Below are 55491 nucleotides of genomic sequence, written 5' to 3'. Positions count from 1 at the left end.
ATTATTACGATTTTCATGTTTAATACACTCAAGTGTACTTTTTTCAGTATGTTATTTTATACGGTTAAGTAGATGATTTAAATCACTACACACACCGAAAGATTTAAGGTGATTATTGCGATAGGGCTCACCTCTTACCATTCCGAACAGAGAAGTTAAGCCTATTTGCGCCGATGGTACTACATTCGTGGGAGAGTAGGTCGTCGCCTTTTTTAGAGAATCCTCAACATTTATTTGTTGAGGATTTTTTTTGTTTAAACCTTTTTTGAAACGAAGCATAAACCATATAAAAACTAATGTCTAAGACTATAGACTTAAGTTGGTAGGTCTTGCGCGAGTGATAGCAGCGGCATCCTTTTTTTTGTTGCACTTATGCAAAAAAAAGATATAGCGGATAGCACGGTTTTTATTTTTATAAAAACGCGCCATTAATAAATTGATTAATTGAATTCTATGAGTACTTATATTATCTATTGTTTATAAGAATTATAGCAATGAAATTTAATAGTTTATTGTAAGGATATTATTAATTATTGACTAATCGGTAGAATTAATTTTATTAATCAATTAATTCTAATTAAATTCGTAAATATGAATAGCATTATTGAATCCTCTTTACTTACCCTACAAAAATCTAAAGATCTATTATTAAAATTGTCTAATGAGGAACTTAGTGATGCATCTGTTTCTCCATATTATTCTAGTGTTGGCTCTCACTTGAGACATATATATGATTTTTATTATTGTGCGTTAGAATTTAATAATGAAGGAAAGATTGATTTAACTTCTAGAAAAAGAGATTTAGCGGTAGAGAATTGCTGTGAATCAGCGCGTAATTATCTTAATAAAATTATTGAAAAATTAATGGCTATTGAAGCTAAGTTAACAGATTCTATAATTGTTACTGATGATTTAGGTTGTGGTAAGATTGAGATTGAGTATACTTATTCTGCATTATTAGCTCAAGCAAATAGCCATACTATACACCATTATGCTATAATAGGTTACATACTTGATAGATTGAATATTACTTTTAAAGATTGTAATTTTGGATACAATCCTACAACACCTAAAAAAGAAGAAGTTTTGGTTAAAAATTAGATTTACTTATTACTTTTAAACATACTGTCCAGTACTGTGTTTAAACCTTTAAAAGCAAAAAATATTGCTGATATACACGCCACTATTCCAACTATTAGTAAAGGAATGTAAAGTGGTTTTTCTTGATTACTAAAAGCTATATATATAAATGATGGACCAAGGAACATTAGAGCTAGAGATATTCCCATTTTTTTAATTCCTCTTGTTAGTACATCTTTATCTGTTTTTTTAGTTTCCATTTTTTGTAGAATTATACGCTTCTATTGTAGCTCTTACATTATGATTTACGTTTAAAAGAGTTTTTGCTTCTTGCTCTTCAATTTTTAGTTCTGACATAATCATTTTTACTCCTCTATCGACTAGTTTATTATTACTAAGTTGCATATCTATCATTTTATTGCCTTTTACTTTTCCTAGTTTTATCATGCTAGATGTTGTTAGCATATTAAGTACTAATTTTTGAGCTGTACCAGCTTTCATTCTAGAACTTCCAGTTACAAATTCTGGACCTACAACTACATCGATTGGAAATTTTGCAGTGTGTGATAATGGACTTTGACTATTACATGAAATAGATCCAGTAATGATTTCGTTATTGTTACATTCTTTTAATGCTTCGATAACGTAAGGTGTTGTTCCGGAAGCGGCAATGCCTACTACAACATCGTTTTTATTAATGTTATGTTCTTGTAGGTCTTTCCAACCTTGATTTGTTGAATCTTCTGCAAACTCTACGGCTTTTCTAATAGCTATGTCTCCACCGGCGATTAAACCAACAACCATTTCGTGTGGAACACCAAATGTTGGAGGACACTCTGAAGCATCTACAATCCCTAATCGACCACTTGTTCCAGCACCGATGTAAAATAATCTTCCTCCATTTTCTAACTTTAAAACTATTTGTTCTACAAGTTTTTCAATTTGCGGTAATGCTTTTTCTACAGCTAATGGTACTGTTTGATCTTCTTTATTTATGTTTGTTAAAAGCTCTAAAGTGCTCATTTTTTCTAAATGATTGTAATTAGATTCTTTTTCGGTAGTTTTTATAAATGTCATAGTTGTAAAAATACGATAATTGTGCTTAATTGTAATACTGCATTTGCGTTAGTGGTAGCAGCGGCATCCTTTTTTTTGTTGCACTTATGCAAAAAAAAGATATAGTGGATTACACGACTGAAACATGTTTTTTACATGTTTTGGTAACGCCCAAAATATATTACTCAATAGTATACATAACTTCTGTAGCCTGTGATACTCTAAAGTAACCAAAAGGGAAATTTTGAGGATTAGTTTGGTTTATGCAGTTTCCACGAACGGTTGCTGGTTGTATTTCGAAAGGTCCACCACCGTCTGAAGTTTGTTGTAATAATAATGTCATGAATTGGTAGAACTGCTTTGATACACCGTAATTTCTTATCATTAACTCGTTTCCTACTTCTGTATCTTCGTTTGAATAGAATGCAAAGATTTGGTTGCCGTTTATAAATTCGTCATCGTAGACTTGTAGGTTTGGATTGCTTTCATACTCTTCCTGAAATTCAAAAAAATAGTAATTTTCTTCGTCTGCAGGATCTGTATAAAAAGCTTTTATTTCGATTTCGTCTCCTGAAAATCCACCATCATTATTTTGCTCTACATAATCTATTGGTGTAACAGCCGTTAGAGTTTCTATACCAAAATAAGTTTCGTTGTTATAAATAACAGTTAATGAGTATTCTTGATTTAATTGAGGATTGAAATTAAAGCATTCGTATGTACCATTTGAATTTGTATCTATAAAGTTATAGACGGTATTATTTTGATCTGTTACAAAAATATTTGCACCAGTTGCGGCTGGTATTTCATTATTAAAAAAAGGAGCAGAAAGTGTTAATTTTATAGTTTGGTATGATCCCGATGTTCCTTCGAACCAATTTAAAGAAGCATCTATTACTAAACGAGGTTCTGCATTAGGGACTTCAAGTTCTATTACATCTTGGCAAGATGAAAAGATGAAGAATATAAATAAGATATATATTGAGTTTTTCATTTTTTAAAATTTAAAGTTATAAGAAACAGATGGTACGGCTCCAAAAATAGATAAACGTGTTGCTTCGTTATTTCCATTATCTTCGTTTTGAGCGAAAGAAATTGAAGCCGCATTACGTCTATTATATGCGTTATAAAGACCAAAAACCCATGAGCCTTGCCAACCTTTTGTTCTTTCTGGTTTTGGTGTATATGTTGCAGAAAAATCTAAACGGTGATAGCTTGGTAAACGTGTAGAGTTTCGTGCACTATAATTAGGGATTACGATATTGTTATAAGTATATTGTCCGTTAGGGTAAGTTGTAGGCTGGCCAGTTTGAAATAAGAAATTTGCATTAAGATCCCATTTTTTATTTAGATTGTAACTTGTTGTAATTGATAAATCGTGTGTTTTATCGTAACCTGTGTTGTACCAATCTCCATTATTTATTCCTGTTTCTAAAGCTGTTCTTCCTTGTGTTCTTTGTTCAGATTTAGAGATTGTATAAGCAATCCAACCTTTAAAACGACCTTCGTTTTTTCTAAACAATACTTCTAAACCGTAAGCTCTTGCTTTTCCATTTAATATAACACGTTCTATAGCATCGTTTGCAATTAGATTAGCACTATCGATATAATCGATTCTATTTTTTACGTCTTTATAATAACTTTCTATTTCTAAAGAGTAATCACCGTCCTTTAAATTTTTAAAATACCCAATAGCATATTGATCTAAAAGTTGTGGCTTAATATACTTTCCACTTGGAGCCCAAACATCTAAAGGTGTTGGAGAACTTGTATTAGACAATAAATGTAGATATTGTGACATGCGATTATAACTTGCTTTTACAGAAGTTTTTCTATTAAATTGATAAGCAGCAGAGAAGCGTGGCTCTAAATTTATAAACGATTTTATTGTTTTACTTTGGCTAGCAGATTCAGTGCCAATAGCATCTGCACTTTCATAAATTTGAAAATCGTTGTTAAAAGTTACAGCTTGGTTGTTTTGGTATATATTTAGTTCACTTTGTCCTAGTCGTTGAAATGTACTTAACCTTAATCCGTAGGCAAGTGTTAAGTTATCTAACACTTTATGTTCGGCATCGAGATAAATAGCATTTTCGAAAGCATATTTATCTATTAGTTTTTGTTCATTTATTCCAGAAGTAGGAGTAGAAGGCTCTATTTCTCCAGGATTAAATTTATAATAAATACTGTTTAAACCATATTGTAATTTAAAATTATTACTTATATAATGTTTAAAATCGTATTTGAAATTAAAATTCTGAATTCCAGAGTTCCATTTAAATTCTACAAAATCTAGATTTAGACCGTAGTAATAATCTGAATAAATAAGTGACATGTTAGAAAACAGTTTATCGTTAAATAAATGATTCCATCTAAAGTTTACGATGGTATTTCCGTATGTGTTTTCGAAACTATTAGCTAGATTAAAAACATCTCGACCAAAATAACCAGACAAGTAAATGTTGTTGTTTTCGTTTAATTTGTAACTTAATTTTGTGTTTAAATCGTAGAAATAAGCAACATTATCAAGATCGAATAGTGGTAAAAATAAATGCGCATAAGAACTTCTACCACCTAAAAGAAATGAGCCTTTATCTTTTTTTAATGGTCCTTCGACAAGTAAACGGCTAGAGACAATACCAATTCCTCCATTGGCATGAAAATCTTTACTACTCCCTTCTTTTTGATAAATATCTAAAACTGAAGAAACACGCCCTCCATAACGAGCAGGAATTCCACCTTTATATAATTTTAAATCTTTTATAGCGTCAGGATTGAATACTGAGAATAATCCAAAAAGATGAGAAGAGTTAAAAACTGTAGCTTCGTCTAATAGTATAAGGTTTTGATCTGCTGCACCACCTCTAACATTAAACCCAGAAGATCCTTCTCCGGCATTGGTAACACCAGGTAATAAAGTTATTGCTTTTAAAACATCGGCTTCGCCAAGTACAACAGGAATTTGTTTTATTGTTGAAGACGATAATGCGTTAACGCTCATTTGTGGTTTTCTAATACTCAGTTTTTCTACGTTTTCTGTAATAATAACTTCTTCTAAACTTTCTGTGGCTTCATTTAAAAGTATACTCTTTTTTTGATTTTTAGTAAGAACAATATTTTCTACTTTGTCTGTATAACCAATGTAGCTAACCACTAATTTGTAATTGCCTTTTGGTAATGTTATTGAATAAAAACCATATTCATTTGTAGTAGTACCAGTGTTTAATTCTGGTACAAGAATGTTTACACCAATTAAAGTTTCGTTTGTGCCTTGATCTTGAATAACGCCGCTTAGTGTAAATTTTTCTTGCGCCGAAATAAAAAAACTACTTAAACATATTATTATAAGTAATAGCGATTTTGATTGATTCATTTATCGTAATTTGATTTAGTGTAAATGTAGTAAAAGATATTTTTTTATAGGTTAATCTATTTTAAGTTAACGTAGTTTCTTTTATTATTATTGAATAGAATATTTCTTTTTTATAAATAAAAAAAGCACCCAAATTGGATGCTTTTTTAAACCTCAATAAAAAAGTTATTATTTCAGAATACTATTAAGCGTTTTACTTGGACGCATAACAGCATTTATTAAGTCTTCTTTTGGTTCGTAATAACCACCAATATTTACAGGACTTCCTTGTATATCGTTTAGTTCACTTAGAATTTTAGCTTCGTTAGCTTCTAATTCTTTTGCAATAGGAGCAAATTCTTTAGCCAAATCGCTATCTGTAGTTTGGTTTGCTAATTCTTGAGCCCAATACATTGCTAAATAAAAATGAGAACCTCTATTGTCTAACTCTCCAGCTTTACGACTAGGACCTTTTTTATTTTCCAATAAAGTTTCGGTTGCATTGTCTAAGGCATCTCCTATAATTTTAGCTTTAGGATTATTATTTACAATACTAAAATGTTCAAGAGAAACAGCTAGTGCTAAAAACTCTCCTAAAGAATCCCAACGTAAATGGTTTTCTTCTAAAAGTTGTTGCACATGTTTAGGAGCAGATCCACCAGCACCAGTTTCAAATAAACCACCACCATTCATTAAAGGAACAATAGATAACATTTTTGCACTTGTACCAACTTCAAGAATTGGAAACAAATCTGTTAAATAATCACGTAAAACATTTCCAGAAACAGAAATAGTATCTTTTCCTTCTTTTAATCTTTTACAAGTAAAAATTGTAGCATCGATAGGAGAAAGGATACGTATATCTAATCCGTTAGTATCATGATCTTTTAAGTATGTGTTTACTTTTTTAATTAGTTGAGCATCGTGAGCTCTCTTTTTATCTAACCAGAAAACAGCAGGAGTTTGAGATGCTCTTGCTCTAGTGACAGCTAACTTTACCCAATCTTGGATTGGTGCATCTTTAGCTTGACACATTCTCCATATATCTCCAGGTTCAACATCATGCGATATTAAAACTTTTCCTTTAGCATTTATAACTTCAACTTTTCCGTTAGAAGCGATTTCAAATGTTTTATCATGAGAACCGTACTCTTCAGCTTTTTGAGCCATTAATCCAACATTAGGAACAGTACCCATAGTTGTAGGATCGAAAGCACCATGTTCTTTACAGAAATCTATAGTTGCAGTGTAAATTCCTGCATAACTACTATCTGGAATTACAGCTTTAGTATCTTGAGATTTTCCATCTGCATTCCACATTTGACCAGAGTTACGAATCATTGCAGGCATAGAAGCATCAATAATAACATCACTAGGTACATGTAAATTTGTAATTCCTCTATCGCTATTTACCATAGCTAAATCTGCGCTATGCTCTAGTGTATAACGAATATTTTCTTTAATTTCTTCACGTAAATCTTCTGGTAACTCTTTTAATTTACTTAATAAGTTTCCAAAACCATTGTTAACATCTACACCAATTTTATTAAAAGCTTTTCCATGTTTTTTAAATAAATCTTTAAAGAAGACACGAACAGCGTGACCAAAAATAATTGGATCACTAACTTTCATCATTGTTGCTTTCATGTGTAACGAAAATAACACACCTTTATCTAAAGCATCTTCAACTTGTTCCTCTAAAAAATCAATTAAAGCTGTTTTACTCATTATTGTAGCATCAATAATTTCGTCTTGTAATAATGCTAAATTATCTTTTAAAACAGTAGTCTTTCCGTTGTCATCTGTATGTTGAATTTTTACAGTTGTTGCTTCTGCTAAAGTTATAGATTTTTCATTATGTGCAAAATCTCCCTCAGTCATTGTAGCAACGTGAGTTTTAGAATCTTTAGACCATGCACCCATAGAATGCGGATTCTTTTTTGCGTAATTTTTTACTGCTTTTGGTGCACGTCTATCACTATTACCTTCACGTAATACTGGATTTACAGCACTACCTTTAATTTTATCGTAACGAGACTGTATATCTTTGTCAGTATCATTAGTAGCTTCATCTGGGTAATTAGGTATTTTAAAACCTTGTTCTTGAAGCTCTTTTATAGCAGCTTTAAGTTGTGGTAAAGAAGCACTAACGTTAGGTAATTTTATAATATTTGCTTCAGGCTTTTTTGCTAATTCACCTAAGAAAGCTAAGTCATCAGTTACCTTTTGATCATCATTTAAAAAATCTGGAAACACAGCTAATATTCTAGAAGCTAAAGAAATATCTTTAGTTTCAATATCAATCCCTGAAGACTTTACAAAAGCTTCAACAATAGGTAGAAAAGAGCGTGTTGCTAAAGCAGGAGCTTCATCTGTTTTTGTATAAATGATTTTTGGAGTTGTAGACATATAAATTCGATGTTTAAATTCTTAAATTCCGAAAAAATTTCGGTTTACGAATATACAAAATTTCAATGCTATTTTAAAGAGAGAAGCCCATGACTTTAAAGGATTTTAAAAGACTATAGTTAATTGTCTTTTATTTTATTAAATTAATAATTATTAGGCTTAAAAATTATTCAATTATAATTTTGTAGTCTTTTAGAAGCCCAAATATTTCACTTTTCGAAAATTTAGCACCTTTTATTTTATTGTTTGAAGGCGAAATAGAGTAGTTGTAAGAGGTTCTAAAATCTACTTTCTCAATATTTGTGTTCTCGAAAACAGTTAAATGTAGATCGCAATTGTTAAATGCAGAGTTTTGTAAATTGGTTTTAGAGAAATCTGTTTTTTCTAATTTACAGTTATTAAACTGAGTATTTTTAAGTGTTAAGTTGTAAAAAGAAGAAAGATTAAGTTGGCAATTATTAAATGTCATTACTAGTAAAAATGAGTTACATTCATTAAAAGGAGCACCCAATAGTTTACAGTCGTTAAAAACTACTTCTTTAAAAGCCGTTTCACCTAGCTTAACAGAGCTAAAGTTACAATCTATAAATTCGCATTCTAGAAAAGTGATACCAGATAGATATGTATTACTAAAATTACAGTTTTTAAAAGTACAATTATCGTATTCTGCTCTAGTTAGGTTATTTTTTGTGTAGTCTATGGACTTAAAAGATTGGTCTGTTATAAACGGTAAATTCATTATATAAAAGTACTCTTTTTTAGCCTTTTACTATGTTAGGTATGTATTTTTAAATATAATACTTTGGATTTCTGCCTTCGCAGGAATAACAAATTTGATAAAATAGGATTAAAATATAAAAATTCCAGCATTTGTTGTAACTAGTTTGACTTACACTTTTAAATGTGCTTTGTTTTTTAGAAGTCTGTTTGGCTAAATAACAAAAGCCATAACATAATAGATTTAACTATTGTTGTTATGGCTTTTTAGAGATAACATCAACCAATCTATTTAGCTTTCACTAAATCAATCTAAAACCTAAGTTTTACATCTTTTCAATTCAATATCTGTTAAATCAATGATACATTTAGGTAACTTTCAAAATGTATTGACTTGTTACACCTAGCGTATCGTTAATTGTTTTTCTTGAAACTTTAAATTTTGTACATAGTTTTCACATTGTATTACTTTAAAGCCTTGTTTCTTTTTTTAATACTCTCTTTCGATCTCTACTACTTTTAAGAAACTTTCAATTTGTCTAATTACAATCTATCTAAACATATTGTAATTTTCAAAATATCATGATTTTTAAATACCCATATCTACCTATGGTATTTTCAAAACCTCAAAAAACAATTAAAACTTAAAACTAAATTTTAAGTTTTATTCTAAAACTCATTAGCTATTTACATAGCAAAGTTTTAAAATCAATTAATTATAAATGCTGCTTTTAAGCAGAAACCAATTCGCATTGTTATTAATTGTTTTACTAAATTATAAAAATATTTCAAAACAAAACTATTTTTAACATTCTATTTATCAACTAGTTATAAACCATGGTTATTAACAATTGTTTATAACCAAAAAAGCCAAACTTAATTAAGTTTGGCTTTTTTATAATATTTAAAAGGAGGAGATTATTTTCTTCTCGCTTCTTTAATTCTTGCTTTTTTACCAGTAAGACCTCTAAAGTAAAAGATTCTAGCTCTACGAACTTTACCTCTTTTGTTTACTTCAATTTTCTGTAATGCAGGTAAGTTAACTGGGAAGATACGCTCTACACCAACTGTTCCAGACATTTTTCTAATAGTAAAAGTTTCTGATGATCCAGCACCTCTTCTTTGTAAAACTACACCTCTAAAAAACTGAGTTCTACTTTTTTCACCTTCACGAATTTCGTAGTATACAGTAATTGTATCACCAGCTGAAAATTCTGCAAAGTCTTTTTTTGGTACAAATTCGTCTTGTACAAATTTAATTAAAGATTCCATCTTTATTTATTTTTTAATTATTGATTCAGAACAACATTCACGTATATCGCCAGAGGTTAGCCCGAAATTGGCTGCAAATATAGTTATTAAAACTTAAATACCAAACAGCAAAAACAAATTTATAAAAGTAAATTAAAGCAGTTAATTGTGTAAGGTAAGTATTCGTATTCTGGGCGTTACCAAGACATGCTAAAAAGCAGGATCTCGGTCAGGCTTTCAAGGCTCGCTTTTTTTGAGAAAAACAAAAAAGAGCTTAAACAAACCTTTCAATCCTTAACGCATAAAGACTATTTAAGTTTTATAGGTATCCATACCGTTTCTTCAGAATCAGGACTATTACGTTTCGTTTTTTCTCCTAAAACATTAAAATGTGGCCTACTATCCAATTGGTATTTAGATTTTGGTATATACTCTGTATAAATATACTGCATTAGGGTTCCAAAATCCTTGGCTAATCCTTTGTAATTAAAAACGGCATACAAACCTTTATTTAAATCTAAAGATTCCATAGTTTCAGGAATAGCATCATAATTATCTACTTCAACGGTTACCCATTTTGTAAAGGTATTTGTTGGATTAAAGTTTTTAAGATAGTTAACATCGTAAACTAATACTTCAAATACATCTGTAGAAAGGGCATTTTGAATGTGCTTTTTTTTAGGCATAAAAGCAGAGAACAACTCGAAGGTTTTATTATCTACTAAAGACATTTCTATAGCATTGCCTACTAGTTTTTTTTTGTCTATTGTAATTATTTTAGGTTCTTTATTCATTAATGGTTCTTTTCAAATCGTTAATAGCAAAAAGTAATAAGCCTATGCCAAAAATTGAAAAAATAAAAACATTAGTATAATTAATAATCACTTGCATATCCATTATTGAAAATTGGTTACTAAAACTGGCTACGGCATTAAGTGCTATTCGAATAATATAATTTAGAACACTTAAAATACTGCCTATTAAAAGTAATACAGTTGCAGTAGATTTTTTCTTACTTATTATAATAATCGAAGCAATAAGTATTACCACATGAATAATGAAATAAAATACTTGTGCAATATATATATGTGCAGTTATGTCTTCCATTGTAACTAATCGTCTAATAAGTCTGGTCTGCGCTCTTGTGTTCTTTTATAAGCCTGATCTTCTCTCCATTTCTCGATATTAGCAGCATGACCGCTAAATAAAATTTCTGGTACTTTAAAACCTTTATAATCTCTAGGTTTAGTGTAGATAGGTGGTGCTAATAAACCATCTTGAAAGCTATCTGTAAGTGCAGAAGTTTCATTTCCTAAAACACCTGGTATTAATCTAATTACAGCGTCGCATAAAACAGCAGCACCAAGTTCTCCTCCAGACAAAACGTAATCTCCAATAGAAATTTCTTTAGTAACAAACATATCGCGAACACGTTGGTCTACACCTTTATAATGACCGCAAAGTATAATTATGTTTTCTTTTAAAGATAAATGGTTAGCAATACCTTGATTTAGAGTATTACCATCTGGTGTCATGTATATAATCTCGTCATAATCGCGTTCTGCTTTTAATGCCGAAATACATTTATCGATAGGTTCGCAAGTCATTACCATACCTGCTCCACCACCAAATTGTGTGTCGTCTATAGATTTATAATTATCTGTAGTGTAATCTCTTAGGTTGTGAAAATGTACCGAAACTAAATTGGCATCTATAGCTCGTTTTAAAATTGAAGCTTCAAAAGGACTTTTAAGTAATTCTGGTAAAACGGTAATTATGTCTATTCTCATTATGCTATATATAGGAATGCAAAGATATAGGAATTGTTTTTAAGTAGGTTTTAGAATTTAAAATAGTGTTACGTAAACACAGACTAAGTAATAATGTTTTTTCTAAAAATCGAGACGTCTAATAATATGTAATTAAAAGAATAAGTATAAACACTCGTTTTTTAAATACCAGTATTTGTACTCTAGTAAATTGTATTGTATAATATGATATTTACAGTGTAATTAAGAATAAAGATTCGATTGAGTAGCTACGATCATTTTTTATTACAAGGCGAAATCTGAAAAGCCTAGTTTGAATAGAGTAGGAAAATAATTTATAAAAATAGAAATTATGGAATTACATGTTAATGAACATCAGTTAAGAGTAGCTAATTTAACAACCACAACTGCAGAAGGATGGAAAGTTACTACAAAAAAAGGAAGAATATCAGGAGTAGGAGTATCTGTATCTGGTTCTGGAGCTTATGCTAATATGGTTGGAAGTTTTTCCTTCGAATTGAAACGAATGGAGAGTTCTAAGACCTACAACAAAATGGTTAAAGAATATAATATTAGCGGTGGAGTTGGTGGTTTTTTTGCTTGGCTTGGGTTTAGATCTAATGCGAGTACTCACAAAAAAGAGATTCAAGAATCATTTAAAGAGATGGCAAGTTCAGAGAAAGTTAAAGGTAAAGTAAATATAAACATGATGGTTTCTGGTCAATATCCTAATGTTCAGGTAGATGCATCTGCTTATATTCTTGTTCTTCAACTTACGGATGATCAAGGGAATACTACTTCTGTTTTCTCTAATAATTCTCCTTCAGAAAATACAGGCGCACAAGATTCTAATGGTAATAATCTTCCTGATAAGGATAATAATTCAACAATAGATATTTAATCTATTTAAGTGTTTTATTCTATATAATATGGTTTTAATGCCAATTAAAGCAAAGCCCTTCATGATAAGAAGGGCTTTTGAATAAAATTAAATTATTTCTTTAAGATGATTGTGAGTACTAATTAAATAGAATCTTAGAAAAAAACAAATTGCTTTATTAAGTTATAATCTCGACAATAATTAAATATTATACTATGTTCTATTAATTCAAAACAAATGAAATTACATTATTTTTTATCCTTATTAACTATTATAATATTACCATTATATAGTACAGCCCAAAGTCTTAGTAATAACTACCATAATTATGATTATTTTTCAAATTTCGAATTTAATATTGAATCAGGTAGATCTCAATTATTAATACAGGGAGATTATAGTTTAAAGCTAGATTCAGAAGTAAATTCAAGCTTTGATTATTATGAACTTATAAAACACTCTGAGTATAGAAATATTAAACCTGCATTTTTTATAGGTGTTGGAGCTAACTACAATTTTAATAATAGATTTTCTTTAGGTGTAATTTATAAGATGAACAGTAAACAGACCTTAAACGAATCAGGATCGATAAGCTCTATTAAGGTTATAGGACCAAATACTATATCTACAGAGTCTTCTGGGAATTATTTAATGATTTCTGAACTCAGTAATTCTATAATTATGACGAGTGCGACATCAAATTTTTTGATAAAAAAAATGAATCGTGTCAAACTTAATTTAAGTTATGGAATGTCTTTTGGTTATTCTAATATTAAAGCGACAACACATGTTCTAAATGCTAAATTTAATTTAAGGATGTATTCAGAATCATTTCAACCTGAAATAGAGAGTATAGGATCAATTGTAAAGGAAGAAATAAAAGAAGGAGATTATTGCTGGTCTGTATTCTCAAATATAATTTTGAAATTTATTAATGCACCTAATATATCTATTGGGTATGCATTTACGAGATTGGGTAAGATTACATTAATTAAAAAAAGACCTACGTCTGCTAATTTAATTCAATCGGCATTATTTAATAATGAGGAAAACTCCAATACAATAGAAACGTTATCCCTAGTTACTACTAATAGTAAACTGAAATTGTTTTCTCATAATTTTTCAATTTCTATAATATTTTAAATTGTTTATTACTACAATTAATGCTTTTAGAATTATTTTAATTAGGTATAAGTTAAAAAAACAAGATATTACTTTAATGAGTTAAAACTACAAACTCAAATTTGTATTCTCCCAAGTATACTGCAAATCTACATCCTTTTTCCAACCCATACTTTCGTATAAAAACTGTGCAGGATTGGTAGTTTCGGTTTGCAGTGCAATAAATTTACATTTGTCTTGTTCTGCCTTTTGTTTTGCTTGATTTAGTAGAGCGACACCAATGCCTTGTTTTCTATAGTCTTTATCGACAAATAAATCGTTTAAAATAAAAATAGGTTGCATACCAACAGAGGTGAAACTATGAAATAAATGCATGAAACCAACGGCTTTGTCTTCCGCGTAAGCGATATAAATAATTGTGTCTTGCTTCTCTAAACGTTGCTTTAAAAATTGCTTTGCAGCTTCCAGATTACTGGTTTGTTTATAGAATACTCGGTAACTATCGAACAAAGGAGTTAAGTCTTTAAGGTGTTGTATTTCGGCTTTAATTATAATCATTGTTTAGAAAGTATTATTTAAAAGAAGAAAGTTGATGTTGTTGAGGAATGGTTTCATTTTAAAACAAAAAAAATCTGCAGCCGAAGTTACAGATTTTATATTTATTACATTTTAAACTTTAATAAGTGTAAAGTTAACTTTTAGACTAGTTAGAGTTTTTATGCTTATTTATTTCGTCTTGTAATTGTCTACGTACTTTTTGTTCGCGTTCTAAGGCAATACGTCTGTGCTCTTCAAATTCTTCTTCCGTTTCTGTTAAAGATTTTTTGGCTTCTTTAGTTGTAGCGTTACTGTTTTTAAAGCGATACATAAAGAATAAAGCTAATGCTAATAAACCACCAATAATAGACCACATTAAGCCATTATAACCGCCTTTACTCATTTGTATTCCAAATAGAGACATACTGTCTTTTTCGGTGTTTGTTTGGTCTAATGTACCTTGAGTAGAAGATAAACTTGTTTTTAGTTTAGAAATCTCATCATTTTGCTTTAATACAACTGCTTTAGTATCGTTTAGCGTTTTGTGTACTGCTTTTAACGAATCTAAGGTGTTTGCCTTAATTTTTTCTATCCACTGTATTCTAATTACTTCGTAACGTTGTCCGCGTTGGTCTTTCCAACCATTAGATTTTTTGGTTAAATAGTCGAACTGACTTTCTATCGAGCCACTATCTAAAGACAGTTTATCATCTGCATCCTCAGTTTCGGTTTGCGCATGAATTTGTATTGAAAAAAAGGCTAATAATAGAAGTAAAGTAACTTTAGTAAAATTCATTTTTATAATGTTGATTATTTCTTGCTGCGAAAGTAAAAAATATTGTTCAGTTTAATTGTATAATACTACAAAAGCCTCACATTTTGTGAAGCTTTTATATATACGTTTGTAATAGCGTGTTTGGACTATTAAATTAATACTTATTAATAATAAGTATAACGTCTCACTTTTGCAATATGCTTGGCTAAACGTATAACTTGATGGCTGTAACCATATTCGTTATCGTACCAAACATATAGTATTGCATTTTTACCGTCTTTTCTAACAATAGTTGCTTTACTATCGTAAATAGAAGGAGCAGAGCTACCAACAATATCGCTAGATACTAGTTCGTCGCTCATTTCGTATTTAATTTGTTCTACTAAATCACCTTCTAAAGCGTATTTTTTTAATGTAGCATTCATACTATCTACACTTGCTTTAGATTTTAACTCTAAGTTTAATATTGCTAAAGATCCATTAGGAACAGGAACTCTAATAGCATTAGATGTTAATTTACCTTCAAAACTTGGTAAAGCTTTAGAAACAGCTGCACCTGCACCAGTTTCTGTAATTACCATGTTTAATGCTGCAGCACGACCACGTCTGTATTTGCTATGGAAATTATCTACTAAGTTTTGATCGTTAGTATAGGCGTGAATAGTCTCTAAGTGACCACTTTTTACTCCAAAAGTATCTTCGACAGCTTTTAAAATAGGAGTAATAGCATTTGTTGTACAAGAAGCAGCAGAGAAAATATCTATTTCGTCTGGATTGTTTTCTAGGTGGTTTACACCATGTACAATATTAGGAATTCCTTTTCCTGGAGCAGTTAATAAAACTTTATCTGCACCTGGAGAATTTTTTAAACGTGTTAAGGCTTCTTTGTCTCTAAATACACCTGTGTTATCAATAATTAAAGCATTATTAATACCATATTTTGTGTAGTCTATATCTTCTGGTTGATTTGCCGAAATGATACGAACCGTTGTACCATTAATAATTAAAGACTCGTTTTCTAAATCTACAGAAACCGTTCCAGAGAAATCTCCATGAACAGAATCGTTACGTAATAAAGAGGCTCTTTTTTCTAGAACAGTAATATCGTTTTTACCACGCGTTACAATAGCACGCAAACGTAATTGGCTACCTTTTCCTGTTTTAGTCATTAATTCGCGAGCAACTAAACGACCAATACGTCCAAAACCGTAAAGTACTACGTCTTTAGGTGTAATGTCTTCAGATTGTTCTGCACCTTTTAATTTGCTAGACACAAAAGCAATTGCGTTTGTATGTTTTTGGTCTTCTAAATGAAACTCGTAAGTTAATTTACCGATGTCTAATTTCGCAGGTGGAAAATCTAAAGTTTTAATAGCTTGTGCTATTTCAACAGAATCGAAAATTGAAATTGGCTTTTGTACAAATTCACCTGCATATTCGTGTAGGTTTAAAATCTGACTTACGTTTCGGTCTATTAATTGGTTTCTAAAAAGAACCAATTCTATAGAGCTATCGTACCAAAGGTCGCTAACAATTTTAATAAATTCTACTGTTGCACGACGTCTGTCTGCTTGGTATGCTAATTCGTTTTCGTAGGTTTCTTTAACAGGCATTTGTTTAAGTGTTTAGTGTGTTGTTAAATTACTATCAGTCTTCCTGATTTTTATTTTGCAAAAGTATTGAATTCAAACGTTTTCGTAAAGGATTTTTAATAAAAAAATAAAAGCACTTTAGAATGTACTAAAGTGCTTTTGTGTTTTTATATATTTAATAGGTATTACCTTAAGCCGTACCTAAATGTTTGTCCGCTAGAATTTACTAATTCTATACTTAAAGGCTGGTTTAAATCTCTGTTTTTAACTATCTCTTGTACATCTTCAATAGAGTTTACTTTTACACCATTAATATTAGTTATTATATCACCACTCTTAATGCCTTCTCTCGAAAAATGTTGAGCATATCCGCCATTTATTTCAGTTATTTTAACACCATTCTTAACCTTGTATTGTCTTAAATCTTTAGGTTTAGCATTTTTTATTATGCCCACATGTGGTAAAACATACGTATTACTTTTTAGTAGAGTAACTTGCGTTTGTTGTTGTGCACCATTTCTTAAATAATACACAGTTATAACATCGTTAGGTCTTTTTGTATCTAGGTAACCGCGTAAATCTGATAGTTTTGTTATTTCAACATTATCAATTTTTTTAATAATATCACCACTTTTAAGATTTGCTTTTTCTGCTCCAGAATCTTCTATAACTTCATCTATATAAAAACCTTCTGTTTCATTTAGACTTAGTTTTTCGGCATAATAACTATTTAAAGAACCTCCAGTTACACCTAAAATACCATTTTGCACATTACCAAATTCCATAATATCTTGTATTACTTTCTTTGCAATATTACTTGGTACAGCAAATGAATACCCAATGTAAGATCCCGTTTGCGATGTAATGGCAGTATTAATACCAATAAGTTCTCCTTTAGTATTTACTAAAGCGCCACCAGAGTTACCAGGATTTACGGCTGCATCGGTTTGTATAAAAGATTGATGACTATCTCCAGACAAATCTCTAGATTTAGCACTAATAATTCCAGCAGTAACTGTAGAAGTTAAATTAAAAGGATTACCAACAGCTAAAACCCACTCGCCAATTTTTGCAGTATCACTATCTCCAAAGGTTGTGTATGGTAAAGCTTCGTCACTTTCAATTTTTAATAATGCGATATCAGTTTTTGGGTCTGTACCTATTATAGTAGCTTCTAAAGTTCTGTTATCATTAAGTGTAACACTAAGTTTTTTAGATGCAACAATAACATGATTATTAGTAATAATGTAACCGTCTGGCGAAATTATAACACCACTACCTGTCCCAAGCTGCTCACGTTTTTGCAAACGACCTAACATTAAATCTCGCATAGAAGGTTGAGCAGTAGTAATAGTAACACTTTTTACGTGTACTACGGCATCTAAAGTTTTTTCGGCTGCAGTTGTAAAATCGATGCCTTCTATTGCAGCTAAATTTGTATTAGATGCTGTGTAATTTACAGGCTGAAATGTTGGCTGAGTTACTTGTTCTGTTTGTACAATTGTTTGTTCTTCTTTTTCAAGAAAGGTTTTGTATGCTCCTAGAGTAATTGCTCCTCCTAAAATAGAGACTAAAACCAGCGTTGCTATTTTTTTCATTTAAAATTGTTTTATTTTTCCTTGTTTAGGCTAGATTTATACTTAGACTAAAAAGGAAATTCTAGTTAAGGATTTAAAGTATAACTATAAAATTAAAATTTTTATTGCTTGGTAAAATCAACTTTAACGAGACATTAACAACACAAATAAATTTTCAATACACTATATTTGTCGTAGTAAATACTACTTAATGACACATACTTTTTATAAATACCAAGGCACCGGAAACGACTTCGTTTTTGTTGATAATAGACAAGAACTTTTTAACAAGAATAATACTAAGCTCATTGCACATTTATGCGATAGACGTTTTGGAGTAGGAGCAGACGGATTAATATTATTAGAAAACGATCCAGATACAGACTTTAAAATGGTGTATTTTAATGCAGATGGAAACCAAAGTACCATGTGTGGAAATGGAGGACGTTGTATTGTCGCTTTCGCGGAAATGCTAAACATTATAGATAAAGAGACAACATTTAATGCTATTGATGGTTTACATGAAGCAACCATTGAGAACGGATTTGTAAAGCTTAAAATGCAAGATGTTGATACTATTGAAGTTTTCGATAAACATACCTTTTTAAATACAGGTTCTCCACATCACGTTGCTTTAGTAGATAATATTAAGGAATTTAATGTTAAAACAGAAGGCTCAAAAATACGTTACGGCGCTCCTTATAATCAAGAGGGTACCAACGTTAATTTTGTAGAACAAGTAGATAATAAAACATTTGCTGTTAGAACCTACGAAAGAGGAGTGGAAGACGAAACTTTATCTTGCGGAACAGGAGTTACTGCAGTAGCATTAGCAATGCACAAAGCAGGAAATACAAATGCAGAAGAAGTAACTTTAAATGTAGAAGGAGGAACATTAAAAATTTCTTTTAATAAAGCAGAAAATGGTTATAATAATATCTGGCTTCAAGGCCCAGCAACTTTAGTTTTTAAAGGCGAAATGTCATGGTAACATTAAAAGGCGAACAAATATATTTACGCGCTTTAGAACCAGAAGATTTAGAGTTTATTCATACTATTGAAAACGACGAATCTATTTGGGAACTTAGTAGTACAGTAACACCTTATTCTCGCTTTTTAATTAAAGAATATTTAGAACATTCACATAAAGACATCTACGAGGTTAAACAATTACGTTTAATGATTACGGATTATAATAACACTGCCATTGGCTTAATAGATGTGTTCGATTTCGATATTAAAAATCGTAGAGCAGGAATAGGTATTTTAATTTATAATACTGAAAATAGAGGAAAGGGATACGGTAAAGAAGCATTAGCATTATTATCTAGCTATTGTTTTTTACATTTAGATTTGCATCAATTATATTGTAATATTTCTGAAACCAATGAAGCTAGTATCAAGCTTTTCGAAAATCAAGGTTTCAAAAGAATAGGACTAAAAAAAGATTGGAACTTCCAAAACGGAAAATATACTAACGAATACTCATACCAACTTATTAATAATGTACATTAAAAAAATACTTGTAGCAATTGCTATCATCGGTTTAGCAGTTGCAGCTTACTTTGCTTACTATATATATGGAGCAATGTTAAAACCAAATACCGCTTTTAATAATGAAGAGGCTTATATTTATGTGCCTACAAATGCTAAATATGCAGATGTAAGAGAACAACTAGTACCTTTATTAAAGGATATCGATAAGTTTGATGCGCTTGCCGATCAAAAAAAATATAGTACAAATATTAAAGCTGGTCGTTTTGTTATAAAAAAGGATATGAGTAATAATGATATTATTAACTCTATTAGAAGTAAAAATATACCTTTAAAAATAGCATTTAATAACCAAGAACGTATAGAAGATTTAGCAGGACGTATTGCTTTTCAAATAGAAGCAGACAGTTTAAGTTTATTAAAATCTATGATGAATCCTGAGTTTTTAAATAAAAACGGATTTTCAAAAGAAACAGCTTTAGCAATGTATATTCCTAATAGTTATGAGGTGTACTGGAATACTTCGGCTAATGGTTTTAGAGACAAAATGCTAAAAGAATACAATCGTTTTTGGAATAAAAGCCGATTAGCTAAAGCAGAAAAACTAAACTTATCTCCAATCGATGTTATTGCACTTGCAGCCATTGTACATAAAGAAACAGCAAAGGTAGACGAGCGTCCAAGAGTAGCAGGAGTATACTTAAATAGAATTAGAAAAGGGATGCCGCTACAAGCAGATCCAACAGTTATTTATGCTGTTAAAAAGGAGTCTGGAGATTTTAATCGAGTTATAAAACGTGTTCTTTATAAGGATTTAGAAACCGATTCTAAATACAATACTTACAAATATGGAGGCATACCACCAGGACCTATTTTTATGCCAGATGTTTCTGCAATAGATGCTGTTTTAAATGAAGAAAAGCACAATTACTATTACTTTGTTGCTAACGTAAAAAACTTTGGTTATCATAAGTTTGCTAAAACATTATCGCAACATAATGCTAATAGGCAAGAGTATGTGCGTTGGATAAATAAACAAGGTGTTAATAGGTAAGCGTGAAGCGGTTTCTACTATATCTGTTTTTTTTCCACGCCTCACTATCTTTGTTTGCGCAGCATAATAACTTCTTTAAACCTAGCGATACTTTAAATACCAAAAGAAGAAATGTAGTTGTTATTTCAGAAGCTGCAATTGGTGGTTTAACGCTTTTGGGTTTAAATCAGTTGTGGTATGCAGATTACGAGCGTTCAAAGTTTCATACCATAGATGATAATAATGAATGGCTACAGATGGATAAATTTGGTCATGTGTTCTCATCGTATCAGTTAGGTAAGTTTGGAGCTCAAACTCTACGTTGGAGTGGTGTAAGCCAAAAAAAACAATTGTTATATGGAGCAACATTAGGTTTCTCGTTTCTTACTGCTGTTGAGGTTTTAGATGGTTTTTCTAGTGAATGGGGATTTAGTTGGGGCGATTTTACTGCAAATACGGCAGGTGCAGGTTTATATATTGGTCAAGAATTACTTTGGGAAGAACAACGTATTGTCATGAAATATTCTTTTCATCGCACTCAATACGCTGCACAAAGGCCAGATAAACTAGGTAATGGCTTGCTAGAAGAAGCCTTAAAAGATTATAACGGACAAACATATTGGCTGTCAGCTAACGTACATTCCTTTTTTAAAAACAGTAAAATACCAAAATGGTTAAATGTTGCTGTTGGTTATGGAGGAGAAGGTATGTTGTCTGGAAATGAGGGTCTTATTGTTGATAATATGTTGGTTAAACAAAATAGACAGCGCCAATTTTATTTAAGCTTAGATATGGATTTAACAAAGATAAAAACGGACTCTGAGCTCTTAAAATCAATTTTTAGCGTTTTTAACAGTATTAAGGTGCCATTTCCTACTGTAGAATTTAATGGCAAAAGTGGTGTAAAGTTCCACTCTGTCTACTTCTAAACGGTGTTAATCGTTTGATTTTCAGTATTAAAAAAAAGGTTGTACATTTGCACTCGAAATTTTAGGCACGCTATTTGTTTAATAGCTGTTTTTAAGAAATCAAAATGATTATGAGTAAAAAAAGTATTGCAAAGTTAGTTCCCTTAGTGCTTACAATATGTATTTTAATTGTAGTGTCGCTATCTAGTAATTCTAATAACAAAGATTATGCTTTGTTAGAAGACCAAACTATTGAAACTCCAGATATGGATAACACAATAGTTGAAGCAGAAACCGTAAGTGTATCTTCTCTTAGATATAAAAACGCTTTTTCTCCAGAGTTAGGAAAATCTTTCACTGGTTTTAAAGAAGAGTTAGGTTTTAAAGAATCTCAAAACGATTATTTTAGAGTTAATACTTTAGGGTATTTAGGAAAATACCAGTTTGGTAGAAGTACTTTAGAGCTTATTGGTATTAATGACACTAAACACTTTTTAAATACACCAGAGTTACAAGAAAAAGCATTTGTAGCAAATGCAGAACGTAATAAGTGGGTATTAAGAAGAGATATTAAACGTTTTGTTGGAGTACGTATTAATGGAATAGTAGTAACAGAATCTGGAATATTAGCAGCTGCACACCTTGCTGGTCCAGGTGGAGTGAAAAAATATTTAAGAAGTTACGGTTCTAATGGTTTCGAAGATGCCTATGGAACGTCTATTAAAAATTACATGAAACGTTTTCAAGGTTACGATACGTCAAGAATTAAAGCAAATAAAAAAGCAAAGGTCTCTATTAACGCTTAGTTAATAATTTTGATTTAGCTTTTATGAATAATAAATAACGTTGGTCTTTTATGAAGGTCGACGTTATTTTTTTTCCAATCGTTTGCAGACATTGTTTTTATATATTCTGTAGGCAGTGTAATATCGCAAGCCACACAAATATCTGTGTTACCATTTAGAGTGTTACATAAGTCTTCTAAAAATTTATTGTTTCTATAAGGTGTTTCAATAAAAGATTGAGATTGGTTTTGTTCAAACGATAAACGTTCTAAACGTTTAATTTCCTGTTTACGTTCGCTTTTATCTATTGGTAAGTAGCCATTAAAAGCAAAGCTTTGTCCATTCATTCCAGAACTCATCATTGCCATTAATATAGAAGATGGTCCTACTAATGGAACTACTTTAATGTCATTATCATGAGCAAGTTTTACAATATCTGCACCAGGATCTGCAACTCCAGGACAACCTGCTTCAGAAAGTAAACCTACATTTAAACCTTTTTTACAGGGATCTAAATAGGTTGGTAGTTCACTAATATCTGTAAACTTGTTTAAAGGAAAGAGCGTTAAACTCGACTGTTCTTTACTTGGACAAATTTTCTTAATATCGCGTCTTGCTGTCTTTTCGTTTTCAACAATAAAAATATCTACTTGTTCTATTGTGTTTTTTACTGTTATTGGTAAAACGTTTAGAGGATCTGTGTCGCCTAAAGTTGTTGGAATAAGATATAGTTTTCCGTAAGAGTCGTTCATATTATCGAGTAATAATAATTGGTAATTTATAACTAAGTTAATGCAATATAATAACTTGGTTATTTGTCTTTAAGTCTTTGTGCTATAATAGTACATGCTTCGTCTAGCATGTTAAAAACATCATCAAAACCAGAATCTCCTCCATAATAAGGGTCTGGAACTTCTAGATCTTTATCTGGATGGCTCTCGTTTAAAATAAGCTTCACTTTAGCAATGTCTTCTACATTACGAGCCATTTTTATAACATTCTCAAAGTTAGATTTATCCATTACGTAGATGTAATCATACGTTTCAAAATCTTCAACTATAAATTGTCTGCCACGTTGGTTGGTAATGTCTAAGTTGTTTTTTCTTGCTACAGCAATAGAGCGTTTGTCTGGTAAACTATCTATATGATAATTGCTAGTACCAGCAGAATCTACCTCAAAATGTTTAGTATTAAGTTTAGAATCTAAGATACCATGAGCTAGTGGTGAGCGACAGATGTTTCCGAGGCAAACCATTAAAATTCTAATCATAATTTAGGCTATTTTTTAGACAGACAGCTTTTTTGTCAAATCTTCAACGTACTTTCTAAACTGCTTATCTGTAGAAGATAAGTTGTCAACCGTTTTACAAGCATGTAATACAGTAGCATGATCACGTTTTCCAATTTGAGAACCAATACTTGCTAAAGATGCTTTTGTTAATTTCTTAGCAAAAAACATAGCTAATTGTCTCGCTTGTACAATATGACGTTTTCTAGTTTTAGATTGAAGTGTATCTACATCCATTTGGAAATAATCTGATACAACTTTTTGTATATAATCTATAGAAACTTCACGTTTTGTGTTCTTTACAAACTTTTCAACTACTTGTTTAGCTAGCTCAATATTAATCTCTTTTTTATTGAAAGACGATTGTGCTATTAAAGATATAATTGCACCTTCAAGTTCACGAATATTAGATTTAATATGCTTTGCAACATATTCTATAATATCATCAGGCATTTCTACACCATCACGATATAATTTGTTTTTTAATATAGAAACACGCGTTTCAAAATCTGGAGTTTGAAGCTCTGCGCTTAATCCCCATTTAAAACGAGACAATAAACGTTGCTCTATATCTTGCATATCTACAGGAGCTTTGTCACTTGTTAAAATAACTTGCTTCCCATTTTGATGTAAGTGGTTGAAAATATGGAAAAATACATCCTGTGTTCCAGACTTTCCAGATAGGAATTGTACATCATCAATAACCAATACATCTATTAATTGATAGAAATGAATAAAATCGTTTCTATTATTCTTCTTAACAGAGTCTATATACTGTTGTGTGAATTTTTCAGCAGAAATATATAAAACTGTTTTTTCAGGGTATTTATCTTTTATATCAACACCAATAGCATGTGCTAAATGTGTTTTTCCTAATCCAACACCACCAAAAATTAATAACGGATTAAAAGACGTTCCACCTGGCTTTGCCGAAACAGCTAAACCTGCACTACGTGCTAAACGGTTAGAGTCACCTTCTAAAAAGTTATCGAAATTGTAGTTAGGATTAAGTTGAGATTCTATTTTTACATTACGAATTCCAGGAATAACAAATGGATTACGTAATTCTCTATCTCTATTTTTTAAAGGCACATCTACATCTTGAGACTTAACCGCCGAACGATTAGAACTTGGTATCTTCTCTGTAAAAGGTTGTTTATTACCATAAGTGTTTTCCATTTTAATAATGTAAACAAGTTTGGCAGTTTCCCCTAATTCTTTTGTAAGTGCTACTTTTAAAATTTTAACATAATGTTCTTCTAGCCACTCGTAAAAGAATTTACTGGGCACCTGAACACTTAAAGCATTATCTGTAAGCTTCACTGCCATGATCGGTTCGAACCAAGTTTTATATGCTTGAGGTTGAATATTGTCTTTTATAAAATTGAGACAGTTATTCCATACCGATTGCGCAGTTATACTCATTGTTAAAATTTTGTGTTTTTTGTTAGTTAATTGCAGACAAGTTTTTGGAACTTTTATCATCTGTTTTGTGCGTGGCAAATATGTGAACAAAAAACTTAAAAAAAAAATGAATTACTATTGAATGTTTAGTTTTTTTTCCTCATACTGACAACTCAAACGAAACTACAAAAAATAATTTACAATTATAGAGATGAAGTCAGATAAAATTGATATTAGAGTACGTTATGCCGAAACCGATCAGATGGGTGTTGTTCATCATGGAAACTACGCATTATATCTAGAAATAGCTCGTATTGAGTGGTTGCGAAAACTAGGTGTTTCTTACAAGAAAATGGAAGAATCTGGAGTAGGTCTTCCTGTGGCGTCACTAAGTGTAAAATATAAGAAATCAATCAAATATGATGACGTAATTACGGTTAAAACCATGCTTAAAAAAGAGCCTACTGTAAAGGCCGAATTTGACTTTGAAATTACTAATAATCTTGGTGAAATTTTATCGACAGCAAATGTGGTTTTAGTATTTGTTGATTTAAAGACGAATAGACCAACACGACCTCCAAAATATTTTTTAGAAGCTTTAAAAAAGTAATTTAAAATTTAGTTATCAAGCTTTTTTATTTTAACCTTATATATAGATTCGAAAATTTCGAAGATGCTTTCTGCTTCTTTTTTTCTAACGGAAATTGTTATTTCACAATCTAATTCTAGTTTTTGATTGGTGATGTTTAAGTTCTTTTCTTTAATAACGCGCATCACTTTGTTCATTAATTCGTATTCGAATTTTATTAGAAAATCGATATTAATGGTGAGTTCTTGTATTCTGGAAGCTTCTAAAGCTAATTGGGCTCCTGTTTTATAAGCGTTAATTAAGCCGCCAACGCCTAATTTTACACCTCCAAAATAGCGTACAACAACTATTAGTATATTGGTAACATCAAACGATTGTATTTGCCCGTAAATAGGCAGCCCAGCACTGTTGTTAGGCTCTCCATCGTCATTTGCGCGATAGGTTATAGTGCTTTCCTCTTTACCAATTTGGTATGCATAACAAAAATGTCCAGCCTTTTGATGTTGTTTTTTTAAATCTTCAAGATAATCTTTCACATTATCCTCGCTTGTTAGAGGAAAAGCATAGCTGTAAAACTTAGAGTTTTTATCCTTAAAAAGCACTTCTTCCGAAGGCTTTAGAATCGTTTTATAAGTATCGTTTACGCTTTCTTCCATTATGCTAAAGTTACTAATACAATTGAGAAAATAGCAATTGCAATTCCAAACCAGTTTTTAAGGCTTAATTTTTCTTTAAAAAATAAAAGGCCAAGTATTGTGGAAAGCATTACTATGGCTACATTGTTAATAGTAAAAATACTGGAGCTTTCAAAGCTATCTACTTGCAATGCTTTTAACAGCATGTATATGGAGTAGTAATTTACAATACCTAAAATAATACCGCCAAAAATACTTCTGTAATCGAATTTTATTTTTCCTGTTATCGCTTTCGCGGAAAGAATAACGATACCTATAATACCGGCAATAGCAAATATAGTAGCCGAAAATATTGGAATACCATTGTTTGATACGTATGATGTTTCAATGTATTTTATTGTAGTATCAATAGTTCCTGAACCAAAGAATAACAAAATAGGAAGCCATAAGTTTTTAAGACTCACTTTACCAGTTTTAGCTTTTACAGAGGTTAAATAGACTGCAAATAACGCTAATAAGATGCCTATGGTTTTTATTATGGTTAAACTTTCGTTATAAGCATATATTCCAAATACAATAGGAATTACAACGCTCATTTTACTTGCAACAGAGGCAACAGATAATCCGTTACGTTGTGCTGTTAATGCCATAACATTAAAAATAGAGATAAAAAGGAAGCCTAGGAAAATTGCACCATAAATCCAATCTTCATTAATAACCTTTTTAAAGCTTATAGTTTCTGTAGAGCTTAGTACACCTGTAATAAATGCTGTAAAATAATTTACAACAATGGCTTGAAGTGTATTAATCTTGTACTTCCCTAATAATGTAAAAATTACAAATATAAGAGTAGAGGCAAGGATGCTAAGTAATAAGTATATCAAAAAAGATCACTTTTAATGGTGAATAAATCTACAATACCTTCTGTTTTTGGATCGTTATTCCAAACATTGATACCAAGTTTTGCTGCAGCTTCTGTATTCTCTAAAGTATCGTCTATAAAAAGGCAATCTTCAGGTTTTAGTTTGTTTTCTTTTAATACAAATTCAAAAATATCTGCATTTGGTTTTCTTAGCATAATTTCATGAGACAAATAAAATTTGTTGAAAGCAGCTTTAAAATCATCATAAAATGAAATATGCTCTTTTATACAGTCTATATGTAGCTCGTTTGTGTTACTTAATAGAATAAGATTGTATTTTTTGTCTTTTGCTAATTGCTCTATAAACGCTAATCTTTTTGTTGGGAAATCGCATATGATAAAATTCCAAGCCTCAATAAGTTCTTGTTTCGATAATTTCGGGAAGTTTTCACGATAGAAATCGATAAATTCATCTGTAGACAAAAGGCCTTGCTCGTAAAGCGCGTTTATTGCTATTAAATCTTCAGAAAGTTCTTCCATTTCGAATAACTCTAAAGCATTTGTCATTGCACCTTCTTTATCAAGGTTTATGAATACGTCTCCGAAATCGAATATTATTGTTTTTATCATAGTTAGTTTTAAGTCGCTTTTGAGTAATTTCTTTTTGAGGCACAAAAAATGAATGAAGAAGTCTTTAAGAGGTTCTCGATACAATTCTGATCAAAAAAAACAGAATCACTCGAACTGACAATTGTTTTTATAAATTCTTAATGTATCGTCTAATATCTTTTCTTCAGAAATTAATGTCCCTGAAAATCTAGGCGCTTTAACACCTGTTTTAAATTCGGTATTCCCTTTAAATAGTCTTGCTTCATCCCAAAGCCCTTCATCTATAAAAAGTTGAAGTGTCTTTGAGCCACCTTCAATTATAATAGAATTAATGTTACTTGTAAATAAAGTATCACAAATACTTTTAGCAGTATCTTCTTTTAGAATAATAGTTTCGGCTTCAGAATTAAAAACTGAAAGATTTTTTGGTAGTTTGTTATTTTTATCTAAAACTACACGAATCGGGTTTTCTCCTGTCCAATCGCGAACAGTTAAACTAGGATTATCTTGTAAAACTGTATTCGCACCAACCAAAATCGCTTGTTCTTCTGCTCTCCATTTATGGACTAATTGTCTCGATAATTGGTTAGTTATCCAAACTGGTTTTTGTTCGTCTCTAGAAGTAGGAGCAATAAAACCATCGTTAGTTTCTGCCCATTTTAATATAATGTAAGGACGTTTTTTGTTGTGAAACGTGAAAAAACGTTTGTGGTGATCTTTACATTCTTTTTCTAAAATACCAATTGTAACATTGCAGCCAGCTTCCATTAGTTTTTTTATGCCTTTTCCAGCAACCTCAGGATTATCATCTACACAACCAATAACCACATTTGGTATTTTATGATGTAATATTAAATCGCTACAAGGCGGTGTTTTTCCGTAATGAGAACAAGGTTCAAGTGTAACATAAATAGTGCTTTTTGCTAAAAGCGATTTATCTGTAACGGAGTTAATAGCATTAACTTCGGCATGATTACCACCATATTTGCTAGTAAAACCTTCTCCAATAATTTTATTGTTATATACAATTACAGCACCAACCATTGGGTTTGGGCGTGTTGTGCCTAATCCGTTATTCGCAATTTGTATTGCGCGTTGCATGTATGTTTGGTGCGTAGTCAATATTATAGTTTAATCTTTACGTCTTCAATTTCATCCACATCGTATTTATGCGAAAAACCAAATACTTTATATTTAATGACACCTTTATATTGCACTTTCATAGATTTATTAAGCATACTGCTTAAAACACTACTCAAATTATTAAGGTTTAATAATTTATTAGTTGGAATATTTGCCGATAATGGAATAGAAAATTCCTTTTTAGAAGGCACATCGAACTCCTTAGAAGAGACAGTTGCAACTTCTATATCGTTTACAGTAATTGTAATGCCTTCGGTTTCTAATTTTCCGCCAACGCTATTTGGGTTGTTAAAAAAAGCATCAGCAGTTAGTATTATAAATTCTGAATTAGAATCTGCAACTTCAATATTTTCTACACGTAAAAATTCTGGTTTTTCTTTAATCGAGCAACTTAAAAAACAAACTGTAATTGTTAATAAGATTATGAGTTTCTTCATCTTGAAATTTTTTAATTTGTTTGGTATTACTGTATCTTCAACCTTTAAATACTGGGTAAAAATACTATAATATCGTGAGTAATAATAATATTGTAATAAGAGAAATTAAAGCGGAAGATAATGCTCAGATTGAAAGCGTTATACGTACCGTTTTTATTGAATATAAGCTGCCATTAGTTGGTACAGCATACGCAGATAGCGAAACACCTAAAATGTTTGAATCTTATAGTAAAACAAGAGAAGTATATTATGTGGTTACTGTAGATGGTGTTGTAGAAGGTGGAGGAGGTTTAAAACCTTTAAATGGAATGGAGGACGATGTATGCGAAATTCAGAAAATGTATTTTTCGTCGAAAGTTCGTGGTAAAGGTTATGGTAAAAAGATGTTTTTAAAATGTTTAGAAAAAGCGAAGGCTTTAGGTTTTAAGCAATGTTATTTAGAAACAATTCCGGAGTTAAAAGAAGCTATTCATATATACGAAACTAATGGTTTTAAGCATTTAAATGCACCTTTGGGAGAAACAGGACATTTTAACTGTGGTATTTGGATGATTAAAGATTTATAAATTAAGAAAAGAATAAACAGAGATTGTGTTAGTAAAAGACTTAGAAAATATATTTCATGAAACCTTAGATGCAATCTACGGTAAAGAAGAGGTTACTAGTTTCTTCTTTTTATGTACAGATGCATTTTATAGCATTACACGTTTTGCATTGGCATTAGATAGAGATTTATCTATTACAAAAGAAGAGCAACAACCTATTTTTGATGCTTTAGAAGCTTTAAAAAACGAAAAGCCCATTCAATACATTTTAGGCGAAACAGAATTTTATGGTTTACCATTTAAAGTGGATGAAAACACATTAATTCCAAGACCAGAAACGGAAGAATTAGTACAATTAATTATCGATTGTCATTCAGAACGAAGTAAAAATGATAAACCTTCAATTTTAGATATTGGTACAGGAAGTGGTTGTATTGCAATTTCGTTAGCTAAAAACATTGGTAATGCACAGGTTTCTGCAATGGATGTTTCCGCGAAAGCGATAAAAAAAGCAAAAGAAAACGCTGTTTTAAATGAAGTAAACGTTGAGTTTATAGAAGGTAGTATTTTAGATAAACCGCAATGGGAACTGTTATTTCAAGATTTAAAATTCGATACAATCGTATCTAATCCGCCATACGTGCGTAATCTTGAAAAAGCCGAAATACAAAACAACGTATTAAACAACGAACCACATTTGGCTTTGTTTGTAGAAGATGATAATCCGTTATTATTCTATAACGCAATTACTAAATTTGCTGTTGAGAAATTGAAAGAAAACGGACAACTATTCTTTGAAATCAACGAGTATTTAGGACCAGAAACGAAAACTCTAGTTGAGACTTTCGGATTGAAAAACGTAGAAATAATTAAAGACTTATTTGGTAAAGACCGAATGATAAAAGCGGATAAATAATGAAAAGCATAGCAGTATTTTGTGGCGCAAGCATGGGAAATGATGATACAATTATTTCTGAAGCTTATGCTTTAGGTAAAACATTAGCGCAACAAAACATAACTTTAGTTTATGGTGCCGCCAAAATTGGTATTATGGGAACGGTTGCTAATGGAGCACTTGAAAACAACGGAAAGGTTGTTGGGATAATTCCGGATTTTTTAAAGACAAAAGAAATTGTAAGTGAAGGCTTAACAGAATTAATTGTAACCAGTAATATGCACGATCGTAAAGTGAAGTTATACGAAAAAAGCGACGGTTTTATAGTTATTCCTGGCGGTTTTGGTACAATGGACGAGTTTTTCGAAATCTCAACTTGGGGACAGTTAGGATTGCATACCAAGCCTATTGGTATTCTAAATACTAGCGGTTATTACAATGCTTTAATTTCTCAATTTAAAACAATGGTAGAGAAAGGCTTTTTAAAACAAGAAAATTTAGATGCTGTTGTTGTAGATAATACTATTGATGGATTGTTAGAAAAAATGAATAACCATGTGCCATTGCCAGCACCAGAATGGTTAGATGTTTCTAAGCTATAAATTATGTGTAGGTTTGGTTTTGTTCTCGTATTTGTTTTCTTTTTTCTGAGTTGTAAAAAACAGAAAGAAGAGCAGTTACAACCTGTTGAAACTCCTGTGAAAGCAAAAAATGAGAGCGCAATTCCTGAAAAAACTCACGATTTTTCGTCCATACCTAAAGACACCATATTTGTTACTGGTAAGCATATTATTTTTACAAGACCATCTGAGAAAGAATTCGAAATATTAAAAGATGAAGAAGGGATTAATGAGGTGGATTCAGATTTTGGAGTGTATTCTTCCAAAGTAATAGATTCTTTACAATCTACTTACAAAATAACAGCTACTAGCAAGCGTATTATAGGTATTGTAAAACCTAATGATACTATTTATGTGGATCGCTTATTGCCTAAAGCAAGAGTGAGTCGAGATCCAATTCATTATTCTGCATTTTTAGTGTTTAACGACTATTTTTCAATCTATTCTAATGTCTATACAGATGGTGCTTATTACGGACTTATTAGAGACTATTACAATACAGTGCGTTTCGAAAAACCAATAGCAAATAAATATGTAATATCAAGAAATGGATTAAATATTAGGCAAGAAAACGGAACTGTAGATGGTAAATATAATAATGGCGACTTAGTTAATATTATAGGTTATACAGATCAAATTATTGAGGTTGAGGACGAAGGAAAAACAGTAAAAGGACGTTGGGCAATTGTACAATGGAGAGATGGAGGCACAACTTTAAAACGGTATGTGTTTGAAGGTTTTTTAGGAGATTTAGAAGATGTTATTATTTATGAAGATCAAATTTGTGTTGGTTCTAAACTTACAGAAGCTACTAGATATAATATAAAAGAAGCTGATATAGAGTGTTTAACAGAGTATTTAGATTTCGAATTAATTTCTAAAGCGAGCTTTAATGCATTAAAAACTTTTGAGAATACGTTTTTAACTAGTAATCCTTCAGTTGTAATAAAAGATAACGACGATAAAACCCAAGACATTACACTCCCTATTAAAGACAGTGTAATTGTATATAAAAGTAAAGTAGGTTACAGTAATTCTACACATGGTTATTATGGAGATATCGATTTTTTAAATCAATATTTAATGTATCATGTATATCCAAAGGCAGAAGATGCTTTTTATAGTTTTGTAGACAGAAGTACAGGCAAGGAAACTTATTCGTTTGCAGATTATCCATATGTTTCATTAGATAAGAAAAAGATTATTTCTTTTGCATTCGATGTTTACGAAGAACAGTTTTTTATTGAAATTTATAAAATAAATGAAGATAAGAGCATCGTTTTAGAAAATGCGTTTTATTTTGTGCATTGGTTAAAAACCTATCAAAATGAAATGAAGTGGATTTCGAATACAGAATTTGCAATAGAGATTGTAAATCAGAATGTTTGGAATGGAAGTGAGGTCAAAAACCCTCAATATTTAAAAATTAAATTAAAAGAATAAAGTAGTGGATAATATTAAGACTAAAATTGAAGCACTTCGTGTTGAGTTAAGAGAGCACAATCATAATTATTACATTTTAGATAATGCGACTATTAGCGATTACGATTTCGATATAAAATTAAAAGAACTTCAGGCTTTAGAGGAAGCGCATCCAGAGTTTTACGATGCAAATTCACCAACTTTACGTGTTGGAGGAGAAGTGACCAAGAATTTTAATACTATTGTTCATAATCATAGAATGTATTCTTTAGATAACTCTTATTCTCTGGAAGATTTACAAGACTGGGAAACTAGGGTCAAAAAAATGATTGATGGCGATGTTAGTTATACTTGCGAATTAAAATATGATGGTGCCTCAATAAGTTTAACCTACGAAAACGGTAAATTATTGCGAGCAGTAACTCGTGGTGATGGTTTTCAAGGTGATGAGGTTACAGCAAATATTAAAACTATTAAATCTGTGCCTTTACAGTTAAAAGGCGATTATCCTGAGAAATTTGATATTCGTGGCGAAATTGTTTTGCCTTTTGATGGTTTTATTAAAATGAATGAAGAGCGCGTTGCTAATGACGAAGAGCCTTATAAAAATCCAAGAAATACAGCGTCGGGAAGTTTAAAGCTACAAGACAGTGCAGAGGTTGCTAAAAGACCTTTAGAGTGTTTGCTGTATAATTTAACAGGTGAAAATTTAGGTGTTCAAGATCAATTTGAAGGTTTAGAAAAAGCTAGACAAATGGGATTTAAAGTTCCAAATGAAGCACGTTTATGTAATTCTATAGATGAAGTTTTTCAGTTTATAAACCATTGGGATAAAGCAAGACACGATTTACCTTACGAAACTGATGGAGTAGTAGTAAAGGTGAATAGTTTATACCAGCAAGAAGAATTAGGTTATACTTCTAAAGCGCCACGTTGGGCAATGGCTTACAAGTTTAAGGCAGAGCAGGTGTCTACGGTATTAAAAGAAATTACCTATCAAGTAGGAAGAACAGGAGCTATTACTCCAGTTGCAAATTTAGAACCTGTAGAATTAGCAGGAACTATTGTAAAGCGTGCTTCTTTACATAATGCAGATCAGATTGAAAAATTAGATATTAGAATAAATGATACTGTTTTTGTAGAAAAAGGAGGAGAAATTATACCTAAAATTATAGCTGTAGATTTATCTAAAAGACCTTTAGATTCTCAGCCAACACAATATATTACAGAATGTCCAGAATGCCAAACGCCCTTAGAGCGAATGGAAGGTGAGGCTAAACATTTTTGTCCGAATTATAATGGATGTCACCCACAGGTTGTTGGGAGGATTCAACATTATATTTCTAGAAAAGCAATGGATATTGAAGGTTTAGGAGGTGAAACTGTGGCGCTTTTAGTTACAGAAAAACTGATTACTAATTATGCCGATTTGTATACGTTAACCAAAGAGCAAGTGATGCCTTTAGAGCGTATGGCAGAAAAAAGTGCAGATAATTTAATAAATGGTATCGAGGCTTCAAAGCAAATACCATTCGAGCGTGTGCTCTTTGGAATAGGTATCCGTTTTGTTGGTGAAACTGTTGCTAAAAAACTAGCAAAGCATTACAAAAGTATAGAGGCTTTAGCGAGTGCTTCAATTGAAGATTTAGAAAAAGTTGACGAAATAGGAATTAGAATAGCACAAAGTGTGGTTGCCTTTTTTGCTTCGGAAGACAATGTAAATGCTATTCAGCGTTTAAAAGATTGTGGCGTGCAATTAGAAATTTCTGCAGACAAGCTAGCAAATCAAACAAACAGATTAGAAGGAAAAGCTTTTGTGGTTTCTGGTGTATTTACTCAAGTTTCTAGAACAGAACTAAAAAAACTAATTGAAGACAACGGCGGAAAGAATGTAAGTTCTATTTCTTCTAAAACAGATTTTGTAGTTGCAGGAGATAAAATGGGACCAAGTAAAAAGGAAAAGGCAGAGAAATTAAATGTGCCTTTGCTTTCTGAAACTGAGTTTTTAGATATGTTAAAATAGGCTTGTATTTGTGTTTTAGGCTTTTAAATTGAATACGAGTAAATGTTTTTTCATTTATCCATTATAAATATTTGTTTCCTAAACTTGGAAGTTGTTATTTTGGGAAGTTGATAATCCCTTGAATGTTTAATGTCTAGACCTCTTTTTTTAATCCTAGCAGCAATTGCTATTTTTACTGTTGTAATAGCTTTAGATTATTTTGATTTGGAAGTGCTGTCTTCTACATTAGAGTTATCTGTAGTGCCTTTAACCTCTTTAGTGTATTTGTTTTTTAATAAAAATAAAGACAAATTTTTAACGGCCTTTTTTGTAATTTATACAATAGGAGATATTGCTAATATTTTAGATTTTAGAGCAGAATCAAATTGGTCCTATTACGTTTGTAATGTCGCTTATATATTGGCTTATCTTTTTTTAATACTTTACATTGCTAAAAGCTTTATTTTTAAGTTAGTATTTAAAAAGTATCTACTCGAGTTTATGGTTTTACTTGTATTAGACTTATACATGATTTATGTTTTAATAAATATTATCAATCCTATAAATTTTGAATCTAATTTTATTGAATTAGTGCAAGCTGTAGAGTTCTTTTATAGTTTAATGGTTATTATAGTTTTATCTTTTTCTTTTTTAAACTACATTCAAAATGTAAACAAAAAGTACCTTTTGCTATTTGTTTCATGTGTTATGATAGCGTTTTCAGAGTTGATTTTAATAGGCTATTACTACATTGTAGATGATATTAGTATAAGTTATACTTCTTCAGTGTTATTTATTTGTGGTGTAATTATGTTGTTCTTCCATTCATTTGTTGATGTTAAAAAAGGATACTTAGCTTAATTAGTTATTGTTGAATGTTTTAATTTTATCATGTATTTTATCGATTAAATGCAAAATTATAAGTTTATTGGTGATTTCTTGCTTAAATTTGTGACACCTAAAAATTATTATAATGAAAATTACTAAGCTGCGGTTAATAACTGGTTTGCTTATCGCTATTTCTTGTTTGTTTATGGCAGGTGTGCTTTTTAATATAGAAACGCTATCTAATTTTTCTAAAGCATTTATTTTACCACTCTTGGTGTATCTGTACTTTACGGTGTCTAATGCAAGGAATAAGTTTTTTGCAATGTTTTTAATATTTTGCGCTTTTGCAGGATTTGTAAATGCTATAATGTTCTTAGATGTTTATATTTTATCTAAGGTTAGCAAGATTGGGCATATTTTGGGATATATAAGTTTACTCACCTATATAGCAAAAAGTATAAGCCTTAAAAAGCTTTTAGAAAAGTATAAAATTCCAATAGTTGTGCTAGCTATTTTTAACTGTTATCTAATTTTTTCACTAAATCAAATGATTTTAGCAGATAGAGTTATAGAAGTCTATACGTTCGATTTTTTAGTAGAGTGCATTTATAATATGTGTATACTATTGGTGCTTTCGTTTTCATTAGTGAACTATCTGTATCACGATTCTAAAAAAGGATTAATCTTGTTTTTGGCTAGTGTGTGTATTGTGTTTTCAGAGGTGGTACAAGTAGCATATATCTTTGTGTCTTCAGAGTATGTTTTAAATGTAACCTATGCAGTACTTTTAGTAACAGGTTTTTATCTTGTTTACGTGTACATAGTTTCTAAAATTAATATATTCTATAAAGTTTTATTTTAAAAACGGAATGTCTTTTCTGTAGAAGAATAGAACAACGGAAGAGAGTGTAAAAGTTGTAAGTGCGGTAAAAAACAAAATACCTCCGTCTCCATTTACAGCTATACCTAATTTAGTCATGTGCATGAATATTGCGCCTCCAATAACACCAATTGTTATAGTAGCACCAACCCATATTGTTTTAGGTATTAGTAATAAGATACCGGCAATAAGCTCTAGTATGCCTATGGCAATACGTCCATAAGGTTCCATACCTACCTGCTTAAAAATATAAATACTATCTGGATGGCCAGTGAATTTAAAACGTAAGGTTTGTATTAAAATAATAGCTATAATAATGCGTAATCCTAAAAGTATTTTGGTTTTCATAATTTTTGACTTTGCTTATATAAAGTAAATAATTATAATCTTGGTCGGAAAACGAAGCCTTGTATTACACTATTATAGAAGTTCCGTCTGCTGTCTTATTCTTTTCGGCATCAAAATAAAAATCAATTTTCCCTAAATTTATGCCATAACAACCTACTTGGTTTACTAATACATTTTTGCCTTCACTGTTTTGTGCAACAGTTGGTTTTGGTAAAAAAGTGTGTGTATGTCCTCCAATAATTAAATCTATGTCTTTTGTAGATTTTGCAAGAGTAAGATCACATATTCTACTTGGGTTCTTAGAGTAGTAGTAGCCTAAATGAGATAAGCATATAATAAGGTCGCACTGTTCTTCTTCCTTAAGGATTCTAGACATATCTGTAGCTATCTCAATAGGATCTAGGTAGTTTGTTTCCTTGTACATGTTTTTGTTAACTAAACCATCTAGCTCAATTCCAACTCCAAAAACACCAATTTTTAAACCATCTTTTACAAATACTTGGTAAGGCTTAACATGCGTATCCATTACAGTATTTTTAAAATCGTAATTGGCAGATAAAAACTGAAAACTAGCATGTGGTAATTGTGCATATAAACCATCAATACCATTATCGAAATCATGATTACCAATAGTGGCTGCATCATATTTCATTTTAGACATAAGCTTAAACTCAAGTTCTCCACCGTAATAATTAAAATATGGTGTGCCTTGAAAAATGTCTCCAGCATCTAATAATAAAGTATTTGGATTCTCATTTCTAATAGACTCTACTAAACTAGCACGTCTTGCTACACCGCCTTGGTTTGCATTTCTAGCATCATCTGGCCCAAAAGGATCAATATGACTATGTACATCGTTAGTATGTAGTATAGTAATTTTTTTAGTTTTTACAGATGCATTACAAGATTGAAACCCAAATCCGCCAAGAGTAACTAAGGCTGTTGCTGCTGATGATTGTTGTATAAATGTTCTACGTTTCATTTCTATTATTTGGTTTGGGTAAATCTGTTATCAATCTTTGGGTTTATAGTATCTACTTTTTTAAAGTAGTCTATCATGGCATTTCTAATTTTATAATCTATATGGTAAATAGAGTCGTTAGGTTTGAAAAAGCGCATGCCATCTCCACCATCGTATAGATAATCATTAGTTGCTACGTAATATGTTTTGTCTTTAATAATCGGCTTTCCTCCAATTAAAGCTTCAGAAATTTTATAGTCTCTATCTATAGTAAGTTTTATACCTTGTACAGGATGCGCTCTTTTTGCTTGGCTTAAATATTGCATCATGCTATCTATTTGCTGACCTTTTAAAGCAATAACAACGATACTGTTTTCAAATGGCATCACTTGAAAAGCTGTTTCTGTAGTAATATCTCCTTTAGAAATAATAGAGCGAATACCGCCATGATTTAATATAACAGCATCAATATGTTTATTTGTTCTTTTATTAAAAACATAATCACCTTCTTTAAAAACAATATCCGCCATTAAATTTCCAATAGCAGTATTTAAGTGTCCATCAGATTTGTTGTAGGTTTCCGGAGCATAAGACAATACAGCATTCATATCGTCTGTTAATCTGTCTCTGTATGGAGCAATTATAGCATCATAATCTTGGTCTATTTCTAGGCTGTCTTTTATGCCAATTTGTTTACCTTCAATTTTAGAAAGTACAAGCGGCTCTTGCTTACAAGAGAATATGAATGCTAGAAAGCAAACAGAAATTAGTAAGTGGTATTTTTTCATTTGTAATACTTATATTTTTTTAGAAAACATTTAGTTGGTTTTCCTACTTTTGTACAAAGCATAAAGATAAATGATTTTAAAAGGATTTAAAGAAAAATCTAATAAAAACTATATTGATTCTCAGTCAAAAAATAGAGTTGTATCTCCATCTAATACTAAAGTTAACCGTATTGGAGTTCTATTTAATACCGAGGAGTTAATTAATGTTCCTATTTTTAACGGTTTAGCAGAAGGATTAAATATTAAGAAAGAAAATATAGAAATAATTGCTTTTAAATCACAAATTAAAAAAGACGAAGATGTTTTTAGCCCAGCTTATACATTGAAGCATCTAGGTTGGAAAGGCACAATTAAAGAACCGACATTAAAAAAGTTTTTAAATACGGAATTCGATCTTTTAATTAGTTATTATAAAAATGATATCACACCGTTAAAATTATTAACGGTTGCATCAAAATCAAAATTTAAAGTTGGCGTTTTAGAAACAGACGAACGTATAAACGACTTAATAATTAAAACTGAAATAGATGATTTTAAAACATTTACTTCAGAATTAAAGAAATATCTCAATATTCTAAATAAAATATAGATAAAATGAAAAACCCTTTTTTAGGAACAGGAATTGCAATAGTAACACCATTTAAAACTAATGGTAGTATAGATGAAGAAGCTTTAGCTAATATTGTAGAATTCAATATTGATAACGGAACAAATTACATCGTTATAAGTGGTACAACAGGAGAAAGCGTAACCATTACAAAGCAAGAGAAGCAAGATGTTATTGCAATAATTAATAAAGCTAATAAGGGAAGATTGCCTTTAGTTTTAGGAATTGGAGGAAACAATACTGCAGAGGTTGTTAAGGAAATTGAAAGTACAGATTTGTCTCAATTTGCAGGAATTCTATCTGTGTCTCCATATTATAGTAAGCCAACACAGGAAGGGATTTATCAGCATTTTAAAGCAGTATCAAATGCATGTCCTGTGCCAATTATTTTGTATAATGTTCCGGGAAGAACAGCATCTAATATGTCGCCAGAAACAACATTAAGGCTGGCAAATGATTTCGAAAACATTGTAGCAGTAAAAGAAGCTGGAAACAATGTGGCGCAATATTTAAATTTATTAAAAAATAAACCTGAAGGTTTCGGAGTAATTTCTGGAGACGATGACTTAGCTCTTAGTGTTGCCTTAGCAGGAGGAGATGGTGTAATTTCTGTAATTGGTCAAGCTTTGCCAAAAGCATTTTCTAAAATGATAGCGTTAGGAAGAGCAGGAGAAGCAAAGGAGGCTTATAAAATTCATTTTGAATTAATGGAGATAACAAGTCTTATTTTTTCTGAAAATAATCCGGCAGGAATTAAAGCTGTTTTACAAGCTTTAGATTTGTGTAATGATACTGTGCGTTTGCCACTTGTTGTTGCAACTGATGAATTAAAAGAAAAAATTAAAAACTATTTATCAAATTTTAATAAATAAGTTATAATCGTTAAATAATACTTAAAGCGTGTGGTAGCTTAATTTCAACTCTTACTTTAGCAATGAAATTATATTTTTAAAATCCATATTAATAGCGTATTTTTGCATCTTGTTTAAAAATCTATGTTGTGAGCATTAGCGAATTGCATTAAAACAGATGAAAAAACATTAAAAAGACCTGATGAAAAACATATTTTATATACTAATTCTAGCTTTAACTTTTACATCTTGTAACGAATATCAAAAGGCATTAAAGTCTGAAGATGCAGCTACGAAATATAAAGTTGGAGAAACGCTTTACGATGCAGGAAAATTTTCTAAAGCTAATCGTTTATTCGAGCAAGCTATTCCTCAATATAGAGGGAAACCACAGGCAGAAAGGTTAATGTATTTAAATGCGGATGCTTCTTACCAAATGAAAGATTATTTTGTAGCAGGTTATCATTTCGAGCGTTTTGCTTCTGCATACCCTAAGAGTTCAAAAAAAGAAGATGCTCTTTTTAAAGCAGCAAAAAGTTACTATCAATTATCACCTGTTTTTTCTAAAGACCAAGAAGATACTTTTACAGCACTAGAAAAATTACAAGAGTATATTAACGTATATCCTGAATCTACAAACGCAACAGAAGTTAATGCTTTAGTAAAAGAATTAAGTTTTAAACTAGAAAAGAAGGCTTTCGAAACGGCTAAGCAATACAATAGAATTTTAGACTACAAAGCTTCAATTTCTTCAGTAGATAATTTTATAATAGATTTTCCTGGATCTTCACTTCGTGAGGAAGCTTTATATATTAAATTCGATTCGGCTTACCAACTAGGTACAAAAAGTGTTGAGTATAAAAAGAAAGCGCGTTTAGAAGCAGCAATTGCAAACTATAACACGTTTAAAAAAGCGTATGCAACTTCAGAGTTTTTAGAAGATGCAACAGAAAAGTATGAAGATGCTTTAAAACAATTAGAACAGTACAATACAAAAAGTTAATATAACAACTATGGATTTAAAAAAAATCGATGCTCCTTTAAGTACAACAACTTACAATAGAAATAAAGTTGATGCACCAACAGAAAACATCTACGAAGCAATTTCAATAATTGCAAAAAGAGCAGAGCAAATTAATTCTGAAATCAAAAAAGAATTAATCGAAAAGTTGGAAGAATTTGCAACTTATAACGATTCTTTAGAAGAAATCTTTGAAAACAAAGAGCAAATTGAAGTATCTAAATTCTACGAAAAACTACCTAAGCCACACGCTTTAGCAGTAAAAGAGTGGTTAGACGATAAAGTGTACCATAGAAGTACAGAAGAAAACCAAGACTAATTACTATGTCTATTTTAAGTGGCAAAAATATACTTTTAGGCATAAGTGCTGGTATTGCTGCTTATAAAACAGCGACATTAGTAAGAGTGTTTATAAAAGCAGGTGCAAACGTAAAAGTTGTAATGACGCCTGCTTCTAAAGACTTTGTAACACCTCTTACACTTTCCACACTATCTAAAAATCCTGTGCATTCTTCGTTTTATAATGAAGACGATGAGAATGCAGAATGGAACAATCACGTAGAGTTAGGTTTGTGGGCAGACTATTTTTTAGTTGCTCCAGCTACTGCAAATACATTGTCTAAAATGGCAAATGGTACTTGCGATAATTTGTTATTAGCAACATATTTATCTGCTAAATGCCCAGTTTATTTTGCGCCTGCAATGGATTTAGATATGTACATTCATCCCTCTACAACAAGCACATTTTCTAAACTAGAAAGCTTTGGGAATATTATGATTCCTGCAACATCTGGAGAATTAGCTAGTGGTCTTGTAGGACAAGGTCGTCTTGCAGAACCTGAAGATATAGTTGCTTTTATAGAAGCAGATATTCTTAAAAGCTTACCTTTAAAAGGTAAGCAAGTGCTTATTACAGCTGGACCAACTTATGAAGCTTTAGATCCTGTAAGATTTATAGGTAATCATTCTAGCGGTAAAATGGGTTTTGAAATAGCTAAGGCAGCAGCTAATTTAGGTGCTGAGATTATATTAATTACTGGGCCAACTCATCAAAAAGTAAAACATAGCCTAATACAAGTTATACCTGTTTTTAGTGCTCAAGATATGTACGATGCTGCTCATCAGTTTTTTAATACTGTTGATGTTGCTATACTTTCGGCAGCAGTAGCAGATTATAGACCAAAAGAAATCTCTACGAGTAAAATAAAAAAGAAAGGTGAAACGTTAACACTAGAGCTAGAGAAAACTAAAGACATTTTAGCATCTTTAGGAGCTATAAAAACAAAACAATTGTTAGTTGGTTTTGCATTAGAAACAGACAATGAACTAGAATATGCAAAAGGAAAACTTAAAAAGAAGAATTTAGATTTAATTGTTTTAAATTCGTTAAGAGATAAAGGTGCTGGTTTTAAAACCGATACCAACAAAGTAACTATTATAGACAATAAGAACAACATAAACGCTTATCAATTAAAGTCTAAAGCAGAAGTAGCAATAGATATTTTAAGTGTTATAACACAAAAATTAAATGCGTAATCTACTTATACTTTTAGTCTTTTTTGCAACAAGTTTTGGCTTTTCTCAAGAGCTTAATTGTAATGTAGTTGTTAATGCGCAGTTAACTGGTAACGAGAATCTTCAAATTTATAAAACGTTAGAAAAACAATTAACAGAGTTTGTAAATAAAACACAGTGGACTAAAAGAAAATTTAAGCCTCAAGAGCGTATAGATTGCAATATTGTAATTAACGTTACTGGACAAAGTGGTGAGAATTTTGAAGCTTCGGTTCAAGTACAGTCCTCTAGGCCAGTGTTTGGTTCTACATATACAACACCTGTCTATAATGTAAACGATAAGGATTTTTCTTTTAATTACTTAGAGTTTCAGAATTTAACATATAATGAAAACCAATACGAATCTAACTTAATTTCTGTATTAGCATTTCATATTAATATGGTATTAGGTTTAGATGCCGAATCTTTTTCTAAAGAAGGTGGTGATCCTTATTTTAAACAAGCACAGCGTATTGTAAACTACTCTCAGCAAGAAAATTTTAAAGGCTGGAAATTAGAAGATGGATTGCAAAGTAAGTTTGCACTTATCGATAATATTTTATCACCTACATTTAGTGATTTTAGAACAGTAATGTATAATTACCACAGAAAAGGTATGGACATTATGAGTACTAACAATAAAGACGCTAAAAACGAAATAGCTTTATCTCTAGCTTACTTTAGAAAAATGAATGCAAATAGACCAAACTCTTATCTTGCAAGAGTGTTTTTCGATGCTAAAGCCGAAGAGATTGAACAAATTTTTTCTTCAGGACCAAGTGTAGATGTTACTACTTTAATCGATTTATTAAATAGAGTAGCACCAACACATGCTAGCAAATGGAGAAATATTAAGTTTTAAGTTTCTTTATTACCTTCGTTACAAAATAAGTAGCAATTTTTAAAAGCCTAATCTTAAATTCTTATGCTAACTTCGTTATCTATTAAAAACTACGCATTAATCGACCATTTACAAGTCGATTTCAACAATGGATTTACCATTATAACAGGAGAAACTGGAGCAGGAAAATCTATTCTTTTAGGCGGCCTATCTTTAATTCTTGGAAAACGAGCAGATTTAACTAGTCTTCGTGATAAAGAAACCAAATGTATTATTGAAGCTAATTTTGATGTTACAAACTATAAATTAGAAAAATTATTTAAAGCAGAAGACATAGATTTTGAGCCTCATACTATTATTAGACGTGAGATTTTACCAAGTGGTAAGTCTAGAGCTTTTGTAAACGATTCTCCAGTAAAACTTTCTAGTTTACAACTTTTAGGATCACGATTAATAGATATTCATTCGCAAAACGAAACGCTTCAGTTGGTAGACGATGCTTTTCAATTTCAAGTTATCGATGCTTTAGCAAATACCCAAGATGAAATTAGTAAGTATTCAGATAAAAGATTAGAATATAAAAAACTAAATAAAGAGCTTGATCAACTTGTTGTTTTTCAAACAGAAGCAATAAAAGAGCATGACTACAATTCTTTTTTATTAAATGAATTGACCGAAGCCAAACTAAAGCCAGGTGAGTTAGAAACTTTAGAAGAAGAGCTTGAAACATTAAGTAATATTGATGCTATTCAAGAAAAACTAACAGCTTCAAATCAGTTATTAAGCGATGAGCAAACAGGCGTTTTATCTAACTTAACCGAGTTAAAAAACACGCTAAAACAGTTGTCTGGTTTTTCTAATAAATACGAAGACCTTTATAATAGAGCAAATAGTAGTTTAATAGAATTAGACGATGTATTTAGTGAACTAGAAACATTTCAAGACGACTTAGAAGCAGATCCGAATAGGCTAGCAGAAGTAAATAGTAGATTGGCAACAATTAATAACATGTTTCAAAAACATGTGGTAAATTCAATTGAAGAATTAATTACTATTGAAACAGAACTGTCTGATAAAGTTTTAGCAACACTAAATGTAGAGGCAGACATCGATAAAAAGAAAGCTGAAATTCTAAAAATAAAACAAGATTTAGATGCTGTTGCTTTAGTTATTCATAATAAAAGAAAAAAAGCAATACCATCTTTAAAAAAGAAGTTAGAGGCTATTTTGGCTCAATTGGGAATGCCAAATGCACAATGTAATATAGAACTAACAGTTTCCGATGTTTACTATGCTAATGGTAAAGATGAATTAGCATTTTTGTTTTCTGCAAACAAAGGAGGCGACTTTAAACCTTTAAAAAAGGCAGCTTCTGGAGGAGAATTATCTCGTATAATGTTAGCTATAAAATCTATTCTTACACAATATATTAAGTTGCCAACTATTATGTTCGATGAAATAGATACAGGAGTATCTGGAGAAATATCGAATAAGATGGCAGATATTATGGCAGGAATGAGTACAACAATGCAAGTGTTTAGTATTACACATTTACCACAAATTGCAGCCAAAGGGCATACGCATTTTAAAGTTTATAAAGAAGATGTAAACGAGGTTACAACAACCAATCTTGTAGAGCTTAATCACGACGAACGAATAGTAGAAATAGCACAAATGCTAGGAGGGATAGAAGTTTCTAATTCTGCTTTAGCTCATGCAAAAGAGCTTTTAAATTAAAGTACTATTTAGCCTTGTAAAAGGTAAACTTAACGTATAAAATAAAATACTTTTTTATGTTATCTTTGAAGTGTAAACACAACCAATCAACAAAAAAATAAACAAATAATAGTATGTCATATAATTTACTAAAAGGAAAAAGAGGAATCATATTTGGAGCACTAGATGAAAATTCTATTGCATGGAAAACTGCTGTTCGTGTAAATGAAGAAGGTGGAACATTTGTACTTACTAATGCGCCAGTTGCAATGCGAATGGGACAAATTGATGAGTTAGCAAAAATTACAGGTTCTCAAATTATTCCTGCAGATGCAACTAGCGAAGAAGATATTGAAAACCTTATAGAGAAATCTATGGAAATTTTAGGTGGTAAAATAGATTTCGTATTGCATTCTATTGGCATGTCTATAAATGTAAGAAAAGGTAAATCGTATACAGATCAAAATTATGCATGGACACAGAAAGGTACAGATGTATCTGCGATGTCTTTTCATAAAGTTATGCAAACACTTTACAAGAAAGACGCAATGAACGAGTGGGGAAGTATTGTTGCTTTAACATATATGGCTGCACAACGTGTTTTTCCGGATTATAACGATATGGCAGATAATAAAGCCTATTTAGAAAGTGTTGCACGTAGTTTTGGATATTTCTTTGGTAGAGACAAAAAAGTAAGAGTAAACACTATTTCGCAATCTCCAACACCTACAACCGCAGGTAGTGGTGTAAAAGGATTTGATGGTTTTATAGCTTATGCCGAAAAAATGTCGCCATTAGGTAATGCAACTGCAATGGATTGTGCTAATTACACAGTAACATTATTTAGTGATTTAACAAAGCGTGTTACATTACAAAATCTTTACAATGATGGTGGATTTAGTAATATGGGAGTAAGTGATGCTGTAATGGAAGCTTTTGTAGAAGGAGAAAAATTAAAGAAATAAGTTCTAAGTATATACTATTTAATAGAATTTAAAACCATGGATACTTTTATGCATGGTTTTTTTTTGCTTTATACTTAAGGTTTTGTACATGGAATTAACAAAGCGTTAACCTTTTGACGATGTAAAGTTACATGTAAGCGATTTGTTGGTTATTTAGGTGAAAACGTTCATTATTATTAATATTTTTAGAAAACTATTAATTACTAACAATTACCTAAAATAACTAAACATGAAAAAAATTACTTTATCGCTTTTTATGATGCTTTTTGTCTTATTAGGCTTCTCTCAAATTCAAGTTGGAGAAGGAACTAATCAATCTCAAGCAATGCCATTTGATCCTTTTTACGGTTATTCTTATAGTCAAACTATATATACAGCTGCAGATATTAATACTTCTGGTACTATTACAGGATTACAGTATTACTTTAGTGGGACAACTAGTTTAGATGATAGTCAAGATTTAACAATTTACATTGGGCACACAACAAAAACAGCATTTGCTAGTAATACAGATTGGGAGCCGGTTTCTGGTCTAACGGCATCTTACACAGGAGGTATAGATGTTTCTGCAGGAGTAGGGTGGGTAACGTTAACATTAGATACTCCATTTGCTTACAATGGAACAGATAACCTTGTTATTGCATTTGATGAAAATATGGCAAGTTATGATAGTTCTGGAGATGATTTTTGGAATACATCTACACCTGAGTTTAGAAGTATCTATTATTTAAATGATACTACTAATTCAGATCCTGCAGATCCAGAAGATGCTACTGGCACAGTACCATATGCACCAAGTATTATATTTAACGGCTTAGTCTCAACCTCGCCACCTAATTGTGATGCAGCATTATCTAGTCCAGTAGATGGATCTGTTAATGCGTCAGTCTCTGGAGATTTATCTTGGAGTGCTGCTACAGGTCAATTAACAGGTTATAATGTAACAGTAGGAACAAGTACAGGAACTTCAGATGTTTACAATGTTGCTTTAGGAAATGTAACTACTACTAATGTTGGCGGTTTAATGCCAAATACTCAATATTTTGTTAACATAGTACCTGTTAATGGTGTTGGTCCAGCAACAGGTTGTACAGAATATTCTTTTACAACAATAGACTCACCTGGTTGTCCAGTTGTTACAGCAACTCCAGATGTTGCTTGTGGTAATTACGAATCAAGTTTGTCTTGGGATGCTATAGATATTGCAAGTTCTTATACTGTTAAAATTGGAACAACAAGTGGAGGTACTGATATTGCAGATAACGTAAACAATTTTTCAAACAATGCCTATACTTTTGAAGGTGCACCAAATACTACTTATTATTACACTATTAGTGCGTCTAACGAAGCAGGAACATCTATCGATTGTTCTGAAGGTTCATTTACAACTGCTGTAGATTTATGTTATTGTGATCCTTCTTCAACAAACGCTAATACTACAACTTTAATAGATAATGTGTCAACTACAGGAGCAAACGTTAATTTATCTAATTTAGAATCTGGTCTTTCTTCAAATCATTATGCTAATAATTATGATACAATGGGAGTAACTAGTTTTGCAACAGGTACATTCGATTTTACTATTGAAGTAGAAGGAGGAACTTTAGGTTTAGGTATATGGGTAGATTGGAATGGAGATAAAGTACATGACGTGTCAGAAAATGTTTTTACTACAACATCATATAGTAATGGTCCTTTTTCAGGAACTATTACTGTTCCTGGAGGAACAACAAACGGTGAATACCACATGAGAATTATAGCTGATTTTAACGATCTTAATCCAGGAGATGGTGATGCTTGTTCTTTAAGTTCTGGTAGAGGAGAAACAGAAGATTATAAATTAACGGTTGTAGATCCTCCTGTATGTGGAGCCCCTACAGCATTAACGGCAACAAACATAATGTTTAATGCAGCAGATTTAGGTTGGACAGATGCAGGAATTGCTACTTTATATAATGTTGAAATAGTAGATGTTACTGCAGGAGATGTAGTTTCAGGTTCGGCTGATTATTCAGGTGTATCAAACCCATATACAGTTATTAACTTAGTGGAGGATAATGATTATGAGTTTTATGTGCAAGGAGACTGTACAGCAGACGGTACTTCTTTATGGGTTGGGCCATTTGCTTTTACAACGCCATTAGCATGTCCTGCTCCAACGAGTTTAGATGCTGACAATATTACAGCAGTCTCAGCAGATTTATCTTGGACTGCAGGTGATTCAGAGTCATTATGGAATATAGAATTAGTTGATTTAACAGCAGGTGAAACTGTTTCAGGAACTGCAAGTTTTACTGGTGTAACAAATCCATATACATTAACTAATTTGTCAAGTGTTAATGATTACGCATATTATGTTCAAGGAGATTGCTCACCTAATGGAGACTCTACATGGGTAGGGCCGTACTACTTTACAACGGCATGTTCTTTTGAAACACCAAACTATTTAGAAGATTTTACATCATTTTTAAACACCTGCTGGAGTGAAGCCACTGGCCCTATAACTGGTCCAACTTCATTTGGTAGTTCTATATGGGCGGCAGATGGCTTTGCTAACGATGGAACACAAGGTAGTGCAAGAGTTAATATATACACAACAGGAAATGATGAATGGTTGTTAACACCTATTTTTGATTTAACTGGTGGTGGTTTTGAAATTAATTTAGACGTTGCATTAACCGCATATACAGGTACAGCTGCGCAAACATTAAATTCTGACGATGCAGTTTATGTAATGCAATCTATAGATGGAGGTGCTACATGGACAACTATTTACACTTGGGATGCTGCTAACTCACCATCAAATACAGGGAATAACGTAACAATAGATGTTTCTGGTGTTACTAGTGCAACTGCTCAATTTGCAATATTTTCTTTAGAAGGTTCAACTTCTGGTGGAGACATGAATTTTTATGTTGACAATTTTCAAGTAAGAACTCCGCCACCAGCAAACGATGAATGTGTAGGGGCTATAATGCTTACTTTAGGAGCAGAAGTGGCTTTCGATAATACAGGAGCTACAGATTCTGCTGCTGAAACTTGTTATTCTGGTACTGTAAGTGATATTTGGTACTCGTTTGTTGCTCCTGTTTCTGGAGGTGTAACAATTACAGCTGGAGGTTCTACTCAATATACTTTATATTCAGGCGTTGATTGTGATAATTTAATTCAAATAGGTACATGTAGTCAGTCTGTTCATGCTGGTCTTGCAGCGGGTACATACTTTGTATCTGTAACAGATGATGGAACTGCAAAAGTTCCTGGAGCTAGTACTATAAAAGTTGATGACACAGCAACATTATCTAATATAGAATTCGAATCTAGTTCAATATTTTCATACTATCCAAACCCAGTAAAAAACACGTTAACATTAAACGCGCAACAAGCGATTACTAATGTATCTGTATTTAATATGTTAGGTCAACAAGTTATTAGAACAGCACCAAATGCAGTATCTAATATTGTTGATATGTCTAACTTACAATCTGGAGCTTACTTTGTACAAGTAACGGTTGGAACAAGTGTAGAAACTGTAAGAATTATTAAAAACTAATAATCACTTATATATTGTTTTACTAAGTTCTAGTACGACATAAATATTTTAAAAGCCACTCTAAAAAGAGTGGCTTTTTTTGTCAAAAGATTATCTGTTATGTTTTTAAGAAAACAATAATATAAGAATAGATATACTATTGAATTATATTTTGAGATTTAATTGGAAGAATTTATTTTTTAGTCTCAAAAAGGCAAATAATAATAGAGAGATGAATTTGCTAAACTGTAAAAGGAATTTTTGTAAAATAGAAAGTAAAAGAAAAATAATTAAATTTTTGCTTGTGTAAGAGTTTATATATGTATCATGTTTTTCTTAAAAAAGATAATCAAAAAGCAATAATAAAATCCATACCGAATTCTAATTCTTGAATAGTGTTTAAACGGAATATCTATACATATTGACGGTTTGTTGTTATTTTTAGTGTTTAATTGTTAAAAAAATAATATTTTAGAAAATTAATAATTACCTAAAAACCTAAATATGAAAAAAATTACTTTATTACTTGGTCTAATGCTTATGGCATTTTCGTATCAAGCTAATGCTCAAATTACTGTTGGATCAGGAACAGGAACACAGTCAAACGTACCAATTGTTAGTTGCTACGGATACACTTATTCTCAACAACTATATCTTCAACCTGAAATTAATTCATCAGGAAATATTACATCTGTTGCTTTTTATGTGTCTTCTGTACCAACAACAAATGATGAAAGTACAGATTGGACTATATCTATGGGACATTCGACAAAAACAGAATTTGCAGATACAGCAGATTGGGAAGAAGCTAGTGGTTTAACTGAAGTATATACAGGAACAGTTGCTTACCCAGAAGCGGGTAATTGGATGACCATTACATTTGACACTCCTTTTGCTTATAATAATACTGACAATTTAATTGTAGCCATTGATGAAAATCAAACAGGTTATGATTGTACAATTAATTGGCAGAAAACTGATACTGCTGAAAATAGAAGTATATACTACCGTAACGATAGTACTAATCCAGATCCAGCTAGTCCTCCAAGTGCTACAGGAATAGGAGCGTATTATGCAAATACTATTTTTGGAGGATTAACAGCATCATTACCACCTAATTGCGATGCTGTACTTACTGCTCCCGTAGATGGAGAAATGAATGCAGGTTTAAATGCAGGTCTTGCATGGTCTGCTGCAACAGGTTCTCCTGATGGATATAAAGTTACCTTGGGTACTTCAACAGGAGCAACTGATATTGCTGATGCAGTTGATGTTGGTACAGATTTAACATATGCTGTTACGTTAATGGCAGGTACAACTTATTTCGCAACAATTACACCGTACAATGCTAATGGAGATGCAACTGGTTGTACCGAAGTTTCTTTTACAGCTGTAGATGTACCTGAGTGCCCTGTAGTTACAGGAACTCCTGATGCTGCATGTGGTAATTTTGATTCTAATTTATCGTGGGTTGCAATTGCTGCAGCAGATTCTTATACAGTTTCTGTTGGAACAAGTGCTGGAGCTACAGATATTGCAGACAACGTAGATGTTGGTTCAGCTCTTACATACGATTTTGTATCATCAGCAGCTACTACTTATTATTATACTGTAAATGCAGTAAATACAGCAGGAACTTCTTCGGGATGTATAGAAGGTTCATTTACAACTTTTGCTAACGGATGCTATTGTGACTCTATGCCTTCAAGTAATGATGCTACAGGTATTGGTAGTTTACAAGTTGGAACTACAGATTTTACAAGTGGTGGAGATCTTACTTACGAAGATTTTACAGGAACAGCTGTTGATTTAGGTCAAGGGATTTCTGCGAATGTTATGATTGGTTTTGAAACAGGTTATACATATAATACTAATATTTGGATTGATCTAAACGATGATTTAATTTTTGATGATGCAACTGAATTGTTTTACAGTGGAGAATCAGCAGCTGCAAATCCATCTACATTAGATGCTTCTTTTATGATGCCTGCAACGGCAACTTTAGGAACTCATAGAATGAGAATTGGTACTGCAGATTCAGGACAAGCAACTCCAAACTCATGTTATAGTGGTTCTTATGGTGTAACTATGGACGTAGATGTTAATATTATTGCAGTTTCTTGTACTCCTCCAACAGGAACAGCGACTTTAGTTACAGATTGTGATAATGCTCAGTTTTCTGTAGATGTAGATGTTACAGGTTTAGGTGATGGTACATCTCAAATTAACGATGGTACTACTACGTATGCAGCTAATGCCTTAGGGATTGTAACTGTAGGACCTTATGCAGATGGTACTTCTATAGCTCTAGTTATAGAAAACGGTACAGATGCTACTTGTGATCTTGATTTAGGTACTTTTACAAATACTTGTCCAATTGCTGGGCAATTATGTTCATCAGCTATTGATATTACATCAATACCATATACTACTACAGATAATACAGCAAATTATTTTGATGATTATGAAAATGGATCAAGTCCATGTAGTGCTTATTATATGAGTGGAGACGATGTGTTTTATTCTTATAGTCCAATTATAACTCAAACATACAGAGTCTCTCTTACAGGAATTGATGCTAGTTATTCAGGTTTACATATTTGGGATGGTTGTATAGATGGAGCTACAGCTCCAGCATGTGTTGGTTTTTTAGGTAGTTCTAATACTGTAGATAGAATTATAGATGTTGAACTTGCAGCTGGAACAACTTATTATATCGCTATTTCTACTTGGGCAGCACCTCAATCTGTAGGTTATACATTAAATATTGATGTTGCACCTCCTGCAAACGATGAATGTGCAGGAGCAGAAGCTTTAACATTAGATTTAGAAATTACTGCTGATAATACAGGAGCTACAGATTCTTCAATAGCTGCCGATTGTTTTACAGGTACTATTTCAGATCTTTGGTATTCTTTTGTAGCAACATCAACAACAGAGGCTTATATTGCTACAACAGCTGTACAATATGGTGTGTATAGCGATTGTGCTGGTACAGAAGTTATGGGTTGTAATACTTCACCTATAACAGGATTGGTTGATGGTGATACTTATTATATTAGAATTAATGATGATGGTGCTACTGTTGGCCCTGAATCTTTTACATTAGAAGTTTCAGATACAGAAATTTTAAGTGTTTCAGATTTTTCAGTGAGATCTTTATTTACTTACTACCCAAACCCAGTAAATAATACTTTAACATTAAACGCACAAAAAGCGATTACTAATGTAGCAGTATTTAATATGTTAGGTCAAGAAGTTATTAAATCTGCACCAAATGCAGTTTCTAAAGCTATTGATATGTCTAACTTAAAATCTGGAGCTTACTTTGTAAAAGTAACTGTAGGAACAACTGTAGAAACAATAAGAGTTATTAAAAACTAATAATTACTTATTAAGTGTTTTACTAAAAATTAGTACAACATAAATATTTTAAAAGCCACTCTTTTTAGAGTGGCTTTTTTTATTGTATTACTGTACATTTGTGTTATGCAATTATCATTTTCTTTTATCATACCTGTTTATAATCGCCCTAACGAGATAGAGGAGCTTTTACAAAGCTTTGCTAAGCTAGAATCGATAACAACAGAATATGAGATTGTTATTATTGAAGATGGTTCTACAGATTCATCAGAGCGTATTGTAAGCAACTATAATTCACATTTAAATATATCATATTATTTTAAAGAAAATTCTGGACCAGGAGATTCTAGAAATTATGGTATGCAAAAAGCAAAGGGCAATTACTTTATTGTTTTAGATAGCGATTGCATTTTGCCTAAAGAATACTTAAAAGAAGTAGAAAAGAATTTAAATACTAATTATGTAGATTGTTTTGGAGGTCCAGATGCAGCACATGCTACATTCTCAAACTTACAAAAGGCTATCAATTTTAGTATGACTTCGTTTATTACTACAGGAGGTATTAGAGGTAATAAAAATAGTGTAGATAAATTTCAGCCTAGGAGTTTTAATATGGGTTTATCTAAAAAAGCATTTGAGGCTACAAAAGGTTTTGGGCGTATACATCCAGGAGAAGATCCAGACTTATCTATACGTTTATGGGATTTAGGTTTTAAAACAGCGTTTTTTGAAACGGCTTATGTCTATCATAAAAGAAGAATCTCGTGGTCTAAGTTTTATACACAAGTTAATAAATTTGGAATGGTAAGGCCCATTCTTAACAAATGGCATCCTTCAACAAAAAAAGTTACATATTGGTTTCCTACAGTATTTGTGTTGGGGATTATACTTTCAATTATATTAACTTCTTTTAATGTTATGCTTCCAATATATCTTATCTTAGGATATTATATGTTAGCGTTTAGTTTGGCTTTATTTCAAACTAAAAGTATTAAAGTAGCGTTTCAATCTTTAATAGCAATAACGATTCAATTTTTTGGATATGGTATTGGTTTCTTTAAAAGCACATTTTATATTGGTTTTTTAAACCGAAATCCGGAAAAGCAATTTCCACATCTATTTTTTAAATCTAAATAATGTCTGTAGTAATAAGTAAATTAAAAAACGTTGTAAAGAGTAGGAGGCTTAATGTGTTTCTTATCTTTTTTTTACTTGCATTTTTTATTTTAGTGCTTGCTAGACTTTCTGCTAGTTATACAAATACAGTTGACTTTAAGGTAGTGTTAAAGAATATTCCAGACGAAATGATAGTGCTTAATGATTCTACTAATACATTAAAGTTAACAATGACTGCAGATGGTTTTGAATGGATGAGATATTATCTAAAAACACCATCGGTAGGAATCGATTTTAATAATGAAGTAAAAAAAGCAGATTCTTTATATGTTTGGTCTTTATCTAGAGGTTTTGCCGGAATTAATAATCAGTTTAATAAAGACGTTGTTGTAAAAACAATTAATCCAGATACACTTTTTTTTAAAGTAGATATCAATGCTGTAAAAATGGTGCCTGTTAAACCTAATTTTAATATTAGTTATAGTCTAGGTTATAATGTTTTAAATACTATAGTTACAGTACCAGATTCTGTAAAAATAATTGGCCCAGAATCTTTACTTTTAAAAATTGATAAAATAGAAACAGAAGTGCTAAGCAGAAAAGAGGTTTATAAACCTTTTAGTACACAGTTGTCCTTAATATCAGAGACTAAAAATTCTCAAATTAAAGTAAAAACTAAAGCTGTTACTGTTAATGTTAAAGTCGAAAAATTTACAGAAGGTACTCTTAGTTTACCAGTAAATATAATTAATGTTCCAAAAAACGTTAAGGTTAATTATTTTCCAAAAACTATAAACTTATCATATTACACAAGTTTAGAAAATTACAATACTATTGATGTAAATGATTTTGAAGTGGTTTGCGATTTTAACGAACACAACAATAAGTATTCGTACTTAACACCTAAATTAGTAAAAGCGCCAACAACAATTAAAACATCGCGTTTACACGAGCAGAAAATAGAGTATATAATTTCAGAATGATAACAGTAGGACTTACAGGTGGAATAGGTAGTGGTAAAACTACAGTTGCCAAAGCTTTTGAAGCTTTAGGAATACCAATATACATAGCCGATGATGAGGCTAAAAAACTAATGAATACCTCTAAAGTTCTTAAGAGAAAACTAATAGCTCTTATTGGAGAAGTTGCATATAAAGACAATGAGTTAAATAGACCGTATCTAGCAAAAGCTATTTTTAATGACAAAGGTTTACTGGAGAAAATGAATGCTATTGTACACCCAAAAGTAGGTAAGCATTTTATTAAATGGAAAAATAAACAAAACGCACCGTACGTTATAAAAGAAGCTGCTATTCTTTTTGAAAACGGAAG

Annotated in this window: 54 protein-coding genes and 1 rRNA gene (1 of these 55 cut by a window edge); 30 read left to right on the top strand and 25 right to left on the bottom strand. The window is 31.3% G+C overall.

Translation table 11 applies throughout. The features are described 5' to 3' along the window. Nucleotides 1-104 precede the first annotated feature (104 nt). A 5S ribosomal RNA gene (gene rrf / locus Q0935_RS12345) occupies nt 105-212 on the top strand. Nucleotides 213-591: 379 nt separating this feature from the next. Next, a complete protein-coding gene (locus Q0935_RS12340; protein WP_299254966.1) occupies nt 592-1101 on the top strand; it encodes a hypothetical protein in 510 nt (169 codons plus the stop codon). Between the two features lie 2 nt (nt 1102-1103). Here the strand turns inward: Q0935_RS12340 and Q0935_RS12335 are convergent, their stop codons facing one another. The 10 genes from Q0935_RS12335 to trmD form a co-directional block, all read right to left on the bottom strand. Beyond that, on the bottom strand, nt 1104-1340 hold the full coding sequence (locus Q0935_RS12335) for a DUF6095 family protein (RefSeq protein WP_299386541.1): 237 nt from the start codon (nt 1338-1340) through the stop codon (nt 1104-1106). Then, nucleotides 1330-2157 carry an N-acetylmuramic acid 6-phosphate etherase gene (gene murQ, locus Q0935_RS12330; RefSeq protein WP_299386535.1) on the bottom strand — a complete coding sequence of 276 codons (828 nt, stop codon included), beginning with the start codon at nt 2155-2157 and terminating at the stop codon, nt 1330-1332. Before murQ ends, Q0935_RS12335 begins: the two co-directional genes overlap by 11 nt. Nucleotides 2158-2317: 160 nt before the next feature. Further along, entirely contained in the window at nt 2318-3130 is an 813-nt protein-coding gene (locus Q0935_RS12325; protein WP_299386531.1) for a DUF4249 domain-containing protein, read from the bottom strand. Nucleotides 3131-3133: 3 nt separating this feature from the next. After that, nucleotides 3134-5509, bottom strand: a complete 2376-nt coding sequence (locus tag Q0935_RS12320; RefSeq protein ID WP_299386527.1) for a TonB-dependent receptor — start codon at nt 5507-5509, stop codon at nt 3134-3136. A 168-nt stretch (nt 5510-5677) separates the two neighbouring features. Next, a complete protein-coding gene (locus tag Q0935_RS12315; protein WP_299386523.1) occupies nt 5678-7897 on the bottom strand; it encodes an NADP-dependent isocitrate dehydrogenase in 2220 nt (739 codons plus the stop codon). 166 nt (nt 7898-8063) lie between these two features. Continuing rightward, nucleotides 8064-8636, bottom strand: a complete 573-nt coding sequence (locus Q0935_RS12310) for a pentapeptide repeat-containing protein (protein WP_299386519.1) — start codon at nt 8634-8636, stop codon at nt 8064-8066. Between the two features lie 896 nt (nt 8637-9532). Continuing rightward, nucleotides 9533-9886 carry a 50S ribosomal protein L19 gene (gene rplS / locus Q0935_RS12305; protein ID WP_299386515.1) on the bottom strand — a complete coding sequence of 118 codons (354 nt, stop codon included), beginning with the start codon at nt 9884-9886 and terminating at the stop codon, nt 9533-9535. A gap of 287 nt (nt 9887-10173) precedes the next feature. Beyond that, entirely contained in the window at nt 10174-10659 is a 486-nt protein-coding gene (locus Q0935_RS12300; RefSeq protein WP_299386509.1) for a GyrI-like domain-containing protein, read from the bottom strand. Next, complete coding sequence (locus Q0935_RS12295) at nt 10652-10972, bottom strand: hypothetical protein (protein ID WP_299386504.1); 321 nt, start codon at nt 10970-10972, stop codon at nt 10652-10654. Before Q0935_RS12295 ends, Q0935_RS12300 begins: the two co-directional genes overlap by 8 nt. Before the next feature lie 5 nt (nt 10973-10977). Continuing rightward, a complete protein-coding gene (trmD, locus tag Q0935_RS12290) occupies nt 10978-11655 on the bottom strand; it encodes a tRNA (guanosine(37)-N1)-methyltransferase TrmD (RefSeq protein WP_299386500.1) in 678 nt (225 codons plus the stop codon). A 331-nt stretch (nt 11656-11986) separates the two neighbouring features. On the opposite strand from trmD, the gene Q0935_RS12285 reads away from it, so the two are divergent. After that, complete coding sequence (locus tag Q0935_RS12285) at nt 11987-12535, top strand: hypothetical protein (protein WP_299386497.1); 549 nt, start codon at nt 11987-11989, stop codon at nt 12533-12535. A gap of 216 nt (nt 12536-12751) precedes the next feature. Further along, nucleotides 12752-13657, top strand: a complete 906-nt coding sequence (locus Q0935_RS12280; protein ID WP_299386493.1) for a hypothetical protein — start codon at nt 12752-12754, stop codon at nt 13655-13657. A gap of 87 nt (nt 13658-13744) precedes the next feature. Here the strand turns inward: Q0935_RS12280 and Q0935_RS12275 are convergent, their stop codons facing one another. The 4 genes from Q0935_RS12275 to Q0935_RS12260 form a co-directional block, all read right to left on the bottom strand. After that, nucleotides 13745-14194 (bottom strand): GNAT family N-acetyltransferase, encoded by a 450-nt coding sequence (locus tag Q0935_RS12275; protein WP_299386489.1) that lies wholly within the window; start codon nt 14192-14194, stop codon nt 13745-13747. 145 nt (nt 14195-14339) lie between these two features. Then, a complete protein-coding gene (locus tag Q0935_RS12270; protein ID WP_299386484.1) occupies nt 14340-14969 on the bottom strand; it encodes a tRNA (guanine-N1)-methyltransferase in 630 nt (209 codons plus the stop codon). A 143-nt stretch (nt 14970-15112) separates the two neighbouring features. Continuing rightward, nucleotides 15113-16561 (bottom strand): glyceraldehyde-3-phosphate dehydrogenase, encoded by a 1449-nt coding sequence (locus Q0935_RS12265; RefSeq protein ID WP_299386480.1) that lies wholly within the window; start codon nt 16559-16561, stop codon nt 15113-15115. Between the two features lie 164 nt (nt 16562-16725). Continuing rightward, entirely contained in the window at nt 16726-18138 is a 1413-nt protein-coding gene (locus tag Q0935_RS12260) for a trypsin-like peptidase domain-containing protein (protein WP_299386476.1), read from the bottom strand. A gap of 190 nt (nt 18139-18328) precedes the next feature. Between Q0935_RS12260 and dapF the strand changes: the two genes are divergently transcribed. The 5 genes from dapF (at nt 18329) to Q0935_RS12235 (ending at nt 22358) form a co-directional block, all read left to right on the top strand. Continuing rightward, a complete protein-coding gene (gene dapF, locus Q0935_RS12255; protein ID WP_299386471.1) occupies nt 18329-19108 on the top strand; it encodes a diaminopimelate epimerase in 780 nt (259 codons plus the stop codon). Further along, nucleotides 19102-19632: a GNAT family protein gene (locus tag Q0935_RS12250; RefSeq protein WP_299386467.1), complete on the top strand. Its 531-nt coding sequence runs from the start codon at nt 19102-19104 to the stop codon at nt 19630-19632. Before dapF ends, Q0935_RS12250 begins: the two co-directional genes overlap by 7 nt. Next, entirely contained in the window at nt 19622-20665 is a 1044-nt protein-coding gene (mltG, locus tag Q0935_RS12245) for an endolytic transglycosylase MltG (protein ID WP_299255015.1), read from the top strand. The genes Q0935_RS12250 and mltG overlap by 11 nt, the downstream gene beginning before the upstream one ends. Before the next feature lie 50 nt (nt 20666-20715). Continuing rightward, nucleotides 20716-21573, top strand: a complete 858-nt coding sequence (locus Q0935_RS12240; RefSeq protein WP_299386463.1) for a DUF2279 domain-containing protein — start codon at nt 20716-20718, stop codon at nt 21571-21573. Nucleotides 21574-21683: 110 nt separating this feature from the next. Continuing rightward, nucleotides 21684-22358, top strand: coding sequence for a peptidoglycan-binding protein LysM (locus Q0935_RS12235; RefSeq protein WP_299255021.1), 675 nt, complete (start codon nt 21684-21686; stop codon nt 22356-22358). 14 nt (nt 22359-22372) lie between these two features. Here Q0935_RS12235 and Q0935_RS12230 read toward each other — a convergent pair whose 3' ends face one another. From Q0935_RS12230 to dnaA, 3 genes are read right to left on the bottom strand one after another with little or no spacing between them, the layout of a single operon-like run. Continuing rightward, a complete protein-coding gene (locus tag Q0935_RS12230) occupies nt 22373-23089 on the bottom strand; it encodes an SAM-dependent methyltransferase (RefSeq protein WP_299386456.1) in 717 nt (238 codons plus the stop codon). 59 nt (nt 23090-23148) lie between these two features. Next, a complete protein-coding gene (locus Q0935_RS12225) occupies nt 23149-23607 on the bottom strand; it encodes a low molecular weight protein-tyrosine-phosphatase (RefSeq protein WP_299255027.1) in 459 nt (152 codons plus the stop codon). 15 nt (nt 23608-23622) lie between these two features. Then, nucleotides 23623-25050: a chromosomal replication initiator protein DnaA gene (dnaA, locus tag Q0935_RS12220; protein WP_055436491.1), complete on the bottom strand. Its 1428-nt coding sequence runs from the start codon at nt 25048-25050 to the stop codon at nt 23623-23625. 190 nt (nt 25051-25240) lie between these two features. On the opposite strand from dnaA, the gene Q0935_RS12215 reads away from it, so the two are divergent. Then, entirely contained in the window at nt 25241-25639 is a 399-nt protein-coding gene (locus Q0935_RS12215) for a thioesterase family protein (RefSeq protein WP_299386451.1), read from the top strand. 8 nt (nt 25640-25647) lie between these two features. Here Q0935_RS12215 and Q0935_RS12210 read toward each other — a convergent pair whose 3' ends face one another. The 5 genes from Q0935_RS12210 to Q0935_RS12190 all read right to left on the bottom strand — a co-directional run bounded on the left by Q0935_RS12210 (nt 25648) and on the right by Q0935_RS12190 (nt 29304). Further along, nucleotides 25648-26274: a YigZ family protein gene (locus Q0935_RS12210; RefSeq protein WP_299386447.1), complete on the bottom strand. Its 627-nt coding sequence runs from the start codon at nt 26272-26274 to the stop codon at nt 25648-25650. Continuing rightward, nucleotides 26274-27137, bottom strand: coding sequence for an EamA family transporter (locus Q0935_RS12205; RefSeq protein WP_299386443.1), 864 nt, complete (start codon nt 27135-27137; stop codon nt 26274-26276). Before Q0935_RS12205 ends, Q0935_RS12210 begins: the two co-directional genes overlap by 1 nt. Next, nucleotides 27134-27745: an HAD family phosphatase gene (locus Q0935_RS12200; RefSeq protein ID WP_299386438.1), complete on the bottom strand. Its 612-nt coding sequence runs from the start codon at nt 27743-27745 to the stop codon at nt 27134-27136. The genes Q0935_RS12205 and Q0935_RS12200 overlap by 4 nt, the downstream gene beginning before the upstream one ends. Before the next feature lie 105 nt (nt 27746-27850). Continuing rightward, nucleotides 27851-28846: a bifunctional diaminohydroxyphosphoribosylaminopyrimidine deaminase/5-amino-6-(5-phosphoribosylamino)uracil reductase RibD gene (gene ribD / locus Q0935_RS12195; RefSeq protein WP_299386434.1), complete on the bottom strand. Its 996-nt coding sequence runs from the start codon at nt 28844-28846 to the stop codon at nt 27851-27853. A 2-nt stretch (nt 28847-28848) separates the two neighbouring features. Further along, nucleotides 28849-29304 (bottom strand): LEA type 2 family protein, encoded by a 456-nt coding sequence (locus Q0935_RS12190; protein ID WP_055436497.1) that lies wholly within the window; start codon nt 29302-29304, stop codon nt 28849-28851. A 74-nt stretch (nt 29305-29378) separates the two neighbouring features. On the opposite strand from Q0935_RS12190, the gene Q0935_RS12185 reads away from it, so the two are divergent. The 7 genes from Q0935_RS12185 (at nt 29379) to Q0935_RS12155 (ending at nt 36478) form a co-directional block, all read left to right on the top strand. Then, nucleotides 29379-29870 carry a GNAT family N-acetyltransferase gene (locus tag Q0935_RS12185; protein ID WP_299386423.1) on the top strand — a complete coding sequence of 164 codons (492 nt, stop codon included), beginning with the start codon at nt 29379-29381 and terminating at the stop codon, nt 29868-29870. A gap of 25 nt (nt 29871-29895) precedes the next feature. Continuing rightward, the gene (gene prmC, locus Q0935_RS12180; RefSeq protein WP_299386419.1) at nt 29896-30765 is read left to right on the top strand and encodes a peptide chain release factor N(5)-glutamine methyltransferase; all 870 of its coding nucleotides are present in this window, start codon (nt 29896-29898) and stop codon (nt 30763-30765) included. Then, nucleotides 30765-31346, top strand: a complete 582-nt coding sequence (locus tag Q0935_RS12175; RefSeq protein WP_299386414.1) for a TIGR00730 family Rossman fold protein — start codon at nt 30765-30767, stop codon at nt 31344-31346. The genes prmC and Q0935_RS12175 overlap by 1 nt, the downstream gene beginning before the upstream one ends. Before the next feature lie 96 nt (nt 31347-31442). Continuing rightward, entirely contained in the window at nt 31443-32807 is a 1365-nt protein-coding gene (locus tag Q0935_RS12170) for a hypothetical protein (protein ID WP_299386410.1), read from the top strand. A gap of 4 nt (nt 32808-32811) precedes the next feature. Continuing rightward, the gene (gene ligA, locus Q0935_RS12165; protein WP_299386406.1) at nt 32812-34809 is read left to right on the top strand and encodes an NAD-dependent DNA ligase LigA; all 1998 of its coding nucleotides are present in this window, start codon (nt 32812-32814) and stop codon (nt 34807-34809) included. 129 nt (nt 34810-34938) lie between these two features. Next, nucleotides 34939-35649 (top strand): hypothetical protein, encoded by a 711-nt coding sequence (locus Q0935_RS12160; protein ID WP_299255064.1) that lies wholly within the window; start codon nt 34939-34941, stop codon nt 35647-35649. Between the two features lie 112 nt (nt 35650-35761). Continuing rightward, nucleotides 35762-36478, top strand: coding sequence for a hypothetical protein (locus Q0935_RS12155; RefSeq protein WP_299255067.1), 717 nt, complete (start codon nt 35762-35764; stop codon nt 36476-36478). Here Q0935_RS12155 and Q0935_RS12150 read toward each other — a convergent pair. The 3 genes from Q0935_RS12150 to Q0935_RS12140 form a co-directional block, all read right to left on the bottom strand. Further along, complete coding sequence (locus Q0935_RS12150; RefSeq protein WP_299255070.1) at nt 36470-36844, bottom strand: DoxX family membrane protein; 375 nt, start codon at nt 36842-36844, stop codon at nt 36470-36472. The genes Q0935_RS12155 and Q0935_RS12150 overlap by 9 nt on opposite strands. A gap of 64 nt (nt 36845-36908) precedes the next feature. Continuing rightward, a complete protein-coding gene (locus Q0935_RS12145; RefSeq protein WP_299386402.1) occupies nt 36909-37826 on the bottom strand; it encodes a bifunctional UDP-sugar hydrolase/5'-nucleotidase in 918 nt (305 codons plus the stop codon). Between the two features lie 5 nt (nt 37827-37831). Beyond that, nucleotides 37832-38593, bottom strand: coding sequence for a 5'-nucleotidase C-terminal domain-containing protein (locus Q0935_RS12140; protein ID WP_299386397.1), 762 nt, complete (start codon nt 38591-38593; stop codon nt 37832-37834). Nucleotides 38594-38663: 70 nt separating this feature from the next. On the opposite strand from Q0935_RS12140, the gene Q0935_RS12135 reads away from it, so the two are divergent. The 13 genes from Q0935_RS12135 to coaE form a co-directional block, all read left to right on the top strand. After that, a complete protein-coding gene (locus Q0935_RS12135; protein ID WP_299386393.1) occupies nt 38664-39182 on the top strand; it encodes a hypothetical protein in 519 nt (172 codons plus the stop codon). 5 nt (nt 39183-39187) lie between these two features. Further along, nucleotides 39188-40072, top strand: coding sequence for a 4-hydroxy-tetrahydrodipicolinate synthase (dapA, locus tag Q0935_RS12130; RefSeq protein ID WP_299386389.1), 885 nt, complete (start codon nt 39188-39190; stop codon nt 40070-40072). 181 nt (nt 40073-40253) lie between these two features. Then, complete coding sequence (locus tag Q0935_RS12125) at nt 40254-41054, top strand: outer membrane protein assembly factor BamD (RefSeq protein WP_299255085.1); 801 nt, start codon at nt 40254-40256, stop codon at nt 41052-41054. A 10-nt stretch (nt 41055-41064) separates the two neighbouring features. After that, entirely contained in the window at nt 41065-41391 is a 327-nt protein-coding gene (locus tag Q0935_RS12120) for a DNA-directed RNA polymerase subunit omega (RefSeq protein ID WP_299255088.1), read from the top strand. A 5-nt stretch (nt 41392-41396) separates the two neighbouring features. Then, the gene (gene coaBC / locus Q0935_RS12115; RefSeq protein WP_299386385.1) at nt 41397-42608 is read left to right on the top strand and encodes a bifunctional phosphopantothenoylcysteine decarboxylase/phosphopantothenate--cysteine ligase CoaBC; all 1212 of its coding nucleotides are present in this window, start codon (nt 41397-41399) and stop codon (nt 42606-42608) included. Next, the gene (locus Q0935_RS12110; RefSeq protein ID WP_299386381.1) at nt 42601-43488 is read left to right on the top strand and encodes a DUF4835 family protein; all 888 of its coding nucleotides are present in this window, start codon (nt 42601-42603) and stop codon (nt 43486-43488) included. Before coaBC ends, Q0935_RS12110 begins: the two co-directional genes overlap by 8 nt. Before the next feature lie 63 nt (nt 43489-43551). Then, nucleotides 43552-45204, top strand: a complete 1653-nt coding sequence (recN, locus tag Q0935_RS12105) for a DNA repair protein RecN (RefSeq protein ID WP_299386375.1) — start codon at nt 43552-43554, stop codon at nt 45202-45204. Nucleotides 45205-45317: 113 nt separating this feature from the next. Further along, entirely contained in the window at nt 45318-46148 is an 831-nt protein-coding gene (locus Q0935_RS12100; RefSeq protein WP_299255101.1) for an SDR family oxidoreductase, read from the top strand. A 229-nt stretch (nt 46149-46377) separates the two neighbouring features. Continuing rightward, nucleotides 46378-49701, top strand: coding sequence for a fibronectin type III domain-containing protein (locus tag Q0935_RS12095; protein WP_299386371.1), 3324 nt, complete (start codon nt 46378-46380; stop codon nt 49699-49701). Nucleotides 49702-50184: 483 nt separating this feature from the next. Next, on the top strand, nt 50185-53064 hold the full coding sequence (locus tag Q0935_RS12090; protein ID WP_299386368.1) for a T9SS type A sorting domain-containing protein: 2880 nt from the start codon (nt 50185-50187) through the stop codon (nt 53062-53064). A gap of 105 nt (nt 53065-53169) precedes the next feature. After that, a complete protein-coding gene (locus Q0935_RS12085) occupies nt 53170-54180 on the top strand; it encodes a glycosyltransferase (protein WP_299386364.1) in 1011 nt (336 codons plus the stop codon). Further along, entirely contained in the window at nt 54180-55142 is a 963-nt protein-coding gene (locus tag Q0935_RS12080) for a YbbR-like domain-containing protein (RefSeq protein ID WP_299386360.1), read from the top strand. The genes Q0935_RS12085 and Q0935_RS12080 overlap by 1 nt, the downstream gene beginning before the upstream one ends. Next, nucleotides 55139-55491: the 5' portion of a dephospho-CoA kinase gene (gene coaE, locus Q0935_RS12075; RefSeq protein ID WP_299386357.1), read on the top strand. The gene runs 235 nt beyond the window's last position; 353 of the gene's 588 nt are visible here — the first part of the coding sequence; the start codon lies at nt 55139-55141; the stop codon falls past the right edge of the window. The genes Q0935_RS12080 and coaE overlap by 4 nt, the downstream gene beginning before the upstream one ends.

The sequence above is a fragment of the uncultured Lacinutrix sp. genome (assembly GCF_947500605.1).
Taxonomy (GTDB): domain Bacteria; phylum Bacteroidota; class Bacteroidia; order Flavobacteriales; family Flavobacteriaceae; genus Lacinutrix.
Note: the sequence above shows the minus strand (reverse complement) of the source record. Positions and strands in the feature narration are given on the sequence as shown.

Excerpts from the sequence above, each read along its gene's own strand:
- Q0935_RS12260 (WP_299386476.1), bottom strand. The coding sequence starts at position 18,138 with ATGAAAAAAATAGCAACGCTGGTTTTAGTCTCTATTTTAGGAGGAGCA.
- rplS (WP_299386515.1), bottom strand. The coding sequence starts at position 9,886 with ATGGAATCTTTAATTAAATTTGTACAAGACGAATTTGTACCAAAAAAA.
- recN (WP_299386375.1), top strand. The coding sequence starts at position 43,552 with ATGCTAACTTCGTTATCTATTAAAAACTACGCATTAATCGACCATTTA.
- Q0935_RS12175 (WP_299386414.1), top strand. The coding sequence starts at position 30,765 with ATGAAAAGCATAGCAGTATTTTGTGGCGCAAGCATGGGAAATGATGAT.
- dnaA (WP_055436491.1), bottom strand. The coding sequence starts at position 25,050 with ATGAGTATAACTGCGCAATCGGTATGGAATAACTGTCTCAATTTTATA.
- Q0935_RS12110 (WP_299386381.1), top strand. The coding sequence starts at position 42,601 with ATGCGTAATCTACTTATACTTTTAGTCTTTTTTGCAACAAGTTTTGGC.
- trmD (WP_299386500.1), bottom strand. The coding sequence starts at position 11,655 with ATGAGAATAGACATAATTACCGTTTTACCAGAATTACTTAAAAGTCCT.
- Q0935_RS12140 (WP_299386397.1), bottom strand. The coding sequence starts at position 38,593 with ATGAAAAAATACCACTTACTAATTTCTGTTTGCTTTCTAGCATTCATA.
- Q0935_RS12235 (WP_299255021.1), top strand. The coding sequence starts at position 21,684 with ATGAGTAAAAAAAGTATTGCAAAGTTAGTTCCCTTAGTGCTTACAATA.
- Q0935_RS12190 (WP_055436497.1), bottom strand. The coding sequence starts at position 29,304 with ATGAAGAAACTCATAATCTTATTAACAATTACAGTTTGTTTTTTAAGT.
- Q0935_RS12210 (WP_299386447.1), bottom strand. The coding sequence starts at position 26,274 with ATGGAAGAAAGCGTAAACGATACTTATAAAACGATTCTAAAGCCTTCG.
- Q0935_RS12325 (WP_299386531.1), bottom strand. The coding sequence starts at position 3,130 with ATGAAAAACTCAATATATATCTTATTTATATTCTTCATCTTTTCATCT.
- Q0935_RS12225 (WP_299255027.1), bottom strand. The coding sequence starts at position 23,607 with ATGATTAGAATTTTAATGGTTTGCCTCGGAAACATCTGTCGCTCACCA.
- Q0935_RS12265 (WP_299386480.1), bottom strand. The coding sequence starts at position 16,561 with ATGCCTGTTAAAGAAACCTACGAAAACGAATTAGCATACCAAGCAGAC.
- Q0935_RS12090 (WP_299386368.1), top strand. The coding sequence starts at position 50,185 with ATGAAAAAAATTACTTTATTACTTGGTCTAATGCTTATGGCATTTTCG.
- mltG (WP_299255015.1), top strand. The coding sequence starts at position 19,622 with ATGTACATTAAAAAAATACTTGTAGCAATTGCTATCATCGGTTTAGCA.
- Q0935_RS12215 (WP_299386451.1), top strand. The coding sequence starts at position 25,241 with ATGAAGTCAGATAAAATTGATATTAGAGTACGTTATGCCGAAACCGAT.
- Q0935_RS12295 (WP_299386504.1), bottom strand. The coding sequence starts at position 10,972 with ATGGAAGACATAACTGCACATATATATATTGCACAAGTATTTTATTTC.
- Q0935_RS12230 (WP_299386456.1), bottom strand. The coding sequence starts at position 23,089 with ATGAACGACTCTTACGGAAAACTATATCTTATTCCAACAACTTTAGGC.
- Q0935_RS12300 (WP_299386509.1), bottom strand. The coding sequence starts at position 10,659 with ATGAATAAAGAACCTAAAATAATTACAATAGACAAAAAAAAACTAGTA.
- Q0935_RS12160 (WP_299255064.1), top strand. The coding sequence starts at position 34,939 with ATGTCTAGACCTCTTTTTTTAATCCTAGCAGCAATTGCTATTTTTACT.
- dapA (WP_299386389.1), top strand. The coding sequence starts at position 39,188 with ATGAAAAACCCTTTTTTAGGAACAGGAATTGCAATAGTAACACCATTT.
- Q0935_RS12200 (WP_299386438.1), bottom strand. The coding sequence starts at position 27,745 with ATGATAAAAACAATAATATTCGATTTCGGAGACGTATTCATAAACCTT.
- Q0935_RS12155 (WP_299255067.1), top strand. The coding sequence starts at position 35,762 with ATGAAAATTACTAAGCTGCGGTTAATAACTGGTTTGCTTATCGCTATT.
- coaBC (WP_299386385.1), top strand. The coding sequence starts at position 41,397 with ATGTCTATTTTAAGTGGCAAAAATATACTTTTAGGCATAAGTGCTGGT.
- Q0935_RS12100 (WP_299255101.1), top strand. The coding sequence starts at position 45,318 with ATGTCATATAATTTACTAAAAGGAAAAAGAGGAATCATATTTGGAGCA.
- murQ (WP_299386535.1), bottom strand. The coding sequence starts at position 2,157 with ATGACATTTATAAAAACTACCGAAAAAGAATCTAATTACAATCATTTA.
- Q0935_RS12285 (WP_299386497.1), top strand. The coding sequence starts at position 11,987 with ATGGAATTACATGTTAATGAACATCAGTTAAGAGTAGCTAATTTAACA.
- Q0935_RS12335 (WP_299386541.1), bottom strand. The coding sequence starts at position 1,340 with ATGGAAACTAAAAAAACAGATAAAGATGTACTAACAAGAGGAATTAAA.
- Q0935_RS12145 (WP_299386402.1), bottom strand. The coding sequence starts at position 37,826 with ATGAAACGTAGAACATTTATACAACAATCATCAGCAGCAACAGCCTTA.
- Q0935_RS12310 (WP_299386519.1), bottom strand. The coding sequence starts at position 8,636 with ATGAATTTACCGTTTATAACAGACCAATCTTTTAAGTCCATAGACTAC.
- Q0935_RS12135 (WP_299386393.1), top strand. The coding sequence starts at position 38,664 with ATGATTTTAAAAGGATTTAAAGAAAAATCTAATAAAAACTATATTGAT.
- Q0935_RS12120 (WP_299255088.1), top strand. The coding sequence starts at position 41,065 with ATGGATTTAAAAAAAATCGATGCTCCTTTAAGTACAACAACTTACAAT.
- Q0935_RS12275 (WP_299386489.1), bottom strand. The coding sequence starts at position 14,194 with ATGATTATAATTAAAGCCGAAATACAACACCTTAAAGACTTAACTCCT.
- Q0935_RS12270 (WP_299386484.1), bottom strand. The coding sequence starts at position 14,969 with ATGAATTTTACTAAAGTTACTTTACTTCTATTATTAGCCTTTTTTTCA.
- Q0935_RS12095 (WP_299386371.1), top strand. The coding sequence starts at position 46,378 with ATGAAAAAAATTACTTTATCGCTTTTTATGATGCTTTTTGTCTTATTA.
- Q0935_RS12320 (WP_299386527.1), bottom strand. The coding sequence starts at position 5,509 with ATGAATCAATCAAAATCGCTATTACTTATAATAATATGTTTAAGTAGT.
- dapF (WP_299386471.1), top strand. The coding sequence starts at position 18,329 with ATGACACATACTTTTTATAAATACCAAGGCACCGGAAACGACTTCGTT.
- Q0935_RS12280 (WP_299386493.1), top strand. The coding sequence starts at position 12,752 with ATGAAATTACATTATTTTTTATCCTTATTAACTATTATAATATTACCA.
- Q0935_RS12340 (WP_299254966.1), top strand. The coding sequence starts at position 592 with ATGAATAGCATTATTGAATCCTCTTTACTTACCCTACAAAAATCTAAA.
- Q0935_RS12125 (WP_299255085.1), top strand. The coding sequence starts at position 40,254 with ATGAAAAACATATTTTATATACTAATTCTAGCTTTAACTTTTACATCT.
- Q0935_RS12080 (WP_299386360.1), top strand. The coding sequence starts at position 54,180 with ATGTCTGTAGTAATAAGTAAATTAAAAAACGTTGTAAAGAGTAGGAGG.
- Q0935_RS12250 (WP_299386467.1), top strand. The coding sequence starts at position 19,102 with ATGGTAACATTAAAAGGCGAACAAATATATTTACGCGCTTTAGAACCA.
- Q0935_RS12315 (WP_299386523.1), bottom strand. The coding sequence starts at position 7,897 with ATGTCTACAACTCCAAAAATCATTTATACAAAAACAGATGAAGCTCCT.
- Q0935_RS12085 (WP_299386364.1), top strand. The coding sequence starts at position 53,170 with ATGCAATTATCATTTTCTTTTATCATACCTGTTTATAATCGCCCTAAC.
- Q0935_RS12150 (WP_299255070.1), bottom strand. The coding sequence starts at position 36,844 with ATGAAAACCAAAATACTTTTAGGATTACGCATTATTATAGCTATTATT.